Source organism: Sphingobacterium sp. UBA7038 (genome assembly GCF_002494055.1).
In the GTDB taxonomy this organism is placed as follows: domain Bacteria; phylum Bacteroidota; class Bacteroidia; order Sphingobacteriales; family Sphingobacteriaceae; genus Sphingobacterium; species Sphingobacterium multivorum.
In genome coordinates this window covers 1-57671 of the sequence record NZ_DLAV01000024.1, presented here as the reverse complement: position 1 = coordinate 57671, position 57671 = coordinate 1, and the positions used below count along the sequence as shown (strand labels likewise).

The following is a 57671-nucleotide window of genomic DNA, read 5'->3' as shown; positions in this document are numbered from 1 at the left end:
TTTCATATGTTTAATTTCGTTTGATTGAAACCTAGCCTTGATATTTTTTAAAGCATCTTCAAGTTTTTTTAAATTTATATCCGTTTTCTTATTGTGTTTTTCATTCATAATAATTGATTTTTTTGAATATGAAGGAAAACAACTGTATTCTAATGATTTAATCTCATAATAAATCTATATAATCTTGAAATAAGAATAAATAATTTTGTTTTTGACTTTTATATTTTTATATTTGTTTTTGGAAATCCTATATAAGGATTTTTCAGTTTTGTTTTTGAGTTTTAACTTAGAGTCTTGCGGCTACATTTCTCACGCCGTAACGCAGGGCAGCAGTGTAAAACCCCACATCTTCATTGCTATGTGTATATTTGTATGCATATGGTAGATGTGGGCCTGCTGTAAATCCGTGTTACGTAAGGCGTGAGAAACTTTAATGTAGCCACGGTTTGCAGGCCCACATGTATCAATTGGCCAGCTAACTGTCAAGACTCGTTAATATAAAACGAGTATGAACCTAAAAAAGCAATTTCTACGAAACATAATTTCCGCCCCTGAGTAAGCAATTAGCCGTCTAACGGCTTCCACTTTCCTACACTAAGGAGGCGCCCCTGTGTCTAGGTTTTTTATAAACAAATTATGAACGTTATAAACCTATTTACAAATGAAGCTATTTTACAGCTACATGGAGCGCCTGTGTATTTATATAATACACTGTATATCCCTATATCTATCTATTACGCCGGCTATATTAAGACATAAACCAGTATATGCCCGGCAGGTATTTTTATTACCGGTATTTTGTTTCATAATGTTTAGTTTATCGGCTCAGACGCCCCGCGAGGACAGCGGGGTCGATGGGCTCTCACATCTTGTTGGTTTAAAGCCGGGTGATAAGATACCTGAGGTTGTATGGAACCAGTCGCTCGAATTGAATTATTTCAATGGGAAGAAAAAAACAATCAAGTTCTCTGATCTGAAAGGGAAGCTGATCTTACTGGATTTTTGGGCAACCACCTGTCCGAGCTGTATCGAAAATATTCCACACATGGAGGAAATCCAAAAGCGATATCCACAGGAACTAACAGTAGTATTGGTAAATAGCAAAAGAAACAAGGATACTCCCCGCAGGATTAAGCTTGTATTGGATCGATACAAAGAAAAGTACAATTTTGAAATCAAACTGTTGACCTTATTGGATGATACGATACTAACAAACCTTTTCCCTCACAATACCATACCCAATATTACCTGGATCAATCCGGATGGTATCTTTCTGGGAAATACATTGCCAGATGAAGTCGGCATAAAAAAAATCGAAGCTATTCTCCAAAATAAAAAAGCAGATTTACAGCTGAGCGGTAAATTTCGGAATAAGGATAACAGAATGGCAACACCGCCGATCTTTGATACAACGGGTGTTAAATTCCTGTCCGCTATAACTGGCTATTTACCCGACTATCTACCAACTTATCCGAACGTCGCCTATAAGAATGATAAGTCCAACTATCAAATGGTTAATGCGGCCTTCAATTTTATGCTAAGAATTGCTTTTAAAAATGAATTGAAAGGTTTTGAAAGTACTGACTATGTGTTTGAAGAAGGGTTAAAGGATAAGATCCAACAAATGATACTGGGCGGTTCGCATCGCCAGTACAAATACAGCTATCAGCTCTTTGTAGCGGATACAATCTCGCCCGGCAGGGCTGAGCGCTATTTTCAGAAAGCTTTTAAAGATTACTTCCACCTCACTATAGAGAGGAAAAGAGGCCCGGTGTCCTATTACAAAATCGAAATTTTGGAAAATATTTCGGATTTGAAATCCAAAGGCGGTATGCATTTGGTCAATGTAAAACCTGAGGAAGGGCCAATTTCCTTTCGGAACTTTCCGTTGATAACCTTGCTCAGCCTATTGCATCACTATGTTGACCTGCCAGTTTCCTATAACGGGAATGAAATCATGCAGATCGACCTCACTTTTCCAGTGGGTTTTGAACGGATGCCTGTGGAAGAGAAGCTGAGTTTTTTGGCCAGTAAGGGCATTGTGTTGACCAAGCAGCAGCAGGAAAAGGAATATCCCTACATCAGCCGTATTTATTAATTCGAAAGACTTATTGTTATGAAACCATCAGATTTATTCAATCACACCGGAGAATGATTAAATCTGATAGCTTCATCGCAACTAAAACCGCCGAAGGCAGCATGAACCGAGTGAAACGAGCTCACGAATACCATTGAGAATAAATACTTATGAATAATGCCTTAAAGGGAAAATTGACGAATGAATAAACAAATTAAAGAGATGAAAATATATTATTTAATAGTCCTTATACTCTGTTGCCCTTTTATATGTCCGGGGCAGCAGGATCAACTGCTGATCTCGGGGCAGATTTATTCGAGTGAAAGCAATCAGGCGCTGGCGGGTGTGACGATCAGGCTGATCGGAAAGGGCACTGTGGCCCATAGTACCTCGGATGGAAAATTTAAAATAAGGGTGCAGAGTTTGAAAGATTCACTGGTTTTCTCCAGTGTGGGCTTTATCGAAATAAAGGTGGCGGTAAGTTTCTTTGATCGTGGAACACCTTTATTTTTGGATAGGCAGGTTAACTATCTACAAGAGGCGCTGGTCAGTACGGGGTACCAGACCGTAAAAGCGCGCGATATCACAGGGGCTGTCGAAGTTGTTTCCAGTGAATTACTGGGGCAGCAGACGGGGTTAAATGTGCTCCAGCGCCTGAATAACGTAACTGCTGGTATCCGCTTTGATAACCAGTCGATCAATAACCCGGATCTTCAGAAACTGAATTTTTCAGTGCGCGGGCTGAGTACAATAAATGGTAACCTTGACCCGCTGGTGGTGCTGGATGGTTTTATCTACGAAGGTGCAATTGGAAATATAGACCCAAATAACATTGAATCTGTTTCGATATTAAAAGATGCTGCCGCCAGTGCTATCTGGGGAGCAAGGGCGGGCAATGGGGTAATTGTCATGACCTCCAAAAAAGGAGGTATCGGCTTGGCTCGGCAGGCGAAGATCTCGTTCAGCAACACATCCATTATCCGACAGAAGCCTGATCTGAATCAGCTTTACCAGCCCTCTTCCCGGGATTTTATCGAGGTAGAGCGTATATTATTTGATGGTGGATATTATGATACTTTCCTTAATTATCTACCCTATTACGCGATGACCCCGGTCATCAATTTGCTTAATGGTAGAAAACAGGGACTCGTCACAGCGGCAGATTCGGCGCGCACGATTGATTGGCTTGCAGCTCAGGACGGTCGTCGCAATTTTGCAGATAGCTTTTACGGTGCCGCTTTTTCCAATCAGCTTTCCTTGCATATCAATGGGGGTAGCAACTCAAACGCTTATGGATTGGGCGTAGGCTATACGACAGACCGGACAAATCTGGATGCACGGTCACGAAAAATAAACCTGCTCTTTTCCAACAGCTACAGACCTATAGAAAAGATGCAATTAGATTTTACAGTCAATTTTACCCAGCAGCATGACCGTTCTGGGAAACCGGATTTTCGGGCTTTTAATACAGTGGGCAAATCTGTTCCGTATCTCTATTTTAGAGATGCAGCAGGAAATGAAACACCTTTTGAAAGTATGTACAGCAAAACTTACCTCGACCTGCATTATGCAGATGGCTACCTGGACTGGGGATACTATCCTTTGCAGGACTATAAATACGACCGGAAGACAAATCATCTGAACGAGTTATTTGCGACGGCTGGTTTGCGCTATCGGCTGTTTGACTTTCTGAATGCTAATGCGGGTCTTCAATGGCAGGATCAGCGTGTCGATAGCGAAAACCTGCATGAAAAAGACAGTTATTTTACACGCTTAAAAATCAATCAATTTATGACTGTTGATCCGGTAAGTGGGCAGCGCAATTATAATGTACCCATGGGCGCTATCCGTGCACTGGACCAGCAACAGGGAAGATCGTACACAGCAAGGACACAGCTGGATTTTAACAAAACCTTTGGCCTGCATCGTCTTCAAGGTATAGTTGGGGCAGAGATTCGGGAAAATCAGCTTTCGGGAAGTTCAAATACGGCGTATGGCTATAATGAGGTGCCGCTCACTTCGGTGCCTGTAGATTACCTGACGGCATTTGCCACGGTGCCTGACAATCTATATTTAAACATTGTGGGTGCGCCCATATTTACCAAAACGACAAATCGCTTTGTTTCGTTATATAGCAACTGGACTGATCTGTACCGTGATAAGTACGGCCTGTCTGCAAGTTTTAGAAGGGATGGCGCCAATATCTTTGGAGCAACCACCAACGACAGATGGTCGCCGCTCTGGTCTGTGGGTACGTCCTGGCAAATGGACCGTGAGGAGTTTTTTAAGGTGGACTGGATAGACGCGCTCAAGCTCAGGGTTACGTATGGCTATAGCGGTAATGTTGATCTCCGCAAGACGCCCGAACCGATTGCCGGGAGTGGGACAGACCGCTATACCTTATATCCTATGCTGGGTATTTCCAATCTGAACGATCCCTCGCTGCGATGGGAGAAAGTGGGCATGCTCAATGTTGGCACTGATTTTTCAATAATAAAAGGCCGCTTATCGGGCTCTATCGACCATTACCGAAAATATGGCAAAGACCTCTATGGAGAGACTGCCTACGATTATACGACATGGGGCAGCAAGGGAACAATCGTAAAAAACGTGGCTGAAATGCAGGGCTGGGGCTGGGATATTAAACTGAATTCGATAAATACAGCCGGCTCATTGCGGTGGAGCAGCAATCTTTTGCTGGGGATCAATAAGAATAAAACGACGGCCTATTATAGTAATCTGAATGAAGGCCTGGTGTATTTTCTGGCTGATGGTAATCGGATAAATCCAGTCGTCGGTCTTCCGCTCAATGCCCTTGCAGCATATACATGGATGGGGCTCAACAATCAGGGGATGCCACAGGGATTGTTGGATGGCCGGGCAAGCTCAGATTATACCGCCATATTTAGATCAGCATCCATGAACCCAATGGGCAACGAGACGATCACCTATATCGGCCCTGCTAAGCCAACCCATTTTGGTAACCTGATCAATACCTTTTCGTTTCGTGATTTTGATCTTTCGGTCAACTTGAGCTATAAGGGCGGTTATTATTTCAATAAGCCCACAACCAGTTACTATACGCTGTTTCAGTCAGGGATAGCCTATCCTGATTTTGAGCAGCGCTGGCAAAAGCCCGGTGACGAACAGATAACGGATGTACCGGCCATGAATTATCCGGTATCGACCGATGCGGATGCTTTTTACGCCAGGGCGAGCATCAATGTATTAAAGGGAGATCACCTACGGCTGGAATATATCAACCTCAGCTGGAAAAAATCTTATAAGGTCATGGCCAAGGAAGTGAATCTTCGGCTATTTGCTAATGCCAGCAATTTAGGGATGATATGGTGTGCCAATAAGGAAAAGATTGACCCTGAATTTGCTTATAGGCTGCGTCCTTCAAAACAGTTTTCATTGGGTATACAACTGGAATATTAGAATTGATCAACCGAATCAATATGAAAAAGATAAAAAAAGAGCTGTCAATCTTACTGGGTATCATTGGCATGCTGTTATTGCATAGCTCCTGTAGCAAGTATCTGGACATTCAATCCAACGATGGGTTGGTGGTCCCCAAAACGCTGGAAGACCTGCAAAAATTACTGGATAATACGCTTACGATGAACCGGGGAATTGGATCGATGGGGGAGATCTCAGCAGATGATTATTTTTTGGAGCAGTCGGTACTGGATATGCAGACGGATATGGACCGGTTAAATTATACCTGGCGGAACAATCTGTATAACTTTAGCAATGATTGGTCGACAGGCTATGCGCCTGTGTATATCTCCAACTTAGTTTTGGAGCGTTTGGGCAAGATTGAGCGGACAGCGGCCAACGCAGCGGACTATGATCGGATCAAGGGGACCGCTCTCTTTGCAAAATCCAATCAGTACCTATCCTTACTATGGAATTATGCTAAGGCTTTCCACAGTACAACAGCTGCGTCAGATTTAGGGATCGTGTTGCGGGGTTCCTCGGATATGAACGAAAAGTCAGAGCGCTCTTCAGTATTGGCCTGCTATGAGGCGTTGCTGAATGATCTACGCGGCGCTTCGGATCTATTGCCACAGAAGAGTGCACATGTGATGCGTCCTTCAAAAGCGACTGCTTATGGTTTACTGGCCCGGGCTTACCTTTCGATGGCCAAATATGATTCGGCCTATCATTATGCAGATAAAATGTTAGAGATAAAAAATGATCTGATGAATTTTAATAACACTGCAGAGGTCGATCGGACAGGTACAAATCCGTTTTTACCATACAATAAGGAAATTGTAGGCTATTATGAACAGACTTCCAATGGTACTCCCTTGATACGTATTGCTCAGATGGACACAGTATTGTATAACTCGTTTGAAGCGAATGATCTCAGGAAGCAGGTTTATTTTAAATCCGGTGTTAATGGGTATCAAGCATTTAAAGGGAATTATGCCGTGGCTTCCAGCGCTTGGGAAACAGTATCGCCATTTGGCGGGATTGCAGTAGATGAAGTCTATCTCATTCGGGCGGAATGCATGGCACGTACTGGCAATTTAGTGGAAGCGCAGGCCGATCTCAATACGCTATTAGCTACACGATATAAAGCCGGAACTTTTAGGCCTTATCAGTTGACTGTCACAGCGGATGTACTCGACCTGATATTAAAAGAGAGACGAAAAGAGCTGATTTTTAGAGGGCTTAGGTGGATGGATATCAAACGCCTGAATCTTGAAGGGGCGAATATTGTACAAAGGCGGTTTTTGGCCGGAAAGGAGTATCGGTTGGAGCCTAATGCAAACCGGTATGCTTTGCCATTGCCGGATGATATTATTCGCTTGACAGGAATCGAACAAAACCCACTTTGATAGAACAACCAAAGCCTCCCATATAGGGAGGCTTTGGTGTTTTGAGGAACTGTTTAATTTCGGTTCAACGGATTGAAAGGTGTCGAACTCGACCCTCCGGTACGCTGCGGAATATAACCTGACCCAGCGCCAGCTGCACCGGGAGTTGCATCCATCGAAATTTTTGCTGGATCTAAAGCCGATCCGCTCAAGTCTGTATTGTCAACTGAAAGCGAACAGGCTTTATTGTTCGTCAGATTACAACTATGCCCATTTGGCGTAGTCGTCCAGCGTGATTCATCAGCAACCTGAGATGCATTCAATGGATCTCCGTTGAAATAAACAGTCACAGGAGCTAAACTTTTTCCTGCATAAGCCTCAGCACCTTTAAATGCTGAGAATCCGATAATCATGGCTCCTCCTAATATCATGTAGCCATAATTGTTTAAAAATTTGGTTAGCATTTTGCTACCCTCCTTTCTGTACTGCAGGCCAGTAATTGATTAGTAAAGCTGCTAGCCTGCAAACTTTTGGTAAATAATTGTCGGTACGGTCCTGTGTACCGATCGTATAAGGTTACCAGCAAACCTTTTAAATTGCTGCTGGAAGTATTGGGCTCCCAATAGTCGTAAATGCTGTCCGGTGCGTACCAAATACCCTTTGACTTTCTATAGTGGATATTCCAGTAGCTGATGGCTCCCATTGCCATAAAGCCTATCAGAAATAATGCGATATGTGCTCTGCCCGTCAGTGCACGCTCGCCATATCTGTCCTCCGTACGATGCAATCGCCATCCACTTATCGATAGGCCAAGAATAACGAGATTAAAGATCAAATGCGTTGTCCAGGAAATATTGCTCAAAAAGCTGGTACACATACAGGGTTTCTTTTCATATACATTCAATACCCCCAGACCGATATAGATACTAAAAGCAATAAGCAGTATGATCGAAACTTTCCATCCCAGGGCGCGCAGCCTGACCGGTGGCATTCCCAGCAATACGCCAATACCGATTTCCATGAGCGGAAGCAGCCAAAAGAGTATCGGAGCCAAAGAACTGATCACTGGTTGCTGCTCTAGGGCAATCTTGAACGCTCCTAGCTGCCAGAGTTTTTCCATCCCCACATAGACCCAAAAAAGCACCATTGCTGCCCGAATGATCTTGTATATCATGTTGCCGGCTTTATTTGCTTTCATAACTTTAATTTTTTATTCGTATTTATTATTTCTTTTCCTTGTTTTATTATATTTCGCCGTTTCAAAACAGAGCGCTGTATCTGCACCTCCATTTGATACAGCGGCCTGCCTCAGCGTCAGCTTCTACTTTCTCGTACGCTGTAAAACAAAGTTAGTATGGAAAATCGGCCGGCGCAGGTGTGACGAAATGGTTGATCTGGAGAGTGTACCTGCCTCTATTCGATTTAAATAAAGACTGGGATGTAATGAAGATGTATTATGCAGTGAAAAGGTTCAGAGGGAATTCTTGGTAAAACAATAGGTTTTGACACAGTGAGGGCTGTTTTTGATCGGTAGAATGAATGCATTCAGGAGGTGTAGCGATGGCATACCCCCTGTTTTTTAAATTTTCTGTATTTTACTGTTTTAATTCGGGAAACTGTTCGTTAAGCTCGGCAAGCATTGTATTCAATACTTTGCGGATACGGATGGCTGCATGAAATTCAGAACTTTTGTCCATTCGGGTCAGACTATGGGCAGAAAGTAAGGTACCTTCCCTCGTTTTGACAAGTCTGGAAAACACCTCTGCAACTTCTTTTTTTTCCGACGACCACATAATATTGGCCTTCACAGATATATGCATCCACAGTTTGAGCTCTTTGCCATTAAAATTGCTCTGGATAAACTGTTGGGGATGATCCTGCATGGTTGTAGATGGGGAGATATTTTCATCCTCCATGTACTCTCGCATTAACTTCAGCAGGCTCCTTCGGTTGCTATCATATGCAAAGTCCGGGATACATGAGAAATGTTTGGGGAAGCGTAACAGGGCATCCATAAAGGATGGGTCTGAATTGTACAGTTCTTTCCAGCGGTTGAAGAAGCCCATGTGGTTAAAATTGAAGTTGACCATCAAAATCAAAAAGCGGTAATGCCAGTTTTTACTCTGGCGTTTGTCGTCGGCCAATTGGCGCAGTGATTCGATCATTTTGAGTAGGTAATCCTGATGTCGGTATTGAATATAGGGAATCTTGCCATTTTCAAATAGGCTGTCCATAGCCGAATGGATCTCGGTGAGATAGGCTTTCGGTATGTTTTTCTGAGCTAACCTATCCAAGATATAGGGCATATTTGCATATATATATTCATGCATCCTCAGGTAATAATGCTCAGGCAGCGGCGTACAGGGATCAATATCTTTTTTAAAGAGATGTTCGATTCGCCCAAGTAATTCTTCCAGGGCAAATAGTGCTGTAGCATTTTCAATTTTACACTCTTTACAGAAGTTATTCAGTAAAGAGTGTAGCCGCAATAATTGCGTATGGTATAACCGTATGGCCTGACAGGCATTATCAACTTTGATGATCTCTCGGTACGCCTCTAGCGCGAGCGCAAAATTATTATTGCAGGCCTCTGTGATTTCACAAAAAAGCTTTGGGATATCCGTGTTCTTCAGATGAACTATGGCTTCTATGAGCATTGTCAGTTGCTGTAAACTTACAATCATCTATACCTCCTTTTGATATCTTTGTGGTACCATGGCCAGCCAAATATCCCGGGATGCATTTTAAGTATGAGTGAATCTCCCTCATTGGTCTGTTCATGTAGTTTGGGGCCCACATTAATGGAAACCTTTTCTTCCTGGCCTTCATACCTGAACGAAAACCACAGTTCGTATATGTCACAGCAAGCGGGGCATTTTTGGATAACAATGGCAGGTATGCGTACAGCTTTTGCATTTGGGATATGCTGGCAATTAGCTATGATCAGCAGCATACGGATATACCAGGTACATGCAATTATCATGATAGGAAATTGGATTCCATAAAGTTTGACAACGTTTGTTTTTCTCCAGAAAAACAGATGTGCCATCGCGCAGACAATAAAAGCTATCGGTATACCTCTCTTTACAGCGAGCCAAAACGGTTGCGAGCTGATCAATAGCTGGTAAGTTAGACGGTCAAATAAAGCAATACTACTGACCTGGATACAGACGAAAAAGACAAAGAACAGCTGCATGACTCGCTCTTGACCACGCATTTCCAGGAATGGAATAAGTATGATCATTACCCCGATACTATAGACGCGCTCACCATGTGTTCTTGCCCAGAAAAGCACATATATTGTAATTAGGACAGCAATTGCAATAAATACATAATTTCGGCTAAATGGCAGTCCTATTTTCTTTATCGTCCTCATAATCTATGGTTTAATAATCAGTGAAGTTTTACTCTTTAAATTTACCCACTATAGCATGAAATTTCAGTGAATATCCTCATCATTTCAATGAGGACCTATTTTTTACAATGAGGGCTGATTTCCTGACAACGAAAGAGGATTTTCTGGCAACAAAGGATTAAATTTTCATCCGGAAGGGGAATTATTTGATCCGGAGAATGACATAAGAACGTCGATTTAAGGGAGATGGATATTGTTTAATAAATAATTGGCTAAATTTATATAACAAAATTTTCCTCAACAGGAGAGTTTTTAACGGAAGTTCTCCAGCAAGGTAGCTATGTAACGCCGGATAAACTTAATAGGTGAAAGATATATAGAAAGAAATATAAATCTGATAAGTATGTAAATTTTAATAGCGTTTTTAAAATGTCGTTTGTACATGAAAAGTTTTAGCAAGAATAGATATCAGGATAATAGAAAATTGATCGTGCAGTATCCCGATGGGATCTGGCAGTTGATTGCATCTTTCATTTTTGGAGGGTTCTGTTGGTATCTGGGCTATCGCGGCGCCTTGGCGGAATGGCTTTTAGACTGGCCGGTCACCTATAGCTATCTATTTTTTGTATTGATGGTAGCGATTATTTTCTTTTATATAAGATTGGTTATCGTGATATTGGACAAAAGGCAGAACTGGCTGATTAACCCAGAAAAACGCGCCGGTATGCAATTATTTTTTTGCTGCATACTTCCGACACTTTTATTGATCTGGATCATTGGCCCCGATTCACAGGCTAAGGATGAATGGCTGCTATTTCCTTTAATGGTCATATTTAGCGGCATTTTGGTCCTGAATATGTGCTATACAGTTTATTTCTACGTTACTATTTGTCAAATGCAAAAAAAGCTGATTTTGGAACAGGACGAGACTATCCTTCAACAGGAATCAAGAACGAGAGAGCTCCAGGAGCAGATTGAGCTTCTTTCTCCCGGCATAGAAGAGCTGAAAGAGATTCTGGAAACAGCTGGAGACGATAGAGATGTGGATTCTCTGGATGACATAGACTTAGCCCTGTGCAGATCCTTAGATCTGGAGCAGGAGGTATTCCTGCTCAATAATAAAATTTTGTCCCAGAAGATACGCTATAAGGATATAGGGATTTTTACTTATAAAAATGGTATGGTCAGCCTTTATTTAAAAACTGCGATGAACGAAAATCTGACCTGTGGCGAGCAGCGCAGCCTAAAGGAAGTTGTAAATATTACGAAGGGCTTTGTACAGAAGATAGACCGTGATAAGGCCATACCATTGGATATGATCCAGGCTTGTCACGGGCTGAAACGGGGTAGGTTGCGTATTGTGCTCAAAATACCGTTTGAGGGGCGGTATGATTTTGAGGTATCCGATAAGATTGCAAAACATATCAGAGAATGGGTCATGTTGCAGGTCCCAATAGAAAAGGAGTTATAAAATAGAATAGGTAAACCAGAAAAGCTATTTCTATGGCAACCAATAAAAAATGTAGGGAAACCGGAAAGGTGATATTTGCTTCCTGGATAGAGGCACGCCTTGTCATGCTCGACATTAAATGGAACTACTTTTTCAAAAGGGACGAAACAGGTCGCCGCATCAAGCACAGGCAGGGACGGCCTGTGCAGCGTCGGGCATATTACTGTACATATTGCAGGGGATACCACCTGACCAAATGGGAAAAATCAAATTTTAACTCCTATACCGAGAAAAAATGGAGAAGGGATAAAGGAGAAGAAAATTCGGACTTATAAAAGCTTTACCCATACCATGTTCCTTATCCCCGGTTTAAACGGCCACGGCAGAGTCGAAATAGTAAAACGGCCACCCTTCTTGGGGTAGCCGCTTAAGGGTTAGTTTATGGGGATTGTTTGAAAAACAATATCAAATTACGCATTTAAGGGAAGTTTTCAAAATTCGGTGGGCCATTTTCCAAGTTCGTTAACAAAGCATGATATCTCTGAAAGGGATTTCTGGCCTAATCCGTCCATGGTGGCAAGACCTCCATACGAACATGCCGTCAAGTCCGCAACAGTTATTATTCCGTGCTTATGGAGGGTACTTAAGGTCTTTTCGCTGAGTTCCTTCCGGAAATGCAAGAGGTCGCCTTCAAGAACCATATCATGGATATACCCGTTATCGCCCATTTAGTCGATGATCCTATTTACCATCATAGGTAAAAAAATCTCATCCTCATTTTCTTCTAACTTGTTTCCCACTCTGCAATCGATTGTTGCTAGATAGGCTCTATCTCCAAATCTTACGGATTGCCTATATTCTTTATTCCTGATTAATAGCTTTGTAATTACTTCGTTGGGAATTTTACCTTTTAACTGTTCAAGAATTTCACGTCCAAAGTCAAAGGTTACAAGATAATTGGAGGCATTTTCTTTTATTCCACCTGATAAAGAGAACATATCTGGATCTATTTGTCCAATCTCAACAATTGGAACATTTGAGAAAACCAAACTTTCACAAGTATCAAATCCCAACCTCTTCAAGTGTAAGCCCAAGTCCTTTGCGGGTTTAAAATGATTGTTTGAAAGTATGTTGTCAGGAGCTAAATATTTCTTTAGGGCTTCCCAATAAAGTGGGATAGCCTGCATTGGAAAATGTAATATTGGTTCCAGTTTTTCTACACTATACAGGACAAATTCTTTCCCATTACACAGTGCAAAAAAACTTACACGAACCTCATTGTGAATTGCATATGAATACGCTTGCTCAACGTGATGCGATTTTATAATACTTTCTGTTGGAGCTTTAGCATCCAATATCCAAGCGGGCTTATTATTTACTTCAAATATGTAATCTGGGATGATATAAATCTTCTTTCGTTGTGAACCGATCGAAACATATGGATGAAGTAACTGCCTACTTCTAATAATCCGGTTAGGCTGACTTACAGAGTATCCCAATCCCTTAATAATTGGGACAATTATTTCTTCCCGAACAGAATCTTCTTTAAATTCGGGATTATCAAGCTCTCCTAAATCAAAATCGGCCAAGATATTATAATGCAATTGCTCTTTCATAACTATAACAGAAATGTAAATAAAAACTGGAATTTTCGAGCTTATTTCAAGTCTACATTGGATTATCCTAGCCGTATTATTTTACTAAAATTGCAGATAGGAGATCCATCCTATAAACCTAATAATGGTTTGACGACCTCAAAAATTGGCGCTGCAAGTAAATTGCTGAATGTACCAATTCCTACATCTTTTATCAGCCTGCTAATATTTGATATTTGTGATTTTACATCTCTCCCCTGTTTTAATTGGGATAAGGCATAATCCATTTCCATTGCGAAATCTTTACGGATATCTTCATCAAATTGCTGGATATCCTTTCGTAATATTTCAAAAAAAGACTTTAACTCATCATTGGAAACCGGATGATTATGCTGAGTCTGAACAGAATGATCTGAACCTTGCTGAAATTGTAGTGGCGCATTAACATTTCCGACATTAATGGTGTTATTGATAGTTTGAGCCTGATTATGTTTTTCTGAATCCATATTTTGATTGTTTATCCATTTTTCAAATAACTCTACATAAGCAGAATTAGTGCTTCGCTTCTTTAATAAAGGAAATATCTCGTAGCGCATATGTTTAAGAAACTCTTCCTTATCATCGGGATGCAATGAAAGATAATACTGTAAATGATGATTTATTAGTTTATCAATCTTATATGACGGGCGTGTTTTTAATAACCTGGAGACAAATTGATTGTCATAATCTTCTGTGGTCACATCTGTATAGAAATGACTGCTTTCATATTGGTCGCTCGCTCCCCAATCCCCTCTGATTCTTTTCCCTAAGCTGGCATATATTCTTCGCTGTCCTAAATTTTCAAGTTGAAAACTGTCGACTTCGTTTACTACATTTTCCGTATTAATATCAAAAAATGGATTCATATTCCTCTATATGGTTTAATAACAAATATACCATATAACCCATTCTTTTAATAAAATTTTTATACACAGAATTGTGTCTTGCAATACCCATAAAAGGGGATGAGATATGAAAATCCAAATTTATTCGATCAACTCCCATTAGACCATGTCCATTTGTTCAACAGGCTCGATGACATTTTGGGAGCGATACGATATGTCGCTCCCAAAAGAATTTACGCAATATTTTGTTTCCGGTGGACTACATTGATTGGCGCGAAAGCCTGTGGAGTACATATCCTTTCAATTTTAGCATAGTCTGTTGGTAGCGGTTTGTTCTCGATTTTTCTTTCCAATCTGTCCATATCTACCGCGACCCTATTATCCAATAACTTCGCATAATGCTGTGTGGTTTTTATGTCGGTATGGCCGAGCATCTTGGATACTGTTTCGATAGGTACACTATTCGCAAGAGTAACGGAGGTCGCAAAAGTATGGCGTGATTTATGGAAAGTCAATTCTTTGGTAATTTCGCATAAATCGGCAATTTCCTTTAGATAGCTGTTCATTTTCTGATTGCTGAGAACAGGCAATACCATATCTTTCGCCACGCACGGCGGATAATCGCGGTATCTTTCAATAATTTCAAGTGCCTTTGGCAATAGAGGAATATTTGATGATGTTTCAGTCTTCTCTCTGCTGGTAAAGATCCAGAGTTTCCCGTCCACACCCTCGGCAATATCAATCCATTTTAATTTCTTCACATCGGCGTAAGACAGGCCCGTATAACAGCAGTAGACAAAAATATCACGCACATGCGCAAGGCGTAGTATTTTGAATTCCTTTTCTTCTATCCTACGAAGTTCAGCATCTGTTAGAAACTCCTTCTCTTTCGCCTTCGCCTTGATTTTGTAGAATGAAAATGGATCATCGGTTATCCAGCGGTGTGCGATACAGATCTTGATGATCTTCCGCAGATGTTTCATGTACTTTGCCGCCGACACAGCTGAACAACCCATTGTAGAACGCAGAAAAAACTCGTATCCTGTGACGAAAGCATGGTCAATCTTTCTTGTGTCGATATCCTGCGACCTGTATTCTTTTTCCAGATATCCACCAATATGGGAAAAAGAGGTTTTATACCCTTTGAGCGTATTGGGCTTAAACCCATTGCCCAAAAGCGCTTCCATCTGGCTGTTGTGCTCCCTGAATACATCTAAGAAATTTTTGCGTTTGATATCCTTTCCCTGGAACCGTAGCTTAATGGACTCCGCTGTAATTTCTTCTCCTGCCGCTACCATAGCAGTATGGATCGTACTGACTTTAGTTACAAGTGTATCAAGGTAACTGTTCAGGGTTTTTACAGCTTCTGTTGTACCTTTTGCGCGGTTAGCTTTGGAATTCCATTTCGATGGCTCGCATTCCCGTCCCACAGAGGTCTCTTTTGGAAAGCCGTCGACAGTGATCCGCATGTAAATTGGCTTGGGGCCAGTAACATAATTTTTTGGTTTCTTCAAGTAGAAGAGCAAGGAATAATTTGTACTCATTACAACATCATTTAAGTGAAACAAACCGAGCCGCCTTTGCGGCGAGCTCTGCATCACCACTGAAAAACAGATTTCAGCGATGCAAAATTAGCCTTGCAACTAAAACGGATCAAGATGTTTAATTTTCAAACAACCTGATTATAAGAATGTTAAATACATCCCAGTGAGTAAAAAAATGAGCGAAAATGACTCACTGAATGACTCACTTTTTTCTTGGGAATTCATGTAAGTTTTGTAGATACTGAAAAACAAAAAAGCCTGCAAACGTTTAATTTGCAAGCTTTTGTATGTTTTGACTTTTAGATGTGTAGCCCGTAGGGGAATCGAACCCCTGTTTCAAGAATGAAAATCTTGCGTCCTAACCCCTAGACGAACGGGCCATATCGTTTTCGATGATGCAAATATAGAAGCTTTTTCAAAAAGCACAAAAAAAAAGTGCTGTCTGTGTGCTAATTCATTGAAATTGAGAAAAATTATTTTTTTAAAGAAACTATTCTACAGCATAAGCGAGCATATATTCATTGAACTTCTCGTAATGCACGTCATATAGATGTGTATGTTGATCGCTGTGGAGTTCGAGTTTTAATATGCCCTGCACCTGATAGTCGAATGGTTGTATGGTCATGTTATTCAAGAAGGAGACACCTGCATTTCCCTGAAGTTTATAAATCGCTTCTTTAGCACACCAGCAAGCATAAAGCTGCTCATATCGGTTCTCATCCTGTGCGATGAATGCAAGCTCCGCAGGTTTTAAAAACTTATGTTGGATGCGCTCTACTTTTGTTTTGATGATTTCCATATCGATACCCACCTCTCCTTTTGTACTGATCATAGCTGCGGCATAATCAAATGAGTGTGAAAGTGATATTTTTTGGGGAAAATTGGCGAGATAAGGCTTGCCATTTGCATCAGATGGACATTCTATATAATGGGATGTGTTTAATAAGGTGCGCAACAGCACACGGGTGGCAAGCCAATGTAACCGTCTTTTCCCTTTGTTGAAAGACCCTAATTTCGCTTTTTCACGTTCATCCAATTGAAGTTTCGACAGTAAATCGTCGTCCGATTCCTCAATTCGCCAAATTGCAAATTTGGTTTGGCTATCAATTTCACGTAGATACACTAGACTCATACCCAAATTTAAAAAACAAATCGCAGATTTTTGTTTTGAAAAATGAAGTAAAATTAGTGGGAGAACTGTATTTTTGAATTTGTATAGCATTGCCTGATGCTTTTGCTATTTTGATACACATGATTTTATCTGATAAAAGAATTCTCGAAGAGATTGAAAATGGCAGCATTGTCATTCAACCATTTGATCGTAAATGTTTAGGAACAAATTCCTACGATGTGCATTTGGGGAAATATTTGGCAACGTATGCAGACCGTGTACTTGATGCCAAGAAGCACAATGAAATTCAGTATTTTGAAATCCCGGAAGAAGGTTTCGTCTTGGAGCCCAACACCCTTTATTTAGGTGTTACGCAAGAGTATACCGAAACACATAAGCATGTTCCTTTTTTAGAGGGCAAATCGAGTACTGGTCGCTTAGGGATAGATATTCATGCAACTGCAGGAAAGGGCGATGTCGGTTTCTGTAATACCTGGACCTTGGAAATTTCGGTTGCTCAGCCTGTTCGGGTTTACGCAGGAATGCCAATTGGACAATTGATCTATTTTGCTGTAGAAGGCGATATCGAGACATTTTATAACACCAAAGGTAACGCAAAATACAATGGCAAGACCATCCGTCCGGTGGAGTCGATGATGTGGAAGAATAACTTCTAATGAAAACGATTGGATGGATTGTATTAGCGACGCTATTGATTGTGCTCAGTAGCGTGCTTTATTATTTTGTTCATCCAATGTTTGGTGGAAGTTTCAAGGGAGCTCGGCTTGAACGTATGAAACAGTCCCCCAATTTTAAAAATGGTATTTTTCATAACCTCGAAGTAACGCCATCGTTGAAAGGCGATGTGAATATGGTCTCTTTGTTGTGGGATTTCCTTTTCAACAAGAATCCCCACTTAAAACCTATCAGTGTATTGCCCGCTATGGAATGCGATTTAGCACATCTTCCCGCAGATGATGTTCTGATTTGGTTTGGTCACTCCTCCTATCTATTGAAGTTAGATGGAAAATTAATAGTGGTGGATCCAGTATTCAGTGCAAATGCTTCTCCCGTCCCAGGGAGCAATAAAGCATTTAAGATGTCGGTCGACTATGCGGCGATGGTTTTTCCGAAAATTGACTATTTGTTTATCTCGCATGATCATTACGATCATCTGGACTATGAGACCGTTGTGAAATTGCGGGATAAAGTCGGTCAGGTGATCTGTGGTCTCGGAGTAGGGACGCATTTTGAATCTTGGGGATACAAGGCCGATCAGATCATCGAGGGTGATTGGTATGACCAGATAAAACTGGCGCCCGATTTTCAGGTAACCTTCACACCCGCAAGGCACTTTTCGGGACGTAGATTTACACGGAATAATACCTTGTGGACATCTTTTGTGTTAAAAACTTCTAAGTACAGCATTTTCTTGGGGGGAGATAGTGGGTATGGTAAGCACTTCAAAAAAATAGGTGACCAATTTGGTCCATTTGATTTAGCGATCTTGGAAAATGGCCAGTATAACGATGCCTGGCATTATATCCATTCTTTACCTGATGAATGGGCTGCTGAAACGAAGGATCTGAAAGCCCAAGCTGTTTTACCCGTTCATTCTTCTAAATTCGCGTTGGCGATGCACGATTGGAAAGAGCCCATGGAGAAGTTTTACGAGACGGCGAACAAAGAACAGATCACACTGCTTACGCCAAAAATAGGGGAAATGATCCATTTGAATAAATTAGATACCGTATACGCCCCTTGGTGGCGGGAAGTTAACTAAGGATCTATTTATTTTTTTCCTCGATCCATAAGGACATATATTTTGTGCTCTGCATCGTGTGGTGCAATAATATCTGACTAATAAAGTTTTGTTGACGATGCCTGTCAATCTGTACTTTTAATAAAGATAGATTAGTCATAAAATCGGACTGATACTTTCGTTTTTCATAACGTTCGTTGATAATACGGATACCATGTTCTTGGGCCGTTTTCCAAAGATCTTCATTTTCGTAGAGCTCAACAGTCTTTCGGCAGAACGTTTCGGGATCGTCTTCGATAAAGCCATTCCAGTCCAAATTGCCCTTCATGGCTTCTGCACCAACTTTCGTGGTGACAGATGGAGTACCTGTCTGCATGGCGTCGATAAACTTCCCTTTCACACCGGCACCAAATTGAATTGGAGCCACCAGTAGACGGTAACTTTCCATGGTCAGACGAGCAGATTCCGCTCGGCCCTTGATCAAGAAATTCTCTTTTGGATTGTTTAATTGTAGTACTTTTTGGGTTGCATAGGCGCCATAAATGTGTAATTCTACTTTTGGGAGCATCTTCCGTAATTGCGGCCAGATTTGTGTTTTTAGGTATTGTACCGTATGCCAGTTCGGCTCATGAATGAAATTTCCGATAAATAATAAGTTCTTGCGCTCTTCGAAGGTGTTCCATTGCTCCACATCTGCAGCAGTGATCTCATCTTCGAGAAAAGGGAGATAATAAAGGATATCGGGTGAAATGCGAAATTCTTCGATCAGAATCTTCATTTCGGATTCGGAAATGATCAACGAGAGGTCACTGCGCAATATCGCGGCAATTTCCCGTTTGGCCGTATCGGTAAATAACTCTTGAAAGGAAAAATCACCGTTATTTTTGACGGATGTCTGTCTCGCCTGACGCAAAAAATGCAAATCTTCCGTGTCAAGTACGCGGAGTGCATTTGGACAATGCTGTGCAACACGCCAACCATATTGCTCTTCTACCATAAAGCGGTCAAATACAACAATGTCGGGCTTAAGTTGCGCAATAAATTCATCAAAGCTGTTGCTATTCAGCACGATGGTCTGTTCCTGGATCCCGAGAGACTGTAAAGGTGCACTATACGGCGATTTGGCAGCAGCAGAAGCAAATGTAATCTGATAAGAGCGATTAATAAACGTCTCAATTAATTGCATCATACGGAAGCCCGCTGCTGAAGATGTTGGCTCTGGCCACACCAGTCCGATGAACAAAACCTTTTTCTCTTTCATGCCGGAAAATTACTGATTAATGTGAAAAGAATTGACGAAAAATTAACAATTAGTCATTTTCAAACGATTAGCTTTATTTCGTGTTTATACTATATCTCAAGGTTATTCATCATTAAACGATTATATGGCCAAAACTATTGCGCAACGAATTCGACATTTTTCACCAAAGACCTATTGGAAGGAACTAATAGCTGTTTTGGTTATTTTGTTGGCCTTTGTATTTTTTAGAAATGAACGAAAAGAGCTTGCTGCCATCATTCCACATTTGCGTGCGGCCAATCTAACCTGGGTTTTGGTCGGCGTAGGAATTACTCTCGTCTATATTGTACTTCAGGGATTGATGTATGTGCAGAGTTTTAAAGCGATAGGCCTTTCTATTAACCTGAGAATCGCTATTGATCTTTTCCTCAAGCGAAATTTACTCAGTGTGTTTCTGCCTGCGGGTGGGATTAGTTCTTTGGCATATACAACGACGCAGTTGCGAAAAAGAAATTTGAATACGACGCAAATTCATCAAGCAGGGGCGCTGTATGGCTATGTCGGACTACTGACGGTCTTTCTGATCGGTGTACCTATTATATTGTATACGATTTGGCACAATAAAAATTTTGGTGATGCCTGGATCTCATTGGTGGTTTTGGGGCTGCTTCTGGGCGTCGTATTTTGGCTCGTTTGGTCTTTTAGAACACACAAAGGCGTCTATCGCTGGGTTGAACTAAAATTTCCTGCTGTAGCCTCTAATATTGATGAAATATTCTCAGGAGAGGTCAAGCTAAAATATTTGTTGGGTACCATGCTGGCATCGATGGTCGTTGAATGCTGCGGTATTGCCCATGCTTTTGTAAGTATGTATGCCCTTGGTTTGGACCACTCTTTCGAGGCTGCGGCTATTGCCTATACTGTTTCGGTGGTATTGATGATTGTTTCTCCTTTTCTACGGGGGCTTGGGGCTGTAGAGTTGACTATGCTGTATATTTTTAAAGCGTACGGCTACTCGCAGGCAGAAGGATTGGGCATTACAATTCTCTACCGGGCATTCGAATTTTGGTTACCTTTAGTCCTGGGGCTTCTGGCTTTTGCATGGCGTGGGAAACAATTGCTGGCACGTATTGGCCCAGCGCTGCTTATCTTCTTCTTGGGCATGGTAAATCTCGTATCTGTATTGACGCCTCCTTTGGCCGACCGGATGAAACTTGATCGTTTCTATTTGCCTTTAGAAGCAATTCACGCGTCCAAATTTATGGTGTTAGTGTTAGGCTTAGGGCTGTTGGTGACCTCTGCGTACTTGATCAAAGGTTTCCGAATTGCATTTTGGATCGCCGTGGCGTTTAGCGCCTTGTCGCTTTTTGGGCACGTGTTTAAGGCATTGGACTATGAAGAAGCTTCGGTTGCTTTATTGACCTTGATTTTACTGGCCGTGAGCTATAAGCAATATCGGATCAAGAGTAATATTCGCTGGGTGCGAATCGGGTTTATCACATTTTTTGTTGCTCTCCTAGCCATATGCCTGTTTGACGTATTGAGCTTCTACTTCATTGATAAACAGCATTTCGGTGTCGACTTCACCTGGCGACAATCTATCTATCATACAGCACGAAGCTTCCTCTTGTTTGCTGATGATGAATTGATGCCCCAAACGGCATTTGGACAAGAATTCCTGCGGATTACGCAAGTACTTGGACTTTTTTGTTGGCTCCTACTAATCTACGCGTTAGCTCGTCCCCGTCTCCTCGCAGATGAAGACTCCAGCCAATCTGAATTGGAACGTGCAGAACAATTATTGATTGAGTTTGGTCAGTCTCCCATGGATTTCTTTAAATTGGGAAAAGATAAGAGTTTGTTTTTCTCAGAAGTCTCGGAGGGATTTACCGCTTATCGCTTGGCGAATGAATTTGCTATTGTATTGGATGAGCCTGTCTGTGAACAGGGGGATAAGGAAGAGTTGGTCCAGGAATTCGATCAATACTGTTATGCGAATGGTTTAAAGGCCATTTATTACCGTGTTGATGAAAATAGTTTGGTTCATTTTTCATCCCTACGTAAACAGAAGATCACCATTGGACAAGAGGCTGTATTAGAATTGGAAACATTCAAGCTCGAAGGAAAAGAACGTAAGTCATTACGCAATGGACTTAATGCAATTCAAAAAAAGGGTTTTACAACAGAAGTGTTGAAAGCGCCGCAGGAAAAGGCAATTATAGATCAGTTAAGGATAATTTCCAACGAATGGTTAAAAGAATTTGATAAAAAGGAAATGGTTTTTTCGCAAGGGATGTTTGATGAAAATGAGCTTATTTTGCAAGATATCATTGTACTGAAAAATGAGCAGAATACTATCGTAGCCTTTCTGAATATCATCCCCGACTATGCGAAAGATGAGTGCACCTACGATATGATTCGGAAGTCTCTTGATGCACCGGGTGGTAGCATGGATGCATTGATTGTTGAGCTTATTGCGTATGCTAAGGCCAAAAAGTACGTCTATCTAAATTTGGGCATGGTACCGATGACGGGGTTGGGGGCGACAGATAGTCCCGCAGAAAAGATTATGAAATTTGCCTCAACACGATTGGGTAACTTTAAACATTACCATAGCCTGCGCGACTTTAAAGAGAAGTATGCGACATTTTGGGAAAATAAATACCTTATATTTGATAATGATTTTGATCTCATACAACTTCCTGTAGCACTGGTCAAAGTCATGAAACCGAACGAATAGCTTCATGTAGATGCTGTACAGATGAAAAAAATAGCTACCTTATTAATAATTGCTGGCATGGCGTTTCATGCGTTTGCACAACAGCGTTTGATTGACATGAAATATTGGAACAATAAAGCTGCATTACCTTTGGTTCTCTATCTGAGTGGCGATGGTGGATTTAATTCATTCTCTAACAAGCTTTGTGAGCTGATTGCTGGAGTAGGATATACTGTGGCAGCGATCGATTCGAAAACCTATTTCTGGAAGAAGAAAAGCCCGAGTGAGATTGCTGCCGATGTTTCGAATACACTGAAAAACATACTCTTAGCACGGCAAAATATACATCTTTTTGTAGTGGGGTATTCATTTGGCGCAGACGCGGTTCCTTTTATTATTAATCGCCTGGATCCCGTCATTAAGAAGAACCTAAAGAGTGTTGTCCTGCTGGAACCATCTGTGTCAACAGATTTGGAGATCCATATAGCGGATATTTTGGGTCGGAGTAATACAAAACGGAGTCTTGACGTGATCGCGGAAATCAATCGAATGGGTGCAGTCAAAACGGGCGTTATTCTTGGTGATGATGAAGCTGATTTCCCGATACAGAAGATAACACTTAAGAATTTTACAAAAAAATACCTCTCCGGCGGGCATCATTTTAGTGGCAATGCAGACCAGGTCGCGAAGAATACTGTTGCACTCTTTTAGCCGAGGAGCCTAGTATAACTTTGTTGATGGCCAGATCAAGTAAGCGACCAAATAGACAGCTCTTTATTTTTTTGTGATCCAGGGTATGGTGCGGTATCATTTTCTTATCCTAGATCAAATAATTCAGGGAAAGAAGGTGTTACTTTTGAATGACTTATAAAATAGATAAAAATGGAATTAGGAATAGGAATGTTTGGCGACTCGAGGATAGATCCTGTTACAAGTCAAATCCAGGCAGCACAAGATAGAATGAAAGAAATTATTGAAGAGATCAAGCTTATGGATCAAGTAGGATTGGATTTCTTTGGAATAGGGGAGCATCACCGTGCAGATTATGCGGTTGCAGCACCCGAAATTATCTTGGCTGCGGCTTCTACCGTTACCAAAAATATTAAATTGGGCAGTGCAGTTTCGGTATTAAGTTCTGCCGATCCGGTTAAATTATTTCAGGATTTCGCAGCCGTCGATCTTTTATCCGATGGACGTGCTGAGCTCATGGCAGGAAGAGGATCCTTCATTGAATCTTTCCCTTTATTTGGTTATGATCTAAAAGATTATTCCGAGTTGTTTGAGGAAAAACTAGAGCTTTTGCTTCGTCTGAACAAGCAAAATCCAATTACTTGGCGCGGTAATTTTAGAGCACCATTAATCAATCAGGAAGTTTTCCCAAGACCTAAAAATGGATCACTACCGATTTGGGTTGCAGTAGGTGGCACAACATCTTCTGTGATCCGTGCCGGAAAGTTGGGCTTACCGGTTATGTTTGCCATCATCGGCGGGATGTATGAAAGCTTCGATCATTTATTTGACATGTACCGTCAAGCATATGAGGATAATGGGCATGATATGGCTAATTTTCAGGTCGGGGTACATATGCATGCGTTCTTTGGCGATAACAACGCGCAGGTAGCAGACTACTATTATCCGATTTATTCGGCACAGATGGATCGTATCGGTGCAAGTCGTGGATGGCCGCCATACCAACGCACACAATATGACTTCGGAAGATCTTCCAGAGGACACCTTATTGTTGGGGATGCTGCTTATGCCGTAGATAAAATATTGCAAATACAGGAGAAATTTGGATTGACACGCTTCTCTGCACATATGGATGTGGGCGCCCCTGGGCATAAAGAAATGCTGCGTTCTATAGAGATTTTTGGTGAGAAAATAGCACCTGAAATTCGAAAGGCTCTTCATAAATATGCCTAAAGAGCGATTATCATTTTTTTAACGCTCAGATATTCGCTACCTTTGTGTCGTAAATCATTTTAGAGAGTAAGATGCTTGGATTAAAGTTGTTGACAGATCCGCGATGGGCAAACATTGCAGAAGGAAATTTAGAAGAGATTTTGACAGATCATGCCTGGTGTGAACAAAAGGCTGCTTCAAATGCCATATCCTTAATTACCAACAACTCAGAACACGAAGATTTGGTGCATGAGCTGACAGCAATCGCAATCGAAGAAATGGAACATTTTAAGATGGTTATTGATATCATCAAAGAACGTGGCTATACCTTGGGTCGTGAACGAAAAGATGATTATGTCGGTCAATTGATGAAATTCTCTAAAAAAGATGGCAGTAGAAATATGGCTTTTATTGACCGTTTATTATTCGCGGCGATGATTGAAGCCCGTAGCTGCGAACGTTTTAGAGTGCTTTCACAAAATATTCAAGATAAAGATCTTGCGAAGTTTTACTATGATTTAATGGTGTCTGAGGCAAATCATTATACCACATTTCTAAATTTTGCACGCAAATATTCCGTAGACGTCGACGTAGAAAAGCGTTGGAAGGAGTGGTTGGAATTTGAAGGGAAGCTAATTCAGTCGTACGGAAGTAAAGAAGCCATTCATGGCTAATTGAACCTCGCTCCTACCTATTTTAAAACACATACATAACAGTTGTCCCGTTCTATTTCTTAGAACGGGATTTTTTGTCACTTATTTATTCTTATCTTTGTACCGTGATTGAAAAAAGTAAAATAATAGATATCAGGAGTTTGTCTTTGGATCAGATCAAAGATCAACTTACCGCGTTGGGGGAGCAGGGCTTTCGTGCGAAGCAGATTTATGAATGGATTTGGGTGAAATCTTGCGTAGATTTTGATCAGATGAGTAATTTGAGTAAGCCCCTTCGTGAGAAGCTGAAAGCGAATTTTACGATCAATGCAGTTACAGTCAAAGAATCTCAGATCAGCTCAGATAAAACAATTAAAAGTAGTTTTTGGCTCTATGACAACAACATCATTGAAGGGGTGTTAATACCTGCTCCGGAACGAATGACCGCTTGTGTCAGCTCACAGGTGGGCTGTAGCTTGACCTGTAAGTTCTGTGCAACAGGTTATATGGATCGTAAACGTAACCTCAATGCCGATGAGATCTATGATCAAGTCGTTCTTATCAGCAAGCAAGCCGAAGAGCACTATGGGCAGCCACTGACAAATATCGTTTATATGGGGATGGGCGAGCCCTTGTTGAATTATGCCAATATGATGAAGTCTGTTGAGCGCATTACAGCGCCGGATGGATTGAATATGGCCGCCAAGCGGATCACGGTGTCCACAGCGGGTATCGCAAAAATGATTAAGAAATTGGGTGATGATCAGGTACGTTTTAACCTAGCACTTTCTTTGCATGCGGCAAATGACAAAAAACGGAATGAAATTATGCCTATCAATGAGCAGAACTCACTAAAGGCACTGGCCGAAGCACTCAAATATTTTTATGCGAAAACAAAAAACCCCATTACATTTGAATATATTGTCTTTAACAATTTCAATGATGAGCTGGAGGATGCAAAAGAACTGGCCAAGTTCTGTAAACATGTTCCTTGTAAGGTCAACCTGATTGAATACAACCCTATCGCATTGGCCGATTTCCTGAATGCTGAAGCAGATAAAATCGAGGTATTTGCAAATTATTTAAAAAGCCAAGGTATCATCACGAATGTGAGACGTAGCCGTGGTAAAGATATCGATGCAGCCTGCGGACAATTAGCAATCAAGGATAAGGAAAAAGAGGAATCCGAAGCATAATCTGAAGGATAGTTCCTATCTTTAATAGGGGAATTAACCAGATGAAATCCGAATTAAATAAGGTGTTTAGCGATTTTATAGCCATATTTTTTCCAAGGGAATGTGGCTGTTGCGGCTGTGTGCTAAAATATCAGGAAAAGTTTGTCTGTACAGCATGCGATTTCCATTTGCCCTATACTAACTTTCACGAATATTCGGATAATGATACCGCAAGACAGCTCTGGGGGAAAGCTCCGGTGGAAGAGGCCTGTTCATTCTTATTATTGCAAAAGGATAGTCGCGTAGAGCGCCTCATTTATCAGATTAAATACAACAACCAACCTTTTCTTGCAGAATATTTTGGTTATCTATACGGCTTAAAATTAATCAAAACAAAGGCCTATCAGGATATCAATTGTATTGTTCCTGTGCCATTGCACCGTAGCAAATTCCGAAAAAGAGGGTACAACCAATCCACTTACTTCGGAAGAGGGTTGTCCAGAGCAATGGGAATCCCCTTGCGGGAAGATATTTTAGTCAGGAAGAAAGCGACAATGAGCCAAACGGGTAAGGGGCGGATCGACCGGTACGACAATGTAAGTGATATTTTCGATTACAAAGGCACTATGTTGCCGGCTAACGTACATATCCTTGTGGTTGACGATGTATTGACCACGGGAGCAACGGTTGTTTCAGCAGCATTGACACTCTTAGATGCAGTTGATTGCAGGGTATCTGTTGCTACGCTGGCAAGAGCCTAGTTCGAAAGTCTATCCCATAACTTATACCCTTCTCCGTCCGGATAAAGCGAATTTCAATAATTACGGTAACCACTATTACGAGCAGGCCATGCCTTCAATAGTAATGACCAGGTCAAAACGAATTCAACACGTTATTTGCGACGTCGATTGACATAATTTAGGAGATAGGCAAATCCTGCCATGCCGATTCCGATACTGTCTGCAAATAAATCCCAACAGTCACCGCTGCGATACGTAAAAATATAAAGCTGAAGTAACTCTGTCAGTCCTGCAAATAAAAAACCAAGGATGGAAACGACAAAGATTGGAAGCCAACGGGTCGGTTTACCATGGAATTGCTGGATTACACCGTTGTATAGCAATGTACAGAAAACAAAGAACATCCCACAATGGACTAATTTATCCATACCTGGATAGGCGGGAACTGCATCAAAATTATTGCCCGGGAGGGTGCATAAAACAATAACTATTATGGCCCAAATAAAACACCACTTATAGTCTAATAAGATTTTAATCATGGCGATAAATATCCAAAAATTTCCTGATAGAAATAAAAATATTATTTATTTAAAAATTATTTCACTGTAAATCAGTTGTTTAGTTGTATTGTCTTGTTTTGTATGGTACTATGTATTGCATGGTACCATAAAATACATATATCTTTGTATTGTTATGATAGCTGAAAATACACAAATCCAAATGAGGAAGGGGATACTTGAATATTGTATCCTATCCATAATTTCTCGAGGAGAAATTTATGCCTCCGATATTATCAGCGAACTGAAGAAAGCTCAATTATTGGTTGTGGAAGGAACCTTATATCCGCTTTTAACGCGTCTAAAAAACAATGGACTGTTAAGCTATATATGGAAGGAGTCAACTTCAGGTCCGCCTAGAAAATATTATGAAATTACCCAAGAAGGGTTAGAAGTCCTTTCGCGACTAGATGTTACCTGGAATGAGCTCGTGTTTGCTGTAAACACCTCATTGGTGGGTAGAAACAATGATTCAACTAAACCAGTTAAAGATAATAACGATGAATAAGACAATAATTATCAACATAAATAGTATCGTCTTCCATATTGAAGAGGATGCTTATGAGGTGCTTCGCTCCTACATGATTGATATAAAGAAGCACTTTGGACAATCGGAAGATAGTAAGGAGATTTTGGAGGACATCGAAAATCGTATTTCTGAAATGTTTACCGAGAAGATTCAGGCTGGCAGCAAAGAAGTTCTGAATATGGACGATGTTAATGCCGTTATCGAGCAAATGGGGAGCGTCAGCGATTTCGAGTCTGAGGATCAGGATGGTTATGCGTCTTTTCAGCGCCAGCCAAATGCAGATGGTTTTAAAGTAGGGAAGAAGCTGATGCGCGATCCCGATGACAAAGTTTTCAGTGGAGTATGTAGTGGATTGGGGCACTTTTTTGGTATTGAGGCGAAATGGGTACGCTTACTCTTTGCTTTATTTGTTGTGATCGGTGGATCGGGCGTATTGGTCTATGTTATCCTATGGATCGTAATGCCGCTCGCTGTAACCCGTGCAGATAAGATGGAAATGCGTGGTGAAGCACCGAATATTCAGAACTTCAAACGTTCTTTTGATGAAGAAATGAGCGGGGTAAGGGACTCGTTCTCGAGGGGAATGGACCGCACCGGAGATGGTGTTGCTAAATTATTGCAGGTCTTTGTGAAAGTTATCGGCGTATTCTTTGTTATTATCGTCGGGTTAACGCTCATCGGATTGATCATTGGACTTATCTTCTTTGCACTGGCTATTGTGAACGTAATTCCTGACGTCATGGACGATTCTGGTCCTTTCTACCTCATGAATCCGAGCGATGTACCTTTCGCTTTGATCGCGGGTTTCTTGGCCATTTTTATCCCTTTCGCCGGCTTGTTCTATTTGCTTCTCCGTGTTCTCTTCGAGAAAAAACCAATGAACAATTATTTGACAACCACCTTGTTTTTAGTCTGGTTGGCATCGATAGGCGGTATCATCTACTACGCTACATCGGTAGCAAAGGAATTCAAAGAGTCTAGTACGATTGTTGAAGAGAAGCCACTGCAAAAACAGGCTGTTTATTACTTAAATGAAAATGATATTCGGGTAATCCGCTTAAAAAATGGTGTGAGAAGTGGTATCGGTATTAAAAATGAAAACGTTTCAACCTATTTGAGGCGTAATATCCGTATTCGAATTGAGCGTATTGACTCTTTGCAAGAACCTTATGTACGTTATGAGTATTCGGCTAAAGGAAATTCCTATAAAGTTGCAACAGACAGAGCGGGTAAAATTAATTATGCTTTGAGACAAGATAGTACGTCATTAACATTTGACAACGCGTTTCAATTGAATGAAGGCGAACTTTATCGGGATCAAGAAGTTAATATTACTTTATTCCTGCCTGTGGGCACAAAATTGGTCATTAATGCTCGTCTGGAAGATAAATTAAGAGATATATCATTCTACGAGTGCAGAGATCGCTATAAGGAAGATTTAAATGATGTAAAAGACGTCGAGTTTGTGGTCACATCACTCGGGTTGAAATGTGCCTTGCCGCCCGAAAAGCCAGATGACAGTGAAGAAACAGATACCGAGAGGAATGAGGTAGTTGCACATGATACGTCTGTTGTTATCCGTCGGGATACCATTATTAATCTCAAAAAAGATGGTGTTACCATAGAGACAAAAAAGAAATAACATAAACCAAGTCTTCCGCCTTCAGGCGGAAGACAAATTATTACCGCTATAACCAATCGAAAATCAGTACTGACCTTCGTGTTATAAGCCTATTTAATACCATTAAAAGTAAATGCTATTACACCTATTTATAAACGAATGAAAAGATATTTTTACCTCTTACTCTTAAATTTTTTAATTACTTCATTTGCCTATGCGCAAGTGAAAGTTACAGGCAAAGTACATGTGGAAAATAATGTGCCTTTAGCCTCTGCAACTGCTTATCTGATGAAGGCAAAGACGACTGTCATTCTGAAAGCCGTTGTTACTGATGAAAATGGAGAATACCAATTTTCGGATATACAAGCTGGAAGTTATTATGTCGAGGCGAAAATGGTCGGGTATACCACCAATAAGAGCAATGTTTTTGATATCAGCAAATCAGACCACAAGGTCCCGGCGATCCTGCTGAACACGGATACACGAAAATTGCAGGAGGTCGCCGTAGAGGGTAAGCGGCCGATGGTTGAAAGCAAGCCCGGTAAACTGGTTTTAAATGTGGAAAATTCGCCTTTGGCCGCAGGGAATAATGCCTTAGATATTGTACAGCGGGCTCCTGGAGTGAGTTTAGATAACAATAATAACCTACAGTTGATGGGGCAATCTGGTGTATCCGTGACCATTGATGGTCGGCAGACCTATATGTCCGGTGAACAGTTGGTGAATTTTTTGAAGAGTACGGATGGCAATCAGATTAAGTCCGTCGAAGTGATTACTACGCGTGCAGCAAAAGATGACGCTGAGGGGGCAGTGGGTACAATTAATATTGTACTCAAAAAAAATCGGATGGAAGGTTTTAACGGAACCTTTAACATGACGGCAGGGAGGGGAGAAAAATTCAGAGGGAATAGCTCCTTATCCTTAAACTATAAGAAGAACAATACGACAGTATTTGGATCGTATGCGTATTCGGATGAGAAAAGCCACCGGAAGCTCCTGCTTGATCGTGTTATTCAGAATAAAGGTGAAAAGACCTATTTTAAACAAAGGTCGATATTGGACGAAAAGGAACAGAACCATTCCTATCGCTTCGGTGTTGAGCAAAGGACATCGGCCAGAAACACCTTAACCGTGCAGTTTAATGGATCGAATAATATCGAATACAACGATAACGATAGTAAAACCAATGTAGGAAAGTCTTTTACAACATTGGATTCGCTTTTGATTTCAACATCGCAGTTCAAAGAATTATTTGATCGTTACTCCGCTAATTTAAACAATGAGTTTAGAATTGATTCGAATGGCAGAAAACTTACCCTTGACCTGGATTGGAGTAAATTCAAAAGCAGCAAACGCGTAGGTTATAATAACCAATATTTTGATGGTCAGAAGAATGCGATTACGCCCGAAGAGATCCTACGCAGTAGAATGCCTATCGGAATCGATATCTATGTCGCCAAACTGGATTATGAACAACCGCTATCGAAGGTCTCCAAGCTTGAGGTGGGGGCTAAATATTCTAACGTTACGTCGGATAACGATTTAACCTTTGAAGACTTTTTGAACAATTCCTGGATTAATAATGAAAAGCGTACGAATCATTTTGTGTATAAGGAGCAGATCGCCGCTGGATATATAGACTATAATAATACCATAGGGAAATGGGGCCTGAAGGTCGGCGCGAGGGGAGAATATACATTTTCTGACGGGAACTCGTTGACCTTAAATAAGCAAGTGAAACGGAATTACTTTAAACTTTTTCCGAATGCAAATCTGACGTATACACTCCATGAGAATCATATCCTTTCCTTAGGTTACGCAAGGAAGATCACGCGTCCTAATTACCGACAGTTGAATCCTTTTGATTATTTTATTGATAAACTAACCTTTGAACGTGGTAATCCTTACCTGAATCCGCAATTTTCCAATGAATTCACCCTAAACTATACCTTGATGCAACGTTATAATGTGACATTGGGTATTAACGATGTGCGGGATGCGATTGTAGAGAGCATGGGGCAAGATTCGGTGCTAAAACAAACGTGGGTTATACGTGAAAATTTAGGTAAAAATTTGACGGCTTATCTGAATCTGAACATCCCGGTTACGGTATCCAAGATTTGGAGCATGAATAACAATATTACAGGCATCCACTTTAACTTTGATGGCATGGTGAGTGGTTATCCGCTGAAAAAGACCTCCTTTCTTTTGCAGGCTACATCGATGCACAATTTAAAACTGGCGAAAAGTCTGTCCGCTAATGTCAATTTGAGGTATTTCTCGCCGTTCAACTATAATGTATACGATATGAAGGCCCGTTGGGATATGGAGGTAGGAGCGACCAAGACATTTAAAGATCAACGTAGTTCGTTGAAGCTGGCGGTGAGCGACTTGTTTAATACAGGGAATCAGAATCTGAAAACCAATTTCGGCGATTTTGACTCCAGTATCAGGCAATACCAAGATCGTCGCGTGGTTCGATTGACCTATTCGTATAAATTCGGAAATTTAAAAAACAACTATCGTAAGAAAGATACAAGTAATGAGGAGAAAGAAAGAGCGCTATAGGCCCTCGAATTTTCTAAAAAAAGCGACCCGCGGATGATCTAAAATCATCCTGCGGTGTCGCTTTTTTTTATAGACAATGCTATTAGAAAATGTATTTGGTACTTAAAAAGTTCGATTCATTTTCACTAACAATGTCATTCAACAATTTCTTGTTTTCATCGGTGAACTTTGCCGCGACCAGCGATCGTATCGAGAATGAACGCAAAGCATCCACAACGGATAATGTTCCCTCAGCGCTATCTTTTCTTCCGGTGAAAGGGAAGGTATCTGGACCACGTTGACATTGGCAGTTGATATTGACACGACTTACCTGATTGACCAATGGATCGATTAAAGACGACACAACAGCCGCATTGTTACTAAAGATACTGACCTGTTGTCCATGCGAAGAGCCGATCAGGTACTCGATAGGTTCCTCAAGGTCATCAAATGGCACAACAGGGATAACTGGACCAAATTGTTCCTCTCTGTAAAGTTTCATTTGAGAATTGACCGGATAAACGATCGCTGGGTAGAAGAAAGATTCTGCTACTTGTCCACCATTTTCGTTAATCACCTTTGCACCATACGCTTTTGCATCTTCGATACATTCCGTCAGATAAGCTGGTTTGTTAACCTCTGGAAGAGGTGTCAAAGACACGCCTTTTTCCCAAGGCATACCATACTTTAGTTTAGCAACTTCCGCAGAAAGACGTTTTAGGAACTCTTGTGCCAAGCTGCGGTGTACATAGATAATTTTAAGTGCGGTACAGCGTTGGCCATTGAATGAAAGAGAACCCAGTACGGTTTCAGAAACAGCAAGATTTAAATCGGCATCCTTCGTGATGATTGCCGCATTTTTTGCGTCAAGACCAAGAATTGCGCGTAGACGGTTAACTTTAGGATGTAATTTCTTAAGTTCGTCAGCAACACGGCTTGAACCGATCAACGTCAACACATTGATCTTTCCAGACTGCATAAGACTTGGAACGATCTTGTTTCCACGGCCATAAATTGTATTGACAACGCCTTTCGGGAAGCTTGTTTTGAAAGCCTCTAATAAAGGGTAATGTAATAATGTACCATGTTTAGGTGGTTTGAACAACATCGTGTTCCCCATGATCAAAGCAGGGATCAACGTTGTGAAGGTTTCATTCAATGGATAGTTGAATGGTCCCATACATAAAACAACTCCTAGTGGAGATCTTCTGATTTGGGCTATAATACCTTGTTCGATCTGAAAACGGGAAGAATCGCGGTCAATATCTTTCAATGCGTCGATCGTTGCGTAGATATACTCTACCGTACGGTCAAACTCCTTAACAGAGTCAGCATAGGATTTGCCAATTTCCCACATAATAAGCTTGACAACAATGTCCTTCTTGGCAATCATCTTTTGTGTGAAATTTTCAACACAAGTAATACGATCGGCAACGCTCATTGTCGGCCATTCTCCACGGCCATTGTCGTATGCTTTTACAGCAGCTTCCAAGGCTTCCATGGACTCTTTTTCAGTACAAACAGGGAAACTACCGATGCGCTTACGTTTCAAGCCGTCCTTAGTCTTTACACAGATAGGTGAAAATACTTCGTTTACTTGACCCGTCCAAGAAATCATTTCTCCATTGGAAAGGAACTCTCTTTGATCGACCTGTTCGTCTAGCGTAAATTCTGCGGGAATGTCTTTCTCCTCGTAGAAGATACCTTCTAAGTTTAAGCTCATTGTTTTTAAAAGTGGTTTAGATTGATATTTATAAAGATATTGCTAATATACTGTAAATATTACAATATTTGTTAATTTTTTATTAAAATAAGTTTAGGTACTAGTGTTTTTATTGCAATCCATGCAATTAAATATGCGATTGAACAGAACGAAAAAATAATAAAATATCCCGCTTCTTCTCCCTTGAAACCCATAAAGACAAGTTGAGTCTCTTTGGCATAGTCGAATAGCCAGCCCGAAGTTTTATTGATAATAAAGGCTCCTACACCGCCCGCAAGCCCGCCGATTCCTGTAACAGTGGCAATGGCGCGTTTTGGAAAAGAATCGCCAATAGTGGAAAAAATATTGGCCGACCACGATTGATGTGCCGCACCTGCAAAACCAATTAAAATAACGGGTATCCAATAGGAAATATGCCCCAAGGGTTGTGCAAAGAGTACGACTAATGGGACGAAAGCAAACAGCAACATAGCTTTCATTCGACCTTCATAGGCATTCATTCCCTTTTTCTCCACAAAATACGTCGGCAACCAGCCGCCGTAAATTGACAGCATGGTGATCGCATATAAAACAAATATGGCCAATTGCCCTTCTGTATCAGAAGACTTTATGTCGTAAACGGCTGATAGATAGGCTGGCATCCAGAATAAGAAGAACCACCAGACGCCGTCGGTCATGAATTTTCCGAAGACAAAGGCCCAGGTTTGCTTGTACTTGAGGCAATCTGCTATGGTGGTTTTGGGCTGTTTTGTTAAGGCAGAATGCTCCGTTTGGTGTTCATGGTCATCTTGGTGAATGTAAGCCAATTCTGCCGCATTTACTTTTGGATTCTCGTGCGGTTTTTTATAAAGAAAGATCCAGAAACCCATCCAGACAAATCCAAGGACACCTATAATGATGAAAGACATCTCCCAACCCCAATGTGCGGCGATAACTGGTATCGTCAGCGGTGCTGCTAGGGCGCCAATGGTCGCTCCAGAATTGAAGATACTCGTCGCTAAAGCACGATCTTTCTTTGGAAAATACTCTGCGGTCGCTTTAATGGCAGCTGGGAAATTTCCAGCTTCACCGACAGCCAATACAAACCGGGCGAAAATAAATAAGTTTACACTAACGCTGATGATTAAACCGACATTGTTCACATGAGAAATGGCTTCTTTTGCGCCTTCAAATCCAACAAACCACTCGCCAGCGACAATTCCTGAGGTTGCAATACCACAAAAAGCATGTAATATGGCACCAATGGACCAAACAGCAATCGCCCATAGAAAACCTTTTTTTGTATCCATCCAATCGACAAAACGTCCGGCGAAAAGCATGCTGATGGCGTAAAAAATAGAAAATAAAGCGGTAATGTTCCCATAGTCCGTATTGGTCCAGTGGAATTCGGGACTGATAAAATCTTTCCAGGTTAAGGATAATACCTGGCGATCCAAGTAATTGATTGTGGTAGCAAAAAATAGGAGGGCACAGATTACCCAACGGTAATTACCCTTTTTCTCTGTATTAATCATAACGGGTTTAATTGTTTATTTTTCTTGAACCTATCGCTTCAAATGACGAATAATGAACGCTGTATGCCTTCCTTTTACGATGCTCGTGGAAGGCATACAAGCAATCTTATTGTTTTTAACGTGCTTTTGAGACAAGATCAAGTGCTTTTTGTGTATTTTCGAATAAATTGCTGGTGTCCTTTGGATCAATCAGTTTACTGCCCATACCTACCGCACATACACCTGACCTGAACCATGCTTTTAGATTTTCTATTTCGATGTCTACACCCCCCGTTGGTATAAAGTTCTGACCTTTAAAAAGATCCCGAATAGATGACATAAATGCTGGTCCCAAAATATTTGCAGGGAATAATTTTATCAATGCGGCCTGTTGCTGCTGAGCCGTGTAGATTTCGGTCGGTGTCATGCAGCCCGGAATCCACAACTTATGGTGCTCATGTACAAGCGAGCCAACCAAAGGATTCACTAAGGGTGCCACAATAAAATCAGCACCGGCCTGGAGAAACTGTTGTGCATCGTCCACCGATTTGATGGTGCCAATACCCAAGTAGAGGTCTGGCATCTCAAGGTCCCTCGTTGCAACAAGGCGCTCAAAAACAGCCAACGCCTCGGGGCCACGATTTGTAAATTCAAAAACGCGTACACCCGCTCGGTATAATGTTCGTAGAATATCGATACTTTCTTCCTGATCATGATGGAAGAATAAAGGAAGTGTTCCTTGTTCGATAATTTTATTTAATACAATCTCTTTTAAATTCATGTTGTTAATCTCTTTTTAATATCGTCCACTGTACTTGTTGTTGCATCGCTGGCGATAAATAGTTTATCGAATGCCGCGCTTGTTGCAAATTCTAGCGTCTCTTGCGGCGAAAGGTTGGAATACAATCCATAAATCAGACCCGCCATAAAGCAGTCGCCACTTCCTACTTTATCCAAAATCTCTTCCGCTATATAGGTTGTGGATTTGATCAAACGGTCTTTATCAAATAATGTGCTGTAGTATTCTATCCCTTTGGTATGGTGGTCAAAACGGAAGGTATTGGCGACATACTGGCACATGGGGTTGGAAGCAATGATTTCTCGGCTTGTCCGATCTGCTTGCGCGAGTAACTCTTCTTCGGTGTATCCTGACGTGTGTGTTAAGAATTGTTCGTCAAGCGGTGTACCCAGCATCTGATGCGCGGCCCATATATTGCCCATAATTAAATTGCAGTACTTGGCAATCCGAGGCATAACCTCTTTCGGTGTTTTACCATATTTCCAAAGCTTCGATCGGTAGTTAAGGTCTAAGGACACAAAAATTCCTTTTTCCTGTGCTTTTTGCACAGCTTCAAGACAGAGGTCTGCAATATCCTGGCTAATTGCTGGGCAAATTGCCGAAAAGTGAAACCATTTGACATCCTTCAAGGCTTTGTCCCAATCAATACTGCCGACTTTGAGGCTTGCAAAAGATGAATTGGCGCGATCGTAGATAACCCCCGCATTTTTTAGATCTTTACCTTTGGGGAGATAGTAAATGCCCAAGCGCTCTCCGCCCCATTGCATCGCCGATGTGTCTATGTTTCTACGTTTCAAATAGACATCTATACCTTCACAAATGGCATTTTGCGGTATCGCAGATAAGTAGGATGATGGCACGTTCCATAGGGCCAAAGCTGTAGCGACATTTAATTCTGCTCCTCCAACGTAGAAAGGCAATTGGTGCTGTTCAATCCAATTGTCTTCAATATCCGGACAGATCCGTAACAGCAATTCCCCAAAGCTTAAAACTTTACCCTGCATGTTCATTTATTAAAATTCAAAATATTCTTTTGCGTTATTGTAGCTGATATCCTGTATGATTTTCCCGACCCATTCGATATCATTTGGTATTTCTCCTTTTTCGATGTCCTGTCCAAAGATGTCACAGACCAATCTTCTGAAGTATTCATGTCTTGGAAAAGAAAGAAAACTTCTGGAATCGGTCAACATGCCTACAAGACGACTTAACAAACCCATATTCGACAAGGTATTAATCTGTTTTGTCATGCCGTCTTTTTGGTCCAAAAACCACCAAGCTGAACCAAACTGAATTTTTCCTTTGATAGAACCATCATTGAAATTCCCAATCATTGTCGCAATAAGTTCATTGTCGGCTGGATTGAGATTATAGATAATTGTCTTGGTTAGCTTATCTTGGTTATCTAATTTATTCAAAAACTTTGATAATGCACGTCCCTGACTAAAATCCCCAATGGAGTCCCAGCCTGTATCAGGACCGATCAAGCGATGCATGCGGGAGTTATTGTTACGTAAAGCGCCCAAATGGTATTGTTGCACCCAGCCTTTTTCATGATCCCATTCTGCAAAATAGACTAACATGGCCGATTTAAACTTCAGGCTCTCATCAAAAGTTATTTCTTTGCCTGCACGAATTTTATCAAAGATGAATGCGATTTCAGTTTCGGTGTAATCTTCAGCATAGATCTGTTCCAAACCATGATCTGAGACTTTACAGCCGTTGGTCGCAAAGAAGTCGTGCCTTGCCTTCAAGGCCTTGAGGTAGTCGCTTAAACTGCTTATCTGCATATTGCTGACTTCTTCAAGCTTATTGATGTATTGGTTCAATGCAGGCAGGTCATCGCAATTCATTGCTTTATCCGGACGAAATGCCGGAAGCATTTTAAATGATTCACGCTCTTTCGCAAACTGCTGATGAAATTCCAGACTATCGATTGGGTCGTCTGTTGTGCAAACGACTTCAACATGCATCATCTTGAGTAGTCCGCGGACAGAATGACTATCTTGTTGCAGTAAAGCACTGGTATCTGCATAGATCTTGGCCGCGGTTTTTGGAGACAATACATCTGTTATGCCAAAATAGCGTTGTAATTCAAGGTGTGTCCAATGGTGTAGTGGATTACGCAAGGTATAAGGGACAGTTTCTGCCCATTTGATGAATTTTTCTTCATCTGAAGCGTCTCCGGTCACATAATGTTCGTTGACACCGTTGGCACGCATGGCCCTCCATTTGTAATGATCACCATGTAACCAAACCTGACTAATATTATCAAACTTGACATTATTTGCAATCTGTTCCGGGATTAGGTGATTATGGTAATCAATAATCGGCAGATGTTTTGAATAATTATGGTACAGCTCTTCAGCCGTTTTTGTGTTCAATAAAAAGTTGTCGTCTAAAAAAGTTTTCATACAATGTATTGATTTGTAGGTTCATCTGTTTTCTATCCTCTTTTGCTTGTCAAACTTTTTATTGCTGAAGTAATCGGACATAAAAAATGCAAAAAGGGGTGAAAGTACGGTCGCCTGAATTTCCCAAACTGTTTAAATGGTCAATGAAATTACCAATATTCAGGTCATACTTAAAGGAAATTCAATAAAATAAATGCGCAAACGTTATCGGTAGCGTTTAAGGCAATCGGGTTATACCGCATTTTCTACGTTTTCTAAGCACGTTTTCGCTATCGCAGATTGCTTGAAATTTTGAATAAGTCCCGAATAATATGATCTGCTAAAGCGTAATTGTATTGCATATAAAAAGCAATTTCTCTAAGTTTGTTCAACAAATTGCTCAACATGGATATCCAATCACTTTATCAGATTTATAAACAGTATCCGAATATTACAACAGATACACGTAAAATAGAAAAAGATAGTCTATTTTTCGCCTTAAAAGGGGCCAATTTCAATGGGAATACTTTCGCCGAGAAAGCGCTTGAAATGGGTGCTAAATACGTTGTTATTGATGACGAGACCTACCGAAAAGGAGAAGCGTATATTCTTGTTGATGATGTTTTAAAAACATTACAGCAACTAGCGAATTACCACAGACAGCAATTGGATATTCCAGTTATTGGAGTGACGGGAACCAATGGAAAAACCACGACAAAGGAATTGTTGTACGCTGTTGTTTCGCAGAAATACAAGGCCTATGCAACAAAAGGAAATTTGAATAATCATATTGGTGTTCCATTGACATTATTGGCCATAGATAATTCTGTTGAGCTAGCAATCATCGAAATGGGGGCAAATCATTTGGAAGAAATTGCTTTTTTGTGTGGGATTGCCGAACCGACACATGGTTTGATTTCTAACGTTGGCAAAGCACATCTAGAAGGTTTTGGATCTTTTGAAGGAGTAAAGAAAACCAAGGGCGAGCTGTACGATTGGCTGCAGGACCATCAAGGGGTATTATTTTTGCAGGCAGATAACCCACATCTTAAAGAGATGGCTTCCGCCCGCAAGATAGCCAACATTGTCACTTATGGTTTTTCGGAAGGTAATGATGTGATTGGAAAGCTTCTTAGGGCAAATCCCCTTTTGCAAATTGAATGGCACAAGAAAGGCACGGCCGAATCTTATGTTGTCGATACCCATTTAACAGGATCTTATAATACCGAAAACTTTCTTGCAGCTATTGCAGTAGGTTTGCATTTTGGCGTTTCTTCTGCGTCAATCAATCGGGGTATTGAAGGATATACCCCTACGAACAATCGTTCGCAGGTTATGAAAACTGCCCACAATACGCTAATCTGCGATTATTATAATGCAAATGCAACAAGCATGGCTGCTGCATTGGATAATATTCGGATTATTGAAGCGGATAAGAAGGCTATTGTATTGGGTGATATGTTTGAATTGGGGACAGAATCATTTGAAGAACATAAAAAAATTGTCGAGAACGTAAGAGCTATTCCTGCAGATCGCAAAATTTTTGTAGGAAAAGAATTTTTCGCACATCGTTATGAAGGTGGAGCATTTTATGAAACTACTGCCGAAGCAAAACAGGCAATCAGCGGAAATCCTATTGTGGACAGCACGGTCTTATTGAAAGCGTCAAGGGGTATGGCCTTTGAAAATCTGGTCGAACTACTGTAGCCTTTTTAGCTTTATGCTATGCACAACGAGGGGATAAGTTCGGGGTGCGAACATATGGCGACCATGGTGCTCCCGCATTGAATGTACTTAAAAAGGTGGACTCAACGTGGACTCACTGTGGACTTACCGTGGTTGCGGGACGAAGTTGATAGGATGTTGCGGAAACCTTCGTTCCACTGAATCCCGAATGACTCGCCCAGTAGCATCGAGCGAAAGGAAGTGCAAAACAAACAGTTTTGTCATGTAAGGATTAAATAATAAGGAAAATGAGCAAATTCGTTCTACGGAGAAATGATGCTCATTTGGAAAAACGTACCTTTGTTGCATATAATGGATAAAAGACGTTTTTTTTTAGAAATAGCCTATTTTGGACAGGCTTATCATGGTTGGCAAATTCAGAATAATGCAATTTCCGTGCAGGAAGTGCTGAATAAGGCGCTTGAAACCCTGTTGCGGGAACCCATTGAAACAACTGGAGCTGGCCGTACAGATACAGGTGTTCATGCCAAGCAATTGTATGCACATTTCGATGCAGCCCCTGTGGGTATTCTACAAAAAGCTGATCGTTTTATTCATTCGCTCAATGCACTATTGCCCTTTGATGTGGCCGTAAAGCGCCTGATCGAAGTGGAACCCGAAGCACATGCTCGCTTCGATGCGACACAAAGATCCTATGAATACCATCTTCATTTTCATAAAGATCCTTTTATCTATCCCTATTCATGTTTTATGCGCGATCGTCCGGATGTTGAAAAGATGAATGAAGCTGCACAATTTTTATTGGGTAAACAAGATTTCGAATGCTTTAGTAAGTCTCATACGCAGGTGTTTACAAATATTTGCGATATTCGTAGAGCCGAGTGGGTATGGCATACCGAACAACATTTGGTCTTTCATATTACCGCTGATCGCTTTTTGCGCAATATGGTGCGTGCTATTGTGGGTACATCGTTGGAAATAGGCATAAAAGGCAAACCTGTTTCATTTATGCAAGAGGTTATCCAAAGCAAAAACCGGGGGAAGGCAGGTGTTTCCGTGCCGGCACATGGGTTGTATTTAACAGAAGTAGCATATCCTTATATATAGAATTTAACGTGAGTCAAGATAAAATAACTGGTAAAACCTACGATCTCAATTTGGTGAAACGCATGAGTCGCTATATGCGTCCATATCATATGGCATTTTGGATATCGGTCGTCCTAACGATATTGCTGGCTGCAGTAGCCCCCGCTTTGCCTATGCTGATCCAGCATACGCTGGATAACTATATCCTAAACTTCGATACCAATGGATTGTCCCTCATGCTGATTGCAATGTTGGCATTGGTCATCCTGCAGACTTTGATCCGTTATTACCATACCTTAATGACAAATACTCTGGGGCAGTCGGTTATCCGTGATATTCGGATTCAGGTATTTAACCACATTGTTCAACTCAGGCTGAAGTATTTTGATCGCACAGCACTGGGAAAATTGATTACCCGTACCATCTCTGATTTGGAGACTCTTTCCAATATTTTTTCTGAAGGTTTGATTCAGATTATCGGCGATTTATTGCAGTTGGTCGTTATTCTGGTTGTGATGTTTTATTCCGATTGGAAGCTGACATTGATTGTTTTAATTCCGATGCCTTTGATGGTGGCAGCGACTTACGTATTTAAAGAGGCGATGAAGTCTGCCTTTATCGATGTGCGGAAATGGGTTTCTAACTTAAATACCTTTTTGCAGGAACACATTACGGGAGTCGGTATTATCCAATATTTTGCGCGTGAAAAGCAGGAAATGGATAAATTTAAGGAAATTAATGCGCAACATCGTAATGCCCATATTCGGACCAATTGGTATTTCTCCATCTTTTTCCCTGTTTTGGAAATTATCATGGCCATTGCTTTGGGATTGTTGGTCTGGTTCGGTTCCAAACAAATTATGGGTGATGTGATCTCTCCGGGTGTAGTGGTGGCCTTTATCATGTATATCAATATGATCTTTAGGCCCATTCGGGAGCTTATTGACAAATTCAATACGCTTCAAATGGGCATGGTTAGCGCTGAACGGATTTTTGAAGTGTTGGATACCGATGAAAAGACTCCAAATTTGGGTACATTGAAACCTGCACACATCAAAGGTGAAATTGCGTTTCGCGATGTTTGGTTCGCCTATAATGAGGAAAACTGGGTCCTAAAGAATGTAAACTTTAATGTTAATCCGGGTGAGACGCTGGCTTTAGTTGGGGCTACTGGTGCTGGAAAATCTTCTACCATCAATATTCTAAGCCGTTTTTATGAAATCAATAAAGGTGAAATTCTGTTGGACGGCCGTAATATCCGCGATTATGATCTCGATTATCTGAGAAATACCATTGCGACGGTATTGCAGGATGTATTCCTCTTCTCGGATAGCGTCATCAATAACATCACATTAGGCGATCCAGCGATATCTAGAGAACAGGTCATTGAAGCCGCAAAAGAAGTGGGGGCGCATGATTTTATTATGCGACTACCTGGGGGCTATGATTATGATGTGAAAGAGCGGGGTGCAACCTTATCCGCGGGGCAGGCCCAATTGATTTCTTTTATCCGAGCCTTGGTACACGATCCCCGGATTCTAATTTTAGACGAGGCGACATCTTCAGTAGATACCGAAACGGAAGAAATGATCCAGCATGCAATCGATAACCTCATGAAAGGAAGAACATCGATTGTTATTGCCCACCGCTTGTCCACCATTCAGAAGGCGGACAAGATTATTGTGTTGGATAAAGGCGAAATCAAGGAAATTGGAACGCATCAGGAATTGCTATCTTTTGATGGGTATTATAAAAAACTATACGACTTGCAATTTCATTCCGCGGGGATTTAATTAAGCGATTATACTCTCTTTGGGGATCGTTTCTTCATCTTCGATCCGTGTATTTGCTTTAATCTCTGAACCTCGCCCTACGAGCACGTTTGCTCCGATTGAGACATTTGGTCCGATGTTGACAAAATCTTCAATAATGGTATTGCTTTCGATAACAGCAGAACCGGCGATAACGCAATGGTTGCCTATCTGTACATCGGGGGCGATGGAAGCGCCGGGGAGGATAATGGTGCCTTCACCAATCTCCGCTCGTTTTGATACGTAGGCTTTGGGATGGATGAGGGTCTGGTAATTCCAGTCTGCATTTTCCGATACAATCCGTTGGCGAAGGCCTGGGTTCTTGACTGCAATAAAGAAATCTTCCTCCGTGCCTTTTACTTGATGGTGAAGTTGAACCTCATAATCGAATACATCTTCAATGAGCAATGATTTGTCAATAAGACCACCAATTTCAATCGCTAAATCTTCTGCTACATCTACCGCAGTTTTAGCGTGAGCAGTTGCACCGTATATATATAACATGGTATTTTTTTTTCGCAAAGATAAAACTTTCTAAAATGAAGCCCTTTGGTATCGTGTAAAAAAATGCAACAAAATATAGGGTTTGATTGTTTTGCTGTTTAATGAGCTGTAAGGTTGATTGTTTTTTCGATCGCAATTATATTGCATATAAAAATCAATTTATCTAAGTTTGTTGGTATACAAAAATTAAACTATGATTCAACGTATCCAAACTGTTTATTTGCTGATAGCAGGATTAGTCATATTCGGCTTATTTCTATTTCCCTATGTTAATTATAGCGATTTAGTTGGTTTAGGAAAGAATGTGAAGGTGACCGGTGTGTATAGTGTCGCTGCGGGTCAGCCGGTACACGAGGGGGGATTTGGTTATATTCTCCAGACTGTGGCCACCGTATTATTAGGCGGGCTTCCCCTGTTCACGATATTTAAATTTAAACAGCGTAAAGTTCAACTTTTGCTTATTTGGGTAGAGGTTGTCGCAATTATCTTATTTGCAGTGTGGCTATATTCTTCTGCAAGTACTCATCTCGCTACGGTGAACCAATTTTTGGGTGCTGGGAATATCGGCGTAGGATTCTTTTTGTTGCCTATCTCGATTATTTTCTGTGCGTTAGCCATGGGAGGTGTACGTAAAGATGAAAAGTTGATCCGGTCTGCCGATCGATTGAGGGCATAATTTTGAAAGAATAATCCAATAATAGTTAAAGCCACGAAGACCGTGGCTTTTTTAAATATAATATGATATGAACGTTTTTTTTAGATATGTTGTTGTCTTAATGCTCTTCCTTGTCGGTGGGTTTGTAAAGGCGCAGTCGGCAGATTCATTGTTGGTTGTTGATGATATTCAATTCGATGTAAAGGAATTTCACGTAGATGAGCCTAAGCATGAATTGGTGATCAATTTGTTTGCTATATCGTATAGTAAGAATCCTCGGGAATATAAAATGAACACCTTTTCCACGCAAGTGTTGGATCAGAAGAAACAGCCCCATTTCTTTTCCACGATTCAGATGGGAAATGTATTGGTTAAATTTGAAGATAAGCAGAATTATCTGCACTATTTGCTAGAAGAAGATAAGCCTGTGGATATACAGGTCGTTGTAAAGGATTGGAAGAAAACGGATAAACCGGTTATGGTTAAACTGGTCTTTGAGAGCAGTACAGAAGAGGGGGAGTTTTTGGAGGTTCCTATTTCATTAAAGAAATAATTGATTTTGTCTCTTGACAAAAAAAGCTTCGAAGTTATAACTTCGAAGCTTTTTTTGATTATTCAATATTATCGATTGTATCTGATCTGCTGTTTGTCCATCATGCCCATCTGGTCTTTCATCATTTTGATCTGATCAGCTAACAACTTATTTTTATCTGCTTTTTTAGCTTCTTGAAGAAGTTTTTCGGCTTCACGTTTATTGCGCTTCGCCATGGCTACACCGGCTAGGCTCAATTTTGCTAAGGCGATGTTATGGTCCATATGTAGACCCAATGCCAATGCTTTCTTAAAATATTTTTCAGATTGCATAGGTGCACGTTGTGATTCGATCAGTCCGATCAGCATGTTGTAGTAACCATGCTGTTGTGGGATCAATTGCTTTTCGTAGTTGGTGATTTTACCTAGCCATTTTTCAGCTGCGGCCATATTTTGTTTACGCATATGCCATTGCGCAATCAGCATATATTCATGGAAAAATACAGTAACAAAACCCAAGATCGTGACCAAGATCCCTAAAATTCCCCATCCCCAATTTCCGGTCCAGAATAAGGCAACTGTTCCGATAAGCAATGCACTGCAAATAATGATTCTAACGAGATTTGACATAAATCTTTGTTTAAAATATTTGTATTCAATTTAATTCTGCAAATATCCGTTAATTTCACCGTTTAAGCAACTCGTTCAGGTTGTTATTTTGTAAAAATGTGTTTTTCTAGAAAATGGTAGCTTTTATGTTAATCGATGTGTTCTGATAATCTTGCTTTGGTACAACGCCGAATAGGTGGGCAGCCGGATAAATTTGCCTTTATATGCAACTTTGTCTATGTTTGAATTATGGAAAAGCAATACGATGATTCTTGGGCTCCTGTGTTAAGGCCTTTGTTCGCTCAGCCCTACATGAAACAGTTATCTACTTTTGTGCAAGCAGAGCGTCAGAAAACGAAAGTGTTTCCACCGGCAGATCTGGTGATGAATGCTTTTAAGCTGACGCCATTGGATCGGGTGAAAGTGGTTATTTTAGGGCAGGATCCTTACCACAATGACGGGCAGGCACATGGGCTGTCTTTTTCAGTTCCGGCAGGGATTGCCTTGCCCCCATCTTTAAAAAATATTTTTAAGGAATTGCAAGATGATATCCCTGGTTTTGTTGAGCCGCATGCTGGCGATTTGACTTCTTGGGCCAAGCAGGGGGTATTATTGTTAAATGCGACCTTGACAGTTCAGGCGCATTTGGCTGGTTCTCATCAAAAGAAAGGCTGGGAGATTTTTACAGACAGTATTATTCATGCCATTTCGGAGCGTTGTGAACATGTGGTGTTTTTGTTGTGGGGAAGTTATGCCCAAAAGAAAAGTGTACTCATTGATGCGAAGAAGCATCTTATTCTAACGGCGGTTCATCCCTCACCGTTGTCTGTCTATCGTGGTTTTTTTGGTAGTAAGCATTTTTCACGCGCAAACCAGTATTTGACGGCACATGGTAAAACCCCAATTGATTGGCGCCTGATTTAAGTTGTGGCTTGGGTTAAATTTTGCGAAGCGTTTGCTGTCCAATAGCTAAAGTAGATAAACATCATTGCCGGTGATTCGCGCATGGCGCAAATGCGTCCAAGAGCGAGATTCCGGTAATGATATTTTTGATTGGGCTTAATTCCCTCGCTTAATATTCTAAAGGAATAATGGGTTCTTTTTTGCTGGTCGACATAATCATCATGGTTTGGAATGTCTTTACAAAAGGTATTTTGGATATTTTTTCCATGATGACGCCTTCATAAGCTTTGATATCTTTTACGTAAACCTTGAGGATGAAATCACAATTGCCTGTAACGTGATGGCATTCGGTTACTTCAGGTATCATTTTGACTGCAGCTACAAATTCAGGAATAGCGTTGTGGGTATGGAAATCGAGTGAGATCTGTATGAACGACTTGATCCCAAGCCCCAGTTTCTCCTCGTCCACAAAGGCATGGTAACTTTTGATGAAGCCGGAGTTTTCCAGTTTTCGCACACGCTCTAAGGTTGGCGCGGGGGACAGTCCGATGCTAGATGCGAGTTGCAAATTAGTTATACGACCATTCTCTTGTAATAGTTTAAGAATTTTTAAATCTGTTTTATCCGGTGCAAAGGGCATATCTTAAGTCTTAATAATCAATAGTATTTGTAAATATACAAAATTATATTTGGAAATTTAAAAATATACAAAATTATTGGTGATAAATAGATTTTAGCTATATCGTATTTTTATAATTATAATTTTAATCGATGCAAAATCATTTGACTGTCATAATCGATTGAAATGTGCTCATTTTAATGAAATGGAGTGATAAATGTCATTTTTTTATTAAAAATGCCTTCGTAAGGTGCTATTAAATGCTGTTTTATTGGCTTTGAAATTGTAACTTTGCAGTTCGATAGGTGCGGAGGTGAAGCCCTCCCAAATTAGTTAAACCGTGAGAGCGCAATATGAGTACTAAAGACGACGATTTGTTAAAAGAGCTAGAGCTCGAAGAATATAAATACGGGTTCACGACAGATATCGAAATGGAAATTGCAGCCAAAGGCCTTACTGAGGATACGGTTCGTTTTATTTCGGCAAAAAAGAATGAACCTGAATGGCTATTGGAATGGAGATTAAAAGCTTTCCGTCATTTCTTGACGTTAAGAATGCCTACTTGGCAGAATTTCAAAGCTCCCGAGATTGATTTTCAGGAGATTTCCTACTATGCAGCCCCGAAAGCAAAACCGCAGCTTAATTCGATGGATGAGGTTGACCCTGAGTTGATTTCCACTTTCGAAAAGTTGGGTATTCCTTTGGATGAGCAAAAAATATTAGCGGGAGTTGTGGCTGTAGATGCTGTCTTCGATTCGGTATCTGTAAAAACAACGTTTCGTGAGAAATTAAAGGAGCAAGGTGTTATTTTCTGTTCATTTGGTGAGGCCGTGCAAGAGCATCCTGACCTGGTGAAAAAATATTTGGGTACAGTGGTTCCGCAGACAGATAACATTTATGCAGCTTTAAATTCTGCAGTGTTTTCGGATGGATCCTTTGTTTACGTTCCAAAAGGCGTTAGATGTCCAATGGAATTGTCTACCTATTTCCGTATCAATGCACAGAATACTGGGCAATTCGAACGCACGTTGATCATTGCGGATGAGGGGGCTTATGTTTCTTATTTGGAGGGATGTACTGCACCTATGCGTGATGAAAACCAGCTGCATGCGGCAGTGGTTGAATTGATTGCCGAACGTGATGCTGATATTAAATATTCTACCGTTCAAAACTGGTACCCTGGTGATAAAGAAGGAAAAGGTGGTATTTATAACTTTGTAACCAAGCGTGGAATCTGTAAGGGCGATAACAGTAAAATCTCCTGGACACAGGTAGAAACCGGTTCTGCAATTACATGGAAATACCCGGGTGTGATCTTAAAGGGCGATAACTCTATTGGTGAGTTTTACTCTGTAGCCATGACGCGTAATCATCAGGTAGCTGATACAGGAACGAAGATGGTTCATTTGGGTAAAAACACAAAATCTAAAATTATTTCTAAAGGTATCTCCGCCGGTAAGAGCCACAACAGTTATAGAGGTTTAGTGAAAATCGGTCCAAATGCCGACAACTCACGTAACTTTACACAATGTGACTCCTTATTGATCGGTGATAAGTGTGGGGCACATACATTCCCTTACATCGAAAATAGAAATAAGACGGCCAAATTAGAGCATGAGGCGACTACTTCCAAAATCGGTGAGGACCAGGTATTCTATTTGAATCAACGGGGTATCGATTCTGAGAAAGCTGTTGGTTTAATTGTCAACGGGTATGCAAAAGAAGTATTAAATCAATTGCCGATGGAGTTTGCTGTAGAGGCTCAAAAATTATTGGCAATTTCATTAGAAGGTTCAGTAGGATAGATAAAAAATCATTGGGAATGTAGTTTAAGTCGCTACATTACACCATACTCAATACGAATAAAATGTTAAGCATTAAAAATTTACATGCGTCTGTAGAAGACAAACAAATATTAAAAGGGTTAAACCTAGAAGTAAAAGCTGGCGAAGTTCATGCGATTATGGGACCAAATGGTGCTGGTAAAAGTACATTAGGGAATGTATTAGCAGGACGTGAATCCTATGAAGTAAGTGAAGGTTCCGCACTATTGGACGGTGTAGATTTATTGGATCTTTCCCCTGAAGACCGTGCGCGTGAAGGGCTGTTTTTGGCTTTTCAATATCCTGTTGAGATTCCGGGCGTATCGAATATCAATTTCTTGAAAACGGCTGTAAATGATATTCGTGAGTACAAAGGTCTTCCGCCAATGGAAGCGAAGGAATTTTTACAAATGGTAAAAGACAAGCAAAAATTGGTTGAGTTTTCAGCTAATTTGGCTAACCGCTCTTTAAATGAAGGATTCTCCGGTGGTGAGAAAAAGCGTAACGAAATTTTTCAATTGGCGATGTTGAACCCGAAATTATCTATTTTGGATGAGACAGATTCTGGTTTGGATATCGATGCACTTCGTATCGTTGCAAATGGTGTGAATCAATTGCGCTCTAAAGACAATGCTTTTATTGTTATTACACACTACCAACGTTTGTTGGATTATATCGTTCCAGATTTTGTTCACGTATTGTACAATGGCCGTATCGTGAAATCGGGACCTAAAGAATTAGCTTTGGAGCTCGAAGAAAAAGGATACGATTGGTTAAAAGAATATGATACACAAAACGCCTAATCTTTTACCTGAGTAAATAGGATTAGAGGAGAATTTTGGCGATTTGATTAAAAAATAACATGAGTACATTAGTTTCAGAATCATTACTTCAACAAGTGTTGGGAGCTTTCAAAGAGCAAGGCGTTTCAGACGAACCTTCGTTTTTCGTGGAGGCCCGCCAACTTGCATTCGAGCGTTTCGAAGCAGCAGGCTTTCCCACCGTTAAGAATGAAGAATGGAAATATACAAACATCCACAGTATTATCAATAAGCCTTATGCGCTTGATGTCGATGTGGATATCGAAGGCTTAGACTTTAGTGCAGGTGAGATTCCGCAGTTGGATGCCTACCGCATTATTTTGGTGAATGGTCAGTATGTATTAGCAGTAAGTGAATTAGAAAATGTAAAGGGACTGTCGGTTATTCCAATGGATGAAGCCACTTCAGAGCCTGCATTTGAGTCCCATTTTGCTAAATATGCGGATAAGTCAGACAATATTATGGTCGCTTTGAATACGGCTGCTTTTACCAATGGCGTTTTTATCCATTTGAAAAAGGGAGTTGTACTTGATAAACCAATACAGATTATTCACGTCGCTACAGGGAAAGAGGATTTCTTTGCACAAACACGTAATTTGATCGTTGTCGAGCCAAATGCAGAACTTGAATTGATCGAAAGCTTTATCACTGCAGAGGGTACCGCAAATAATGTGCACAATAAGGTCTCTGAGATTATCGTCAAAGAGAATGCTAAAGTACAACATTATTATTTGCAGCTCGCGGAATCTGTAAGCCGTTACTTTAATCATACAGAGGTATATCAAGAAAAATACAGTCTTTACAATAATTACAACTGTAATTTTCCAGGCGCTTCGTTTATCCGTAACAATATCAACGTCCGTTTGGATGCCGAGCATGTGGAGAGCCATTTATATGGAATCAACTTAACGGCTGCCGATCAATTGGTCGATAATCATACCATCGTAGACCACCTGAAACCACATTGTGAGTCCTATGAATGGTATAAAAATATTACACAGGACAAGTCCGTTGCGGTTTTCAATGGAAAAATCTTTGTGCGCGAGGATGCGCAGAAAACGAATGCTTTTCAACAGAATAATAATATGTTGATGTCAGACAATTCGGCGGTTTATACCAAACCACAGTTGGAAATCTTTGCCGATGACGTAAAATGTTCACACGGGTGTACCATCGGTCAGTTTGATAATGAAGCGTTGTTTTATCTGAGAGCAAGAGGAATTGGCGAAGAGTCTGCCCGTATCCTGTTGGTGCACGCATTTGCATTTGACGTAACGACACGTTTCTCAAATGAGGTTGTTCGCAAATATGTTGAAGAGCTTGTAGAAGAAAGCCTAAGAACAAATTAAATCCATTTAGGATCATATAGCTTTTAAATATGGCGTTTACTGAATAGGTAAACGCCATTTTTTTTCATAGACCAATACATCATAGCCTTCGTATCAAGCGCCAAGTTGCGTCTTGTTGCTCTTGCTTGAAGAGCGTTTAATCGTATTGGGAGAAGCGCTTAAAGTTATCATTGTTTGCTGTAGGGTAGACCCTAGTAATTTTGGATATCAACTTCGTCATTTTCACGGTATAACAACGGATCTTAATCGGAGCTACAACGCTAATTGTTCGCTCACAACCGAAGAAGCACCGAACAAGTACCGAACAAGCTCCGAAGAAGCACCGAGGAAGCTTCGAATGGAACCAACGTTGAAACTAATCCGTTCTTGGTACTTGCTTTAAATTGTGCTAATAATTTTTTCGGCAATTTTAGTTAAAATCAAACAAAGATAAAGGTGATGAAGGGCTGAAATGTAGGGAATAACAGAGCACTATTAAACGAAAAAAGCTTCCAAATTTTGGAAGCTTTTTTGAGCGAAAGACGAGATTCGAACTCGCGACCCCAACCTTGGCAAGGTTGTGCTCTACCAACTGAGCTACTTTCGCGTTGATGTTACAAAAGTAAGGCATTTATTCGTATTCTGCAAGAGGAAAAGCAAAAAATATTAACTTAAATTGATCGCATCAACACAATTAATACCGTCTATAGCCGCCGAAATGATACCGCCGGCATAACCTGCCCCTTCACCACAAGGGTAAAGTCCTTTGACCTGAGGGTGTTGTAAATCTTCTTTATTTCTAGGAATCCGAATCGGTGAAGATGTACGTGACTCTACACCGACTAAAATGGCTTCATTGGTATAATACCCTTTCATCTTTTTGCCAAAGATGGGCAACGCACCGCGTAATGCTTCGTGAACAAAAACAGGTAGCACTTCGGTGAGATCTGCAGATGCTGTTCCGGGCTTGTACGAGTTTTCTGGCAGATCCATAGATACACGTCCTTCGACAAAGTCGACCATGCGTTGCGCCGGAGCAACGAGCTTACCGCCACCTACGGCAAAAGCCTTTCGTTCGATCTCTTTCTGAAAATTCAGTAATGCAAATGGATCCTTATGTGCATTGGCAACGTCCTCAAGGTTGATCTGAATAACGGTGCCTGAATTGGCGTGCGGATTATTTCGTTTGGATGGTGACCATCCGTTGACAACGATTTCATCTAAATCTGTTGCACAGGGAGCAATGACGCCGCCTGGGCACATGCAGAATGAAAATACACCACGGTCATTCACCTGTTCAACCAGGCTATAATAGGCTGGCGGCAAATGCTCGCTTCTTACCTGGCAGTGGTATTGCGCCTGATCAATGATTGCCTGCGGGTGCTCGATACGCACGCCCAAAGCAAATGCTTTGGCTTCGATCAGCCAATTGTTGCGATGAAAAAGCTCGAAAATATCCCGCGCAGAGTGCCCTGTTGCTACAATGACATGATCTGCCTTAATTTCTTCACCATTGGCTAATTTGACACCGCGTACTTGACCGAAGGATTCTAAAATGTCATCGACACGTTGGTCAAAATGAAATTCGCCCCCAAATTCAAGGACGCTCTCGCGCATGGCTTCAATAATATGTGGCAATTTATTTGTACCGATATGTGGGCGCGCATTGACCAGAATATCCGTCGTTGCCCCATGGGAAACGAAAAGTCTGAGTACTTTGTCTACGTCACCTCGCTTATTGGAACGTGTATATAATTTTCCGTCTGAGTACGTTCCAGCTCCACCTTCGCCAAAGCAGTAGTTTGACTCAGGGTTTACGATGCCTTCCCGGTTCAACTTAGCTAGATCGCGTCTACGGTCTTGGACCTTTTTACCGCGTTCGATTACAATTGGTTTGAGACCACGTTCAATACAGCGTATTGCTGCAAACAGGCCGGCAGGGCCCGCGCCAATAATAATAACGGGTTTTCCGTCTTTAACGGACTTAAAATTATTTTCGTAGATTTCTGGAACAGGAAGCTCGTCAATGTAGTAAATAACACGAGCTCGATAAACAACCTGCTTGCTTCGGGCGTCAATGGAACGTTTACGGATTTTATAACCTTTGACTTGTTGAGGTTGGACTTTCAGGGCTTTGATCCCTTGCTGTAGAATATACTGATCGTCCTCGATTCTTTCTGGAAGTATCGCAATTTCAATTTCTTTTTGCATAGTATGAGGGCTGGGTTTTTATCCCAAAACCGGGACAAAGTTAATGAATATTGGCTATTTGGAGATTTGGAAATAAAAATATTCTTATCTTAGTAAGAGCTTGGTATATGCTTTGATAGTGTAACCGTAAAATTTGAATAGTATTTAATTCTTTGAACAATGAAAATTAAAAGATTTTTGGTCGCCCTATGTGGTTTATTTGCATTAGTATCATTAAACTCCTGTGGCTACAATACGATGGTCTCACAAGATGAGAATGTTAAAGGAAAATGGGCACAAGTTGAAAATGCGTATCAACGTCGTGCGGATCTAGTTCCAAATTTGGTTAATACAGTAAAAGGAGCGGCAAAACACGAAGAAAGTACATTGACAGCTGTTGTAGAAGCAAGAGCTAAAGCTACTTCCGTGACGATTAATGCCGATGATTTGTCTGAGGAGAATATTGCCAAGTTTCAAAAAGTTCAAGATGAATTCAGCGGTTCGTTGAGTCGTCTTTTGGCGTCTGTTGAAGCTTATCCTGATTTGAAAGCCAATCAGAACTTTTTGGAATTACAAGCACAGCTGGAAGGTACTGAAAATCGTATTTCAACAGAACGTAGATCTTACAATGAAGCGGTACAGCAATATAATACCACCGTACGCAGCTTCCCGAATAATTTAATGGCGGGGATGTTCGGATTTAAGGCAAAAGGTACATTTACTGCTGCCCCAGGTTCGGATAAAGCGCCAACGGTATCATTCTAACAGCAAATTGTTAGGAATGAACAGGATGATGGATGATGCGGCTTTCGTAGAAGCACATCATCCATTTTTTTATCGTGTTTTAATTAGTTTAGACCCTTTGAATCTGGAATAACCGGTATGGTAATCTAGTTTTGGAGTGCAAACGTATACAAACTATGGCATTAAATTCTGAAGAACAAGAGAAGATCGTTCACGCTATTAATGTGGCTGAAAATGAGACTTCTGGTGAGATTCGTGTAGTGGTCGAAAATCATTGCCCCGACGAGGTACATGATCGTGCAACCTATTATTTTTCCAAATTGGGCATGCACAAGACTACATTGAAAAATGGTGTTCTTATCTATATCGCGCTGGAAGACCATAAATTTTCCATTATTGGCGATAAGGGAATTCACCAACGTGTAGAAGGTGATTTTTGGAACAGTACCAAAGATCTAATGGTGGCGGAGTTTCGGGTGGATCGCATTGTTGAGGGCTTGGTCAAAGGGATCGAACATGCGGGTAAACAATTGGCAAAATTCTTCCCGCGTGAACACGATGACATCAATGAGCTTCCAAATGATATTGTTTTTGGAGACCGTTAGTTGTTAAGTGACCAGAAACAGTCCCGAGAAGCTATTCCCTGTCTCACAAATAAACTGATAAAGATCGTGATAAACCCGATTTCGGGATTCACCGAACGCCATTTGCATGAAAACTGCTCAAGGCAAATAAAAATGAATAAAAGAGAATTATAGGATGAAATTTGTATCGAGATTATTTTCTCGGGTTCGGATCCCTGCTATGGCTATGTTGCTTTGTTTGCTGTCGGTAGCCACAGTATTGGGTCAAGATTTCCCAGAAACATCAAATAGGCTTGTCAATGATTATACAAACACATTGACCGCAAGTCAGAAGCAATTATTGGAGCAGAAGCTATTGGCATTTGAGGATTCCGCATCTACGCAGATTGCAGTGGTTATGATGAATTCTACCGGTGGCTATGATATTTCTGATTATGCGGTTCGTTTAGCGAAAAAATGGGGTATTGGGAATAAAAAGTATAATAACGGTATTCTGTTGTTGGTCGCTCTGGGAGATCGGGCGGTGACTATTCAAACAGGTTATGGCATAGAGGGCGCTGTCCCGGATGCCATTGCATATCGTATTATTGAAAATGATATCAAGCCGGCTTTTCGTCAGGGCGATTACTACAAAGGAGTGGACGATGCGACCAGTTCCTTAATTTCCTACACAAAGGGTGAGTACAAAGCTGATCCAAAACAACCGAAAGGAAAGGGATCAGGTTCGGTGATGTTTGTTGTTATTATTGTGATAGTCTTGGTTGTTCTTTTCTCCAATCGCGGTGGACGAGGTGGTGGCGGTGGTGGCCGTGTGATGAATGGACGCGGCGCTTCTGATATCTTTTGGTGGACATTGCTGAATGGTCTTGGCGGCGGTGGCGGCCGAGGTGGCGGCGGTGGCTTCGGCGGAGGCTCTGGTGGCGGATTTGGCGGTTTCGGTGGCGGTGATTTTGGTGGTGGCGGTGCTTCCGGACGTTGGTAACATCTTTGCTAAATAATGTTAAATAGGACGACAGTGAAACGGAAATGTTTTACATTTATGGGAAGTATATAATTATGAAAAAGGGAATATTAATGGGTTTAAGCTTTTTACCAGCCTTGTTAATGGCACAAGAAAGCTTCACGGTTACAGGAAAAGTAAACACGACGTCAGACAAAGCGAAAGTGTTTATGCAGTATGCTGCGAATGGCACTCGTCAGACTGATTCAGCAACGGTCGTAAAAGGCGAATTTAAGTTCAACGGACAGGTAGCTACACCAACAAAAGGTATGATGATTTATTCGCCGGAGGGCTTAACTTTTGCAGAACTTAGAAATAGTCAAAAGCAACCTGAGACAGCACAGTTATATCTTTCTAAAGGCGTTATCAAAGTCGATGCAACCAAAGGGTTTAAAAATGCAACGGTCTCAGGTACGGCGCTTAATGACGATCTGACGCAGTACAAGGCTTTTGTGAAACCGCATACAGATGCGTTCGAGGCATTGAACCAACAATATTATGCGGCTTCGGAGACGCAAAAACAGGATCCTAAATTCATCGAAGGCTTACAAAAACAAGCTGGTGAGATTTCCGAAAAAATGGAAAAAGCAGATGCTGAATTTATTAACAAAAACCCAAAAAGCTGGTATACGTTGGATTTGTTGTCTGAGAATGTCAGCGGTGAAAACGTCAATGAATATGTAGCTTCTTTTGAGAAAATGTCTCCTGAACTGAAAAATTCTGAAAAAGGGAAGGAATTGGCTGAGCGTATCCAGAAATTGAAAGCAGTAGCTGTTGGTTCGGTAGCTCCTGACTTCACATTGCCAGACACAACAGGAAAGAATATTTCCTTATCTTCCTTAAGAGGAAAATATGTTTTGTTGGATTTTTGGGCAAGTTGGTGTGGTCCTTGTCGTCATGAGAACCCGAATGTCGTTGCGGCTTTCAATAAATTTAAAGATAAAGGATTTACCGTGTTTGGTGTTTCTTTAGACAATCCCGGTAAAAAAGATGCTTGGTTGAAAGCTATCCATGATGATAATTTACAACAATGGCCACACGTTTCAGACCTACAGGGCTGGAAATCAGCTCCGGTAAAATTGTACGAAGTACGTGGTATTCCGCAAAACTTCCTCATTGATCCTTCTGGTAAAATTGTCGCATCAAATTTAAGAGGTGAGGCTTTGGAAGCGAAGTTAGCAGAATTGCTAAAGTAAAATGATATTTAGTTGCCATTGGGCATGAATAACCCCTAATTGTTATACTCATGTGAACTGAGTCTGCAATTAGGGGTTTCTTTTTATAGTCGTCCTCATCCAATCGCTTTTTTGGCGCAGCGACTAATTGACGACTCTAAAAGGCGAATAGCGTGACGACTGCAAAACATTGAATGAATTTGCTAACTTCGTCTGCTGCTATAGCGAATGATTGCGTGAAACCGCTATATCCTCGTAACAGCCGGATTAGGGGATGATGAATCCTAGGTATTTAAACATGGTGATCAGCGCTATTGGGGTTATAAAATTGTAAAGATGAAGAAAACAGTAATTTTGGGTATATTCTTGGGGACGGTGATTGCTTCCTGCGGTGGCGATCAAGATAAGGGAATTCCTGTTGTCAACCTAGAGGCGTTGCATGCCATACCTTTGGATCACCCGATTGATCAATTGGCTAAAGACACGACATTTATCGATGTTACGTTGCCGCCTAACGCCAGAATCGATCATTTGTCACAACAGGAGCTGGGTCAACTAAAGGCTGCGGCATATCGTTTTTATCAGCATGTTACACTGGAAAATAATCAATACCGTGTTGATCTCAAAGATCCTAAAGTCCTACACCTATCGGAACAAGTTATTAAGGCGTATGAACAGGCGATCAGCAATACGAATCATTTTGCGGACTCGATGGCCAAAGCAGGCCAGGCCATTCAGCTGCCGCCGGTATCTGAAGAATACCGCAATAATTTGCTTAAATAACAATTGGCAGGATATGATGCTCATATGCCTTTATGGAAATGACCATTCAGGTATCAGGCCTTACCAAAGAATTTGGACAAATCTAGCAACGCAAGGCATAAAAAAAGAAGCTGTCTCAAAT

At 41.0% G+C, this 57671-nt stretch carries 51 protein-coding genes and 2 tRNA genes (1 of these 53 running past the window's edge); 30 read left to right on the top strand and 23 right to left on the bottom strand.

The genetic code is table 11. From position 1 onward, the window contains the following. Positions 1 to 108: the beginning of a hypothetical protein gene (locus B3H30_RS16220; RefSeq protein WP_286834634.1), read on the bottom strand. 228 nt of this gene lie to the left of the window's left edge; the window shows 108 of its 336 coding nt (coding positions 1–108); the start codon lies at positions 106 to 108; the stop codon falls past the left edge of the window. Positions 109 to 808: 700 nt separating this feature from the next. Between B3H30_RS16220 and B3H30_RS16215 the strand changes: the two genes are divergently transcribed. The 3 genes from B3H30_RS16215 (at position 809) to B3H30_RS16205 (ending at position 6927) form a co-directional block, all read left to right on the top strand. Beyond that, positions 809 to 2098: a TlpA family protein disulfide reductase gene (locus B3H30_RS16215; protein WP_286834631.1), complete on the top strand. Its 1290-nt coding sequence runs from the start codon at positions 809 to 811 to the stop codon at positions 2096 to 2098. 180 nt (positions 2099 to 2278) lie between these two features. Further along, the gene (locus B3H30_RS16210; RefSeq protein WP_286834630.1) at positions 2279 to 5518 is read left to right on the top strand and encodes a SusC/RagA family TonB-linked outer membrane protein; all 3240 of its coding nucleotides are present in this window, start codon (positions 2279 to 2281) and stop codon (positions 5516 to 5518) included. A gap of 20 nt (positions 5519 to 5538) precedes the next feature. After that, positions 5539 to 6927 (top strand): RagB/SusD family nutrient uptake outer membrane protein, encoded by a 1389-nt coding sequence (locus B3H30_RS16205; RefSeq protein WP_286834629.1) that lies wholly within the window; start codon positions 5539 to 5541, stop codon positions 6925 to 6927. Between the two features lie 53 nt (positions 6928 to 6980). Here B3H30_RS16205 and B3H30_RS16200 read toward each other — a convergent pair whose 3' ends face one another. The 4 genes from B3H30_RS16200 to B3H30_RS16185 form a co-directional block, all read right to left on the bottom strand. Further along, entirely contained in the window at positions 6981 to 7337 is a 357-nt protein-coding gene (locus tag B3H30_RS16200; protein WP_165309393.1) for a hypothetical protein, read from the bottom strand. 26 nt (positions 7338 to 7363) lie between these two features. Then, positions 7364 to 8104: a MauE/DoxX family redox-associated membrane protein gene (locus tag B3H30_RS16195; RefSeq protein ID WP_286834628.1), complete on the bottom strand. Its 741-nt coding sequence runs from the start codon at positions 8102 to 8104 to the stop codon at positions 7364 to 7366. Between the two features lie 397 nt (positions 8105 to 8501). Further along, on the bottom strand, positions 8502 to 9590 hold the full coding sequence (locus B3H30_RS16190) for a hypothetical protein (RefSeq protein ID WP_286834627.1): 1089 nt from the start codon (positions 9588 to 9590) through the stop codon (positions 8502 to 8504). Continuing rightward, a complete protein-coding gene (locus B3H30_RS16185) occupies positions 9587 to 10282 on the bottom strand; it encodes a hypothetical protein (RefSeq protein ID WP_286834626.1) in 696 nt (231 codons plus the stop codon). Before B3H30_RS16185 ends, B3H30_RS16190 begins: the two co-directional genes overlap by 4 nt. A gap of 421 nt (positions 10283 to 10703) precedes the next feature. On the opposite strand from B3H30_RS16185, the gene B3H30_RS16180 reads away from it, so the two are divergent. Continuing rightward, complete coding sequence (locus B3H30_RS16180) at positions 10704 to 11732, top strand: hypothetical protein (RefSeq protein ID WP_286834625.1); 1029 nt, start codon at positions 10704 to 10706, stop codon at positions 11730 to 11732. 32 nt (positions 11733 to 11764) lie between these two features. Continuing rightward, positions 11765 to 12046 carry a hypothetical protein gene (locus B3H30_RS16175; RefSeq protein ID WP_182982965.1) on the top strand — a complete coding sequence of 94 codons (282 nt, stop codon included), beginning with the start codon at positions 11765 to 11767 and terminating at the stop codon, positions 12044 to 12046. Between the two features lie 156 nt (positions 12047 to 12202). Here B3H30_RS16175 and B3H30_RS24905 read toward each other — a convergent pair whose 3' ends face one another. From B3H30_RS24905 to B3H30_RS16150, 6 genes are all read right to left on the bottom strand, one after another. After that, on the bottom strand, positions 12203 to 12412 hold the full coding sequence (locus tag B3H30_RS24905) for a DNA-directed RNA polymerase subunit alpha C-terminal domain-containing protein (protein WP_414713322.1): 210 nt from the start codon (positions 12410 to 12412) through the stop codon (positions 12203 to 12205). A 27-nt stretch (positions 12413 to 12439) separates the two neighbouring features. Next, positions 12440 to 13327, bottom strand: coding sequence for a type I restriction enzyme HsdR N-terminal domain-containing protein (locus B3H30_RS16170; RefSeq protein WP_286834622.1), 888 nt, complete (start codon positions 13325 to 13327; stop codon positions 12440 to 12442). A gap of 110 nt (positions 13328 to 13437) precedes the next feature. Beyond that, entirely contained in the window at positions 13438 to 14211 is a 774-nt protein-coding gene (locus B3H30_RS16165) for a hypothetical protein (protein ID WP_286834620.1), read from the bottom strand. A gap of 212 nt (positions 14212 to 14423) precedes the next feature. Continuing rightward, the gene (locus tag B3H30_RS16160; protein ID WP_286834618.1) at positions 14424 to 15734 is read right to left on the bottom strand and encodes a site-specific integrase; all 1311 of its coding nucleotides are present in this window, start codon (positions 15732 to 15734) and stop codon (positions 14424 to 14426) included. 308 nt (positions 15735 to 16042) lie between these two features. Continuing rightward, positions 16043 to 16114: transfer RNA gene (locus B3H30_RS16155), tRNA-Glu, on the bottom strand. Between the two features lie 110 nt (positions 16115 to 16224). After that, entirely contained in the window at positions 16225 to 16866 is a 642-nt protein-coding gene (locus B3H30_RS16150; protein ID WP_286834617.1) for a 4'-phosphopantetheinyl transferase family protein, read from the bottom strand. 119 nt (positions 16867 to 16985) lie between these two features. On the opposite strand from B3H30_RS16150, the gene dcd reads away from it, so the two are divergent. Together dcd and B3H30_RS16140 are read left to right on the top strand one after the other, a co-directional pair. Further along, on the top strand, positions 16986 to 17522 hold the full coding sequence (gene dcd / locus B3H30_RS16145) for a dCTP deaminase (RefSeq protein WP_286834615.1): 537 nt from the start codon (positions 16986 to 16988) through the stop codon (positions 17520 to 17522). Continuing rightward, on the top strand, positions 17522 to 18628 hold the full coding sequence (locus B3H30_RS16140; RefSeq protein WP_286834614.1) for an MBL fold metallo-hydrolase: 1107 nt from the start codon (positions 17522 to 17524) through the stop codon (positions 18626 to 18628). Before dcd ends, B3H30_RS16140 begins: the two co-directional genes overlap by 1 nt. 4 nt (positions 18629 to 18632) lie before the next feature. Here the strand turns inward: B3H30_RS16140 and B3H30_RS16135 are convergent, their stop codons facing one another. Next, a complete protein-coding gene (locus tag B3H30_RS16135; protein ID WP_204990873.1) occupies positions 18633 to 19868 on the bottom strand; it encodes a glycosyltransferase in 1236 nt (411 codons plus the stop codon). Between the two features lie 124 nt (positions 19869 to 19992). On the opposite strand from B3H30_RS16135, the gene B3H30_RS16130 reads away from it, so the two are divergent. From B3H30_RS16130 to B3H30_RS16105, 6 genes are all read left to right on the top strand, one after another. Then, complete coding sequence (locus tag B3H30_RS16130; protein WP_286834613.1) at positions 19993 to 22587, top strand: phosphatidylglycerol lysyltransferase domain-containing protein; 2595 nt, start codon at positions 19993 to 19995, stop codon at positions 22585 to 22587. A 21-nt stretch (positions 22588 to 22608) separates the two neighbouring features. Further along, on the top strand, positions 22609 to 23277 hold the full coding sequence (locus B3H30_RS16125; protein WP_112375090.1) for an AcvB/VirJ family lysyl-phosphatidylglycerol hydrolase: 669 nt from the start codon (positions 22609 to 22611) through the stop codon (positions 23275 to 23277). 171 nt (positions 23278 to 23448) lie between these two features. Further along, positions 23449 to 24489, top strand: a complete 1041-nt coding sequence (locus B3H30_RS16120; protein WP_286834611.1) for an Atu2307/SP_0267 family LLM class monooxygenase — start codon at positions 23449 to 23451, stop codon at positions 24487 to 24489. A 71-nt stretch (positions 24490 to 24560) separates the two neighbouring features. Continuing rightward, complete coding sequence (locus tag B3H30_RS16115; protein WP_046673102.1) at positions 24561 to 25142, top strand: tRNA-(ms[2]io[6]A)-hydroxylase; 582 nt, start codon at positions 24561 to 24563, stop codon at positions 25140 to 25142. Positions 25143 to 25216: 74 nt separating this feature from the next. Next, positions 25217 to 26317, top strand: a complete 1101-nt coding sequence (rlmN, locus tag B3H30_RS16110) for a 23S rRNA (adenine(2503)-C(2))-methyltransferase RlmN (protein ID WP_376781281.1) — start codon at positions 25217 to 25219, stop codon at positions 26315 to 26317. A gap of 41 nt (positions 26318 to 26358) precedes the next feature. Further along, a complete protein-coding gene (locus tag B3H30_RS16105; protein ID WP_112375087.1) occupies positions 26359 to 27057 on the top strand; it encodes a ComF family protein in 699 nt (232 codons plus the stop codon). Between the two features lie 131 nt (positions 27058 to 27188). Here the strand turns inward: B3H30_RS16105 and B3H30_RS16100 are convergent, their stop codons facing one another. Then, a complete protein-coding gene (locus tag B3H30_RS16100) occupies positions 27189 to 27575 on the bottom strand; it encodes a VanZ family protein (protein WP_286834610.1) in 387 nt (128 codons plus the stop codon). 154 nt (positions 27576 to 27729) lie between these two features. Here B3H30_RS16100 and B3H30_RS16095 point away from each other — a divergent pair, with 154 nt between their 5' ends. The 3 genes from B3H30_RS16095 (at position 27730) to B3H30_RS16085 (ending at position 32311) form a co-directional block, all read left to right on the top strand. Further along, the gene (locus B3H30_RS16095) at positions 27730 to 28101 is read left to right on the top strand and encodes a PadR family transcriptional regulator (RefSeq protein ID WP_046673104.1); all 372 of its coding nucleotides are present in this window, start codon (positions 27730 to 27732) and stop codon (positions 28099 to 28101) included. Then, the gene (locus B3H30_RS16090; RefSeq protein WP_286834607.1) at positions 28094 to 29764 is read left to right on the top strand and encodes a PspC domain-containing protein; all 1671 of its coding nucleotides are present in this window, start codon (positions 28094 to 28096) and stop codon (positions 29762 to 29764) included. Before B3H30_RS16095 ends, B3H30_RS16090 begins: the two co-directional genes overlap by 8 nt. Before the next feature lie 138 nt (positions 29765 to 29902). Further along, positions 29903 to 32311: an outer membrane beta-barrel family protein gene (locus B3H30_RS16085; protein ID WP_286834605.1), complete on the top strand. Its 2409-nt coding sequence runs from the start codon at positions 29903 to 29905 to the stop codon at positions 32309 to 32311. 82 nt (positions 32312 to 32393) lie between these two features. On the opposite strand, the gene B3H30_RS16080 is transcribed toward B3H30_RS16085, so the two are convergent. From B3H30_RS16080 to uxaC, 5 genes are all read right to left on the bottom strand, one after another. Beyond that, complete coding sequence (locus B3H30_RS16080; protein ID WP_204990872.1) at positions 32394 to 34013, bottom strand: NADP-dependent glyceraldehyde-3-phosphate dehydrogenase; 1620 nt, start codon at positions 34011 to 34013, stop codon at positions 32394 to 32396. A 71-nt stretch (positions 34014 to 34084) separates the two neighbouring features. Then, positions 34085 to 35527, bottom strand: a complete 1443-nt coding sequence (locus tag B3H30_RS16075; RefSeq protein ID WP_414713321.1) for an MFS transporter — start codon at positions 35525 to 35527, stop codon at positions 34085 to 34087. A 115-nt stretch (positions 35528 to 35642) separates the two neighbouring features. After that, the gene (locus B3H30_RS16070; protein ID WP_070561479.1) at positions 35643 to 36287 is read right to left on the bottom strand and encodes a bifunctional 4-hydroxy-2-oxoglutarate aldolase/2-dehydro-3-deoxy-phosphogluconate aldolase; all 645 of its coding nucleotides are present in this window, start codon (positions 36285 to 36287) and stop codon (positions 35643 to 35645) included. After that, positions 36284 to 37309, bottom strand: a complete 1026-nt coding sequence (locus B3H30_RS16065) for a sugar kinase (RefSeq protein WP_286834604.1) — start codon at positions 37307 to 37309, stop codon at positions 36284 to 36286. The genes B3H30_RS16070 and B3H30_RS16065 overlap by 4 nt, the downstream gene beginning before the upstream one ends. 9 nt (positions 37310 to 37318) lie before the next feature. Then, a complete protein-coding gene (gene uxaC, locus B3H30_RS16060) occupies positions 37319 to 38719 on the bottom strand; it encodes a glucuronate isomerase (RefSeq protein WP_070561475.1) in 1401 nt (466 codons plus the stop codon). 384 nt (positions 38720 to 39103) lie between these two features. Here uxaC and B3H30_RS16055 point away from each other — a divergent pair, with 384 nt between their 5' ends. From B3H30_RS16055 to B3H30_RS16045, 3 genes are all read left to right on the top strand, one after another. Next, positions 39104 to 40405, top strand: coding sequence for a UDP-N-acetylmuramoyl-tripeptide--D-alanyl-D-alanine ligase (locus B3H30_RS16055; protein ID WP_112375083.1), 1302 nt, complete (start codon positions 39104 to 39106; stop codon positions 40403 to 40405). 330 nt (positions 40406 to 40735) lie between these two features. Beyond that, positions 40736 to 41491 carry a tRNA pseudouridine(38-40) synthase TruA gene (gene truA / locus B3H30_RS16050; protein ID WP_112375082.1) on the top strand — a complete coding sequence of 252 codons (756 nt, stop codon included), beginning with the start codon at positions 40736 to 40738 and terminating at the stop codon, positions 41489 to 41491. An 8-nt stretch (positions 41492 to 41499) separates the two neighbouring features. After that, on the top strand, positions 41500 to 43263 hold the full coding sequence (locus B3H30_RS16045) for an ABC transporter ATP-binding protein (RefSeq protein WP_286834602.1): 1764 nt from the start codon (positions 41500 to 41502) through the stop codon (positions 43261 to 43263). Here the strand turns inward: B3H30_RS16045 and B3H30_RS16040 are convergent, their stop codons facing one another. Beyond that, positions 43264 to 43785, bottom strand: coding sequence for a hypothetical protein (locus tag B3H30_RS16040; RefSeq protein ID WP_070561469.1), 522 nt, complete (start codon positions 43783 to 43785; stop codon positions 43264 to 43266). A 193-nt stretch (positions 43786 to 43978) separates the two neighbouring features. Here B3H30_RS16040 and B3H30_RS16035 point away from each other — a divergent pair, with 193 nt between their 5' ends. Then, positions 43979 to 44461: a DUF4293 domain-containing protein gene (locus B3H30_RS16035; protein ID WP_070561467.1), complete on the top strand. Its 483-nt coding sequence runs from the start codon at positions 43979 to 43981 to the stop codon at positions 44459 to 44461. A 67-nt stretch (positions 44462 to 44528) separates the two neighbouring features. Beyond that, positions 44529 to 44993, top strand: coding sequence for a hypothetical protein (locus B3H30_RS16030; RefSeq protein ID WP_070561465.1), 465 nt, complete (start codon positions 44529 to 44531; stop codon positions 44991 to 44993). 68 nt (positions 44994 to 45061) lie between these two features. On the opposite strand, the gene B3H30_RS16025 is transcribed toward B3H30_RS16030, so the two are convergent. Next, positions 45062 to 45601, bottom strand: a complete 540-nt coding sequence (locus tag B3H30_RS16025; protein WP_070561463.1) for a hypothetical protein — start codon at positions 45599 to 45601, stop codon at positions 45062 to 45064. Positions 45602 to 45829: 228 nt separating this feature from the next. On the opposite strand from B3H30_RS16025, the gene ung reads away from it, so the two are divergent. Next, entirely contained in the window at positions 45830 to 46504 is a 675-nt protein-coding gene (ung, locus tag B3H30_RS16020; protein ID WP_286834600.1) for a uracil-DNA glycosylase, read from the top strand. 148 nt (positions 46505 to 46652) lie between these two features. Here ung and B3H30_RS16015 read toward each other — a convergent pair whose 3' ends face one another. Beyond that, positions 46653 to 47123 carry an Lrp/AsnC family transcriptional regulator gene (locus tag B3H30_RS16015; RefSeq protein ID WP_046673117.1) on the bottom strand — a complete coding sequence of 157 codons (471 nt, stop codon included), beginning with the start codon at positions 47121 to 47123 and terminating at the stop codon, positions 46653 to 46655. Positions 47124 to 47455: 332 nt separating this feature from the next. Between B3H30_RS16015 and sufB the strand changes: the two genes are divergently transcribed. The 3 genes from sufB (at position 47456) to sufD (ending at position 51095) form a co-directional block, all read left to right on the top strand. Next, positions 47456 to 48907, top strand: a complete 1452-nt coding sequence (gene sufB, locus B3H30_RS16010; RefSeq protein ID WP_046673118.1) for a Fe-S cluster assembly protein SufB — start codon at positions 47456 to 47458, stop codon at positions 48905 to 48907. 62 nt (positions 48908 to 48969) lie between these two features. After that, the gene (gene sufC / locus B3H30_RS16005) at positions 48970 to 49728 is read left to right on the top strand and encodes a Fe-S cluster assembly ATPase SufC (protein ID WP_046673119.1); all 759 of its coding nucleotides are present in this window, start codon (positions 48970 to 48972) and stop codon (positions 49726 to 49728) included. A gap of 59 nt (positions 49729 to 49787) precedes the next feature. After that, positions 49788 to 51095, top strand: a complete 1308-nt coding sequence (sufD, locus tag B3H30_RS16000; RefSeq protein WP_201639994.1) for a Fe-S cluster assembly protein SufD — start codon at positions 49788 to 49790, stop codon at positions 51093 to 51095. Positions 51096 to 51608: 513 nt separating this feature from the next. On the opposite strand, the gene B3H30_RS15995 is transcribed toward sufD, so the two are convergent. Beyond that, a tRNA-Gly gene (locus B3H30_RS15995) sits at positions 51609 to 51681 on the bottom strand. Positions 51682 to 51740: 59 nt separating this feature from the next. After that, on the bottom strand, positions 51741 to 53285 hold the full coding sequence (locus B3H30_RS15990) for an NAD(P)/FAD-dependent oxidoreductase (protein ID WP_070561455.1): 1545 nt from the start codon (positions 53283 to 53285) through the stop codon (positions 51741 to 51743). A gap of 165 nt (positions 53286 to 53450) precedes the next feature. Between B3H30_RS15990 and B3H30_RS15985 the strand changes: the two genes are divergently transcribed. The 5 genes from B3H30_RS15985 to B3H30_RS15965 all read left to right on the top strand — a co-directional run bounded on the left by B3H30_RS15985 (position 53451) and on the right by B3H30_RS15965 (position 57550). Beyond that, a complete protein-coding gene (locus B3H30_RS15985) occupies positions 53451 to 54029 on the top strand; it encodes a LemA family protein (protein WP_046673163.1) in 579 nt (192 codons plus the stop codon). 155 nt (positions 54030 to 54184) lie between these two features. After that, the gene (locus B3H30_RS15980; RefSeq protein WP_070561453.1) at positions 54185 to 54613 is read left to right on the top strand and encodes a TPM domain-containing protein; all 429 of its coding nucleotides are present in this window, start codon (positions 54185 to 54187) and stop codon (positions 54611 to 54613) included. Between the two features lie 199 nt (positions 54614 to 54812). Continuing rightward, positions 54813 to 55574 carry a TPM domain-containing protein gene (locus tag B3H30_RS15975; protein ID WP_046673124.1) on the top strand — a complete coding sequence of 254 codons (762 nt, stop codon included), beginning with the start codon at positions 54813 to 54815 and terminating at the stop codon, positions 55572 to 55574. A 74-nt stretch (positions 55575 to 55648) separates the two neighbouring features. Further along, positions 55649 to 56788 (top strand): TlpA disulfide reductase family protein, encoded by a 1140-nt coding sequence (locus B3H30_RS15970; protein WP_286834598.1) that lies wholly within the window; start codon positions 55649 to 55651, stop codon positions 56786 to 56788. A 315-nt stretch (positions 56789 to 57103) separates the two neighbouring features. Next, on the top strand, positions 57104 to 57550 hold the full coding sequence (locus B3H30_RS15965; protein ID WP_286834596.1) for a hypothetical protein: 447 nt from the start codon (positions 57104 to 57106) through the stop codon (positions 57548 to 57550). The last annotated feature ends 121 nt before the right edge of the window (positions 57551 to 57671 follow it).

Coding starts and splice junctions, on each gene's coding strand:
- uxaC (WP_070561475.1), bottom strand. CDS start 38,719: ATGAAAACTTTTTTAGACGACAACTTTTTATTGAACACAAAAACGGCT.
- B3H30_RS16150 (WP_286834617.1), bottom strand. CDS start 16,866: ATGAGTCTAGTGTATCTACGTGAAATTGATAGCCAAACCAAATTTGCA.
- B3H30_RS16125 (WP_112375090.1), top strand. CDS start 22,609: ATGAAAAAAATAGCTACCTTATTAATAATTGCTGGCATGGCGTTTCAT.
- B3H30_RS24905 (WP_414713322.1), bottom strand. CDS start 12,412: ATGGTTCTTGAAGGCGACCTCTTGCATTTCCGGAAGGAACTCAGCGAA.
- B3H30_RS16105 (WP_112375087.1), top strand. CDS start 26,359: ATGAAATCCGAATTAAATAAGGTGTTTAGCGATTTTATAGCCATATTT.
- sufB (WP_046673118.1), top strand. CDS start 47,456: ATGAGTACTAAAGACGACGATTTGTTAAAAGAGCTAGAGCTCGAAGAA.
- B3H30_RS16210 (WP_286834630.1), top strand. CDS start 2,279: ATGAATAAACAAATTAAAGAGATGAAAATATATTATTTAATAGTCCTT.
- B3H30_RS16190 (WP_286834627.1), bottom strand. CDS start 9,590: ATGATTGTAAGTTTACAGCAACTGACAATGCTCATAGAAGCCATAGTT.
- sufD (WP_201639994.1), top strand. CDS start 49,788: ATGAGTACATTAGTTTCAGAATCATTACTTCAACAAGTGTTGGGAGCT.
- B3H30_RS16130 (WP_286834613.1), top strand. CDS start 19,993: ATGGCCAAAACTATTGCGCAACGAATTCGACATTTTTCACCAAAGACC.
- B3H30_RS16030 (WP_070561465.1), top strand. CDS start 44,529: ATGAACGTTTTTTTTAGATATGTTGTTGTCTTAATGCTCTTCCTTGTC.
- B3H30_RS15965 (WP_286834596.1), top strand. CDS start 57,104: ATGAAGAAAACAGTAATTTTGGGTATATTCTTGGGGACGGTGATTGCT.
- B3H30_RS16055 (WP_112375083.1), top strand. CDS start 39,104: ATGGATATCCAATCACTTTATCAGATTTATAAACAGTATCCGAATATT.
- B3H30_RS16195 (WP_286834628.1), bottom strand. CDS start 8,104: ATGAAAGCAAATAAAGCCGGCAACATGATATACAAGATCATTCGGGCA.
- B3H30_RS15980 (WP_070561453.1), top strand. CDS start 54,185: ATGGCATTAAATTCTGAAGAACAAGAGAAGATCGTTCACGCTATTAAT.
- B3H30_RS16185 (WP_286834626.1), bottom strand. CDS start 10,282: ATGAGGACGATAAAGAAAATAGGACTGCCATTTAGCCGAAATTATGTA.
- B3H30_RS16175 (WP_182982965.1), top strand. CDS start 11,765: ATGGCAACCAATAAAAAATGTAGGGAAACCGGAAAGGTGATATTTGCT.
- dcd (WP_286834615.1), top strand. CDS start 16,986: ATGATTTTATCTGATAAAAGAATTCTCGAAGAGATTGAAAATGGCAGC.
- B3H30_RS16040 (WP_070561469.1), bottom strand. CDS start 43,785: ATGTTATATATATACGGTGCAACTGCTCACGCTAAAACTGCGGTAGAT.
- B3H30_RS15975 (WP_046673124.1), top strand. CDS start 54,813: ATGGCTATGTTGCTTTGTTTGCTGTCGGTAGCCACAGTATTGGGTCAA.
- B3H30_RS16090 (WP_286834607.1), top strand. CDS start 28,094: ATGAATAAGACAATAATTATCAACATAAATAGTATCGTCTTCCATATT.
- B3H30_RS16025 (WP_070561463.1), bottom strand. CDS start 45,601: ATGTCAAATCTCGTTAGAATCATTATTTGCAGTGCATTGCTTATCGGA.
- B3H30_RS16015 (WP_046673117.1), bottom strand. CDS start 47,123: ATGCCCTTTGCACCGGATAAAACAGATTTAAAAATTCTTAAACTATTA.
- B3H30_RS16100 (WP_286834610.1), bottom strand. CDS start 27,575: ATGATTAAAATCTTATTAGACTATAAGTGGTGTTTTATTTGGGCCATA.
- B3H30_RS16080 (WP_204990872.1), bottom strand. CDS start 34,013: ATGAGCTTAAACTTAGAAGGTATCTTCTACGAGGAGAAAGACATTCCC.
- B3H30_RS16120 (WP_286834611.1), top strand. CDS start 23,449: ATGGAATTAGGAATAGGAATGTTTGGCGACTCGAGGATAGATCCTGTT.
- B3H30_RS16160 (WP_286834618.1), bottom strand. CDS start 15,734: ATGAGTACAAATTATTCCTTGCTCTTCTACTTGAAGAAACCAAAAAAT.
- B3H30_RS16140 (WP_286834614.1), top strand. CDS start 17,522: ATGAAAACGATTGGATGGATTGTATTAGCGACGCTATTGATTGTGCTC.
- B3H30_RS16200 (WP_165309393.1), bottom strand. CDS start 7,337: ATGATATTAGGAGGAGCCATGATTATCGGATTCTCAGCATTTAAAGGT.
- B3H30_RS15970 (WP_286834598.1), top strand. CDS start 55,649: ATGAAAAAGGGAATATTAATGGGTTTAAGCTTTTTACCAGCCTTGTTA.
- B3H30_RS16085 (WP_286834605.1), top strand. CDS start 29,903: ATGAAAAGATATTTTTACCTCTTACTCTTAAATTTTTTAATTACTTCA.
- truA (WP_112375082.1), top strand. CDS start 40,736: ATGGATAAAAGACGTTTTTTTTTAGAAATAGCCTATTTTGGACAGGCT.
- B3H30_RS16215 (WP_286834631.1), top strand. CDS start 809: ATGTTTAGTTTATCGGCTCAGACGCCCCGCGAGGACAGCGGGGTCGAT.
- ung (WP_286834600.1), top strand. CDS start 45,830: ATGGAAAAGCAATACGATGATTCTTGGGCTCCTGTGTTAAGGCCTTTG.
- B3H30_RS16165 (WP_286834620.1), bottom strand. CDS start 14,211: ATGAATCCATTTTTTGATATTAATACGGAAAATGTAGTAAACGAAGTC.
- sufC (WP_046673119.1), top strand. CDS start 48,970: ATGTTAAGCATTAAAAATTTACATGCGTCTGTAGAAGACAAACAAATA.
- B3H30_RS16115 (WP_046673102.1), top strand. CDS start 24,561: ATGCTTGGATTAAAGTTGTTGACAGATCCGCGATGGGCAAACATTGCA.
- B3H30_RS16205 (WP_286834629.1), top strand. CDS start 5,539: ATGAAAAAGATAAAAAAAGAGCTGTCAATCTTACTGGGTATCATTGGC.
- B3H30_RS16075 (WP_414713321.1), bottom strand. CDS start 35,527: ATGATTAATACAGAGAAAAAGGGTAATTACCGTTGGGTAATCTGTGCC.
- B3H30_RS16065 (WP_286834604.1), bottom strand. CDS start 37,309: ATGCAGGGTAAAGTTTTAAGCTTTGGGGAATTGCTGTTACGGATCTGT.
- B3H30_RS16170 (WP_286834622.1), bottom strand. CDS start 13,327: ATGAAAGAGCAATTGCATTATAATATCTTGGCCGATTTTGATTTAGGA.
- B3H30_RS16070 (WP_070561479.1), bottom strand. CDS start 36,287: ATGAATTTAAAAGAGATTGTATTAAATAAAATTATCGAACAAGGAACA.
- B3H30_RS16035 (WP_070561467.1), top strand. CDS start 43,979: ATGATTCAACGTATCCAAACTGTTTATTTGCTGATAGCAGGATTAGTC.
- B3H30_RS16135 (WP_204990873.1), bottom strand. CDS start 19,868: ATGAAAGAGAAAAAGGTTTTGTTCATCGGACTGGTGTGGCCAGAGCCA.
- B3H30_RS16095 (WP_046673104.1), top strand. CDS start 27,730: ATGATAGCTGAAAATACACAAATCCAAATGAGGAAGGGGATACTTGAA.
- B3H30_RS16180 (WP_286834625.1), top strand. CDS start 10,704: ATGAAAAGTTTTAGCAAGAATAGATATCAGGATAATAGAAAATTGATC.
- B3H30_RS15990 (WP_070561455.1), bottom strand. CDS start 53,285: ATGCAAAAAGAAATTGAAATTGCGATACTTCCAGAAAGAATCGAGGAC.